Raw genomic sequence first — 57,671 nt, 5'->3', positions numbered from 1 at the left:
CGCGCCCGCAGCCGACGCCTTCACCGAGGTAATGCCACTGACTTCACTGCGGTATCTGCGAACTGCAACTACTGGTACTGCCTCTACCGTCCTGCTCACGGTGGCCCCTGGTACTGCGGGCCGCCCGGTGCGGTCGCCGGTCCCGTCGCCCTACCGCTACAACCCGGCTTCGAGACTCCGACTTCCGCACCGTCCTGCCTGTACTGCTTGCCGGCAGTTCGTCCTCTGCCAGGCCTTGCTGTCTCTCCGGCTACGAGAGAAACCATACCCACGCCATCGCTCAATGTCTACTCTGGCGAAGATAGATTTCTGCGTGTCTGCCCATGAGGTAATAGCAGTCGCCCGGCCGCCACACCGGTGCTTGCTCACGCACCTTGCGCGCCGGCCGGGAGGCGTCCGGGCCCGCGTGGGCCCACGGGGCGCACCGATGCGACGGTCGCGAGCGCCGTGGAGCCGCGGAATGTCGGACCGCTGCCGACCGGCCTTCTGAGACGATGCCTTCATGACTAGCGACCCGAAGACCGATGCGGAGACCGCTCCCGAGACCACCGACGACACACCGGCCACGTCGCCTCCCGGGCAGCCGCCGGCGGCCGTGCTGATCCGGCACGAGGCGTCGGCGATGACGGTCGGCGACCTGCGTGCCGCACTCGCGGAGTTGGAGGACGGCACGCCGATCAAGGTGGCCGTGCCCGACGGCCGGGTGCCCGGCGAAGGTGTCGGCGTTGACGACGGATACACGATCGTCGGCGTCGGTTTCGGCCGCTCCGAATGGGGCGACGGACGGGTGGAGACCGAATCCGCCCTGACCATCGAGTGTGACTTCGTCTCCGCCGACTACGACGCCAACGGCCGGGACAGCCGCTGACCGCAGCGGCGCAGCACGCGCGGCTCTGCGCCGAAACCCCGGCGGTGAGGTGCGGATGGCCCAGCCCTCATCGACTTCGGTAGCCCTTTCGGCCGCGCCGATTCCTGCCCTGGCCGCGTGCTTCCTGATGCGCGGCCCTGCTCTCGGCACGACGATGCGGGCACACCCCCTTCACGCCTTCGGGTGGTAGTGCTCGGCCGGGCGAGTGGCGGATTTTCGTTCGGGCTGCGGTGCGATGCGCTGCGTTCGAATATCGATCCCGCCGCCAACCGGGTGGCAGGTGAGTCGGCCTCGGCTGCGTGCCGCGGGACCGGCTCGCTCACGACTGTCCGAGGAGTCCCTGGCCGTGCGTTCTCGTGTCGTCGCCGTGGCAGCAACTGCCCTGGCCGCGGTTGCTGCGCTTGCCCAGCCCGCCCAAGCCGCCCCACTGATGGACGGTGTCTACCGGTTCCCGGCGCTCAGCGACGGAAAGTGCTTGACCTGGCCCAAAACCGGCGGGAGTGTCGGGGCGGTATCCCTCGGCGCCTGCACGGACACCGCCTCGACCTCGGCGAACTGGCGGGTGCGGCAGCGCCCCAACGGGACGATGGAGGTCTCCGCCGACGGCTCCACCCGGCAGGCATGCCTGCGCGTGACGGACTCCTACCACGTGGCCATCAGCGACAACTGCGGTGACATCTACGCGGACTGGACCGTGTCCGTCGGCGCCGACGGTCCGGGGAGCCCTGTGTACGCCGACATCGAGCACACACCCGGCGACCACTCCGCCTCCTGGGGCAGCCTGGTGGACAATTCCGGCGTCACAGGTCGTCTGGTCGTGCAGCGGGTTTCCGGCACCGCCCACTACTGGACAGTGCAACAGGTCGGCTAACGAGCCGAGTTCCCTCCGCGTCCGCTTCTGGGCGGACGCGGTAGGCAACCGAGGCGTGGCGGTTCATGTGCAGCGGCGCCTGCTCAACACCCTCGGCGAACGCTTCATGGCGCGGTACGACCCCGAGCGGATGGAGCTTTTATGCGCGACCGGGTGGCACTGGCCGCCTACACCGAGATCAAGGAGGGGCGCGGTACTCCCAAAGGCGGTGTCTGGCTGGATGTGTCGCACCTCCCGCGCGAGACGATCTTGGAGCGGCTGCCGCGCGTCCACCAGACATTCCTGGAAGTCCAGATGCGCGACATCACGCAGGACCCGATCGAGATCGCACCCACCGCGCATTACTCGATGGGCGGTGTATGGGTGCGCGCCGAGGACCACGCCACCGACGTCGCCCAGCAGCGCTCGGCGGACGCGGTCGCCGAGGCACGCGCCGAGATCGACGGACTCCTCGCCTGCGACGGGCGGGAGAACGTCCGGGTCCTGCAACGCGCCATCCGCGACACCATGACCGAGCACGCGGGAGTGGTCCGCGACGAGAGAGGCCTGCTCCGGGGCCTGGCGGAACTGGACGCCACCGAGAGCCGGATGGCCGGCCTCGGCATCCACCCCGATATCGCCGGTTACCAGGACCTTGCCCATGCGTTCGACCTGCGCGGCACCGCCTTGGCGGCCCGCGCGACGCTCGAAGCCGCGCTCGAACGCCGGGAATCACGGGGCTGCCACAATCGCTCCGACTACCCGGCCACTGACCCGGCGCTGCGGATCAACCTGGTGTGGTCCGGCCCCGGCAAGCTCGAACGCGAGGAACTTCCGCCGGTGCCTGCCGACATCGCTTCCCTCATGCGTGAGGTCTCGGCCGCGGGGAAGCTCGTCGAATGACCGCGAACCAGGTGACGAGAGGATCGTGGGTGTGGCGTGAACTCCCCAAGGCTGGGGGCGCTGCGCGTCCGAGGCGTCGGAGCCGAGTGTTACGGTCGCGGCCATGCTGACTGGGGGCACGGGTGACGCCGTGCATGGAGTGGGTCTGGTCGAACGGGTCCTCGATGTGGTCCGGCGCGCCCCGGGGGCTTCCGCGTTGCCGTACCGGGACGTCCCGTGGGTGGACGGCGGTGTGGCCCGTCCGATGGCCGCGGACGAACTCGCCGCGGCGGTCTTCCCGTCCGGCCGCCCACTGCCGCCGAGCCTGCGGGCGTGGCTGGCCTACGACACGAGCCTCCTGGAGCGGCACGACTGGTTCAACGACGACGGCGACTTCGCGCCGCGCCGCCTCGACGAACTGGTGGCGGACGAATTGGGAGAGATGTGGGGCGAAATGTATACCCCCGTTGCCGACCGCTTTCCCGAGTGCTTCCTCCTCCCCGGGGGGTCGGACTCACGCAGGCTGCTCGCCGTCACCGAGCCTGATGCGGACGGCGAGTACCCGGTGCTCGCGGTCGACGTCGACGACCTGCCCTTCGTCGGCCTCATGTACCCCGGCTTCGATGTCTACCTCGGCAACACCGCGGGCCTGATCGCGCACGAATTCGATGCGTACGACGGCCTGATCGAGGATTCCCGCTACCGCGGCCGCATGCGCCGTCACGCGGCCGCCTCGTTCGGCGGCCGGAGTTGCTTCGAGTACCCATTCTGAGACCCGGTCGGAGGATCGGGCGCGACGGCGTGTGCCGCGGCGGGCTGATCCGTTCCGCACCCGCGGGGCGGGCCGTCCGCGGGGCCGCTGGGCCATGATGGGCTGCGGGGCGCTACCGACGGAAGGCGGGCGGCACATGGGCACCGAAATCGAGCGCAAGTTCCTCGTCGACGGCGACTGGCCGTTGCCGTCGGAAGGTCGGCCGGTCGTGCAGGGCTACATCGCGCCGGGCGACCCCGAGGTGCGGGTACGCAGCGTGGACGGCACGTACACCATCTGCGTGAAGACCGGGTCGGGGCTGGTCCGGGGTGAGACCGAAGTGGCGATCTCGCCGGACCAGTTCGCCGCCCTGTGGCCCACGACCGAGGGAGCGCGGGTCGAGAAGACACGGTTCACCGTGGACGTCGACGGGGTCGAGGCCGTCGTCGACGTCTACGTCGGCGCGCTGGCGGGCCTGCGGACGGTCGAGGTGGAGTTCGCGTCGGTCGAAGCCGCCGACGGCTTCGCGCCACCCGCGTGGTTCGGGCGCGAAGTGACCGGTATCAAGGGCTACGGCAACCGCCACCTCGCACGACACGGAATCCCGACGGAGTAGGCGCTGCCCGCAGCCGGAGCCGCCCGCGCCAAAGGGTCCAGTGCAGCGCCTACTTGGCCGATCGAGCGACTGCCCGGAAGGCCCGGTTACGACGGCTGTACGTAGTCACCGCGGGCGAGTCCCGCCCGACCTCACTCATCCCCTGCTTCCCGGGCACGGCTGCGCGCCGACACCACACGGTGAAGCCACCAGGGAATGGTGACGGGCCAGACGAACAACATCAGGAGCCCCGCGGCCGACGCACCGCCCACCGCCAACACCGGGTGCCGCGGGCGGAGATCGCGGTATGCCGCCCTCCCGATCGCGCACGCCGCGCACCACGCGAGAACACCGAGCACTATCCCGAAGGCCAGGATCGTCCACGGCGCAATCGCCAGCAGAATCGATTTCATACAGCGACCATCCGATCAAGAAAGCGCCAGGCAAGGGTCAGACGGTCGTGTCTCCTGGCCACAGCGGTTTAAGCGGGGGTATCTCGCCATAGAGCGTCGGCGTGAGGTGCCGTTGTCTGCGTGGAGTGAGGTCCCGGAGCCGCGAACGTACAAGGTCGTCGCGGTCGGCGCGTATGAGCGCGCGGGTGCAGGCCAGGGCCGCAGGTGTGTTTTGGTCGGCCAGTCCGTCGGCGAGGGTTGCCGCCGCGGACTCGGGCGCCCAGTCAATACCCGCATTGTGGAGACGACGGAGGCCGTTTGCGGCCCTTTCGCGCACGTGGCCGTGCGGGTCCCGCAGTGCTGCCTCCAGTGGGCGCACGGCCCGAGGATCTGCGGTGTCTCCCAGGGCCGAACAAGCGAATGCTCTGACGCGCCAATGGTCGGACTGCCCCATTCCGCTGTAGTGGTCAACGGGGTTGAGGCGACGCAGCCGGGCGACTCCGAGCAGCAAGTAGTACATGGGGTCCGCGCCCAGCGCAAAGCCTCGCCGTAAGCCGAACAGGCGCACCGGGCGGGACGCCGAAACGTGGGCCATATGTTCCCTGAAAGACGACATGACGGCGAGGATCGGTTCGGGGTCTTGATCGGGGTCCAGTTCGGCAGCGGCCCTCGCGGCCACCTGACGGACTTGGGACAGGCCGTCGAAGTCTTGGGATTGCGGTTCGGTTCGGACAAGGAAGGCAGTGACGGCGGCGGCCGCGCGCGGACCGCCAATGCTGTGCAAGGTCAACAAGGCTGTGCGCGCTGCGGACAAGTCCGGCAGGTCGAGTTGGGCGATGGCCGAGTCGATGTCGGGGGAGATGGCGCGTGTCCTTCCGGTGTGCCGGGGCGGGAGGGCGTCCCGCCCCCGGCATCGTAGAGCTGTGCGGTGTGGTCGGATCACGTCGCGGACGTCGCTTGAGACATGCCCCGAAAGCGCATCCACTCCCGGCCCAACCGGCTTTGTAGCAGAGGTTTTTGGTGATTCGCCCGCCACCGTGCATCCCGCTCGGGGGCCACCGGCACAGCGCTCCGATGTCGGTGCGTTCGTCGCCGTTGAAGTCGCCTGTGGTTGTAGCGGACGTGTCGGGATGGCCGGGAGCAGGGCGGTGGTGGAGGCCTGATGGCCGACCGCGCCACGAAGCTTGGCGAGTGGTGAAATTCGCGGCTGGGGCGCCACCGGGAATGGTGCCGTGACGGCCTTCGGTCGTGGCGTGCGAAGAATTTGGGGGCAGGGTGCGTGTGCAGGGGTCGGCCCGCGTCGGGGAGGCCGTCACGCGGCCTTCCAACGGTTGATGAAACGGGGCCTGACCTGGTGTTTTCCCGGCTTTCGCCTAATCTGAACAGCTCCGGTGGATGCCTTGGGAGGGGCTCACGTGAGCGATGCCGCACACACATACGACACCAGTCCGATCAAGCGGCTCAGCGGGACCGAAGCCGTTCGGAAGCGGCCCGGGATGTACATCGGGTCCACGGGGGAACGCGGCCTGCACCACATGGTGTACGAGGTCGTGGCCTTTGCCGTGGATGGGGTGATGGGCAGTGGAGGAGGGCGAGTCGACGTTGCCCTCATGCCTGATGGTGGCGTCCGCGTTACCGCCGTCGCCCCCGGCGGGCGCGCCGGCGTGTTGTCCGCCGTGGACGTTTCAAGGTTCGAGGAGCGGCTGACCGTGTTGCCGATCTGGTCACCACCTGGATATCGCCGCAGCCGGGTTGTCGCCTACCCGGTCGGCGCCGGCGTGGTGAACGCTCTGTCGGCCCGGATGACCGCCGAAGTCCGTTGCGCCGGTGGCCGTTGGGTAGGGGAGTACACATGCGGTGTCCTCGCGACGTCGCTCACCGACGGGGGAACCGGCGTGGGAACCGATGCGGGGAACGTGGCCGCCGTCATGTTCCGGCCTGATTCCGGAATCTTCGAGACGACGGAGTTCTCGTTCGACGAACTCGCCGGACGCTTCCGGGAAGTCGCGCTGCTGGACCGGCAACTGGAGATCTCGCTGACAGACCTGCGTGAAGTCGATTGTCCGAGGTCCGTGCAGTTCCGACACTCCGACGGGGTACGGGACTTCGTCGCACTTCTCGACGGCCGGGCCGATTCGACCGGTGATCCGCTCATCGTCGGGTTCGAACGGGACGACCCGAGGATGGCCGGGACCGTGGACATTGCCTTCTGCTGGCGTGGTTCGGGTGAGGAACGGATCCATACGTTCGCCAACAGTTGTGCCACCCTCGGCGGCACGCATGAGCGGGGATTCCGCGACGGCCTGGCGGAAGCGATCGTCGCGTACACGCGGCGGCAGCCAAGTGGGCAGCAGCTCGTGGTGGACCCCGCCCGGATCGGCGAGGGCCTGACCGCAGTCGTGTCGGTGAAGCTGGACCACCCCGAATACGACGGCTGCACCCGGGACATCTTGGGCAACGCCGTCGTGTATACCTGCGTCGCCGATGCCGTCCGGGAGCACCTTGGCCGGTGGTTCGACGACCACCCGGACCAGGCGGCCGCGATCGTGCGCGGCATGACCTGACGGCAGGGAGTGCCCTGGCGTCGGCGGCCGTGGCGGGTGCGCGCGGTGGCGGTGGTGGTTTCGGCGGAGTCGGGGGGCTGTTGCCCTAGGCTGCAAGTCCGCGTTCGGAACCGGGAGACGGATGCACGGCAACGCCCATGAGGACCCTGCGCCGGGTGAAGTCCCCGTGGAGGGCGGCCAGGCCGGGGAGTCGGCGACGCCGGAAGGGCTTTTGGTCACGCGTGCGGTGGAGGGTGACGACGCCGCGTTCGAGGTGTTGGTGCGCGGCCATGCGCCTCAGTTGCTTGCCTTGGCCTCCCGGCTGCTGGGTAGTGCGGCCGAGGCGGAGGATGCGGTTCAGGACACGCTGGTCACGGCGTGGCGGCGGCTGCCCGAGTTCCGTCGCGAGGCGGCGTTCGGGACGTGGTTGTTCCGGATCACCACCAACCGCTGCCTGAACATCCTGCGTGCGCGGCCTGCGACCCGTCCTCTCGACGCGGCCCCGGAACCGCCCATGGCCGACCCCGCGCTCGACCCGCCGCGCGCCGCCGAGTCCGCGGCGTCCGCAAGGGCGCTGAACGTGGCACTTGCCGCCCTCACCGCGGATCAGCGTGCATGCTGGGTACTGCGGGAGCTGCACGGAATGTCGTACGAGGAGATCGCCGATGTCGTCGGCATAGCGGAACCGGCGGTACGCGGCCGTCTGTTCCGCGCCCGCCGCGGCCTGATGGAGGCGATGCAGCCATGGCGCTAGAACCGCACCCGGCACCGGGTGACGACGACGAAGTCCTGCCGTGTGGGGCGTCGCTCGCCGAGCTGTGGGACACCGGCCGGCCTCCCGCAGGCCACGGTACGTGCCCGGACTGCGTCGATGCCGTGTCGGGCATGGAGGCATTGCACGTCGTGGTCGCCGAGGCCATGGCACCCGGTCGCCCCGACGAGGCACGGCAGGCGGACTTCGCCGCCCGGGTCATGGACGTCGTCCGCACCGAACTGCGCCCCGGCCCCCTGGTACCGCTCGGCATTGCGGAGACCGGTTCCGGCGGGGAGGGGCACCCCGGGGAGGAGCCCGGGACACCCGGGGAGTCCGACGACTGGATCACCGAGGCCGCCGCGGCGCGCGTGCTGCGGGCTGCCGCGGAACGCGAACCGGGTGTGTGGGCGGGGAGTTGCCGGATCCGCCCGTCGGGCGGGTCCGACCGCGCGCATCCGGCACAGCGCCTGCCGCGTGAACCGCTGCGGGTCCGCATCGAGATCGCCGTGACGTCCGTACCGTCCCTGACCGATACCGCCGAGCGGGTGCGACTGCGCGTCCTGGAGACCGCCGACCGCCATCTGGGCATGGACGTGGCGGCGGTCGATGTGGCGGTCGTGGAACTGCGTGACGAACCGCCGTCTGCCCCGCCCCGGAGGATACTGCGATGACCCTGCGCTACACCCCTGCGCCGACCACCCCCGGGCCGGCTCGCAGGCTGGCCTTGGCCGCCGCCGAGGCGGCGCGCCGCGTACCGGGAGTCGCCTACCTCAGCCCCGGTGTCCGCGGCGGCGACGTGCGGCGTGCGCGGCGCGTTCCGGATCAGGCGGCGGGGGTCACCGTCACCACCCGCGAGGGCGGCTGGCACGTCCGCATCCACCTCGCCGTGTACGAGGGCCACCACGTGGCGTCCGTCGCCGGTGCGGTGCGTGCGGCTGTCGTCGGCGGCCTGCGGTCCGCGATGCCGGCCTGCCCGGACGGGAGCGGGCAAGAGCCGCTCGTGGAGCCGCTTGCAGGCCCTCGTGCGGAGCTGGTGGCGGTCGGCGTCGTGGTGACCGCGGTGCTCGCGGCGCCACGCTGACGTCGGGGCACGGTTGTTCCCGCTGCGCCGATCGGGTGGAGCGGAAAACAAGTTCGCGAGGGTGCGTGAGGAATCCGCGGCCGGCGTGTCCAAGGGGTACTGGACATCACCGGACCGGGCCGTCGCCGGCCCGCGACAAGGAGGACGACTGTGAGCACCGCGACGAAGACCGACACCGCCGCTTCGACCCCGTCCGCGCGCCGCCCCGAGGACCGGAGCCCGGCCGTCGCCGCGCAGACGGGGCAGGAGGTCGCCGTGCCGGCGTTCGCCGTCCCGGCAGACCGCGGCCGTACGTCCATCGCCGACCCGGTGGTAGGGAAGATCGCCGGGATGGCCGCCCGAGAGGTGCCCGGCGTGTACGCGTTCGGCGGCAGCCTCACCCGGGCGCTCGGCGCCGTCCGCGACCGGGTCCCGGGCGGACGTCCCAGCGTCACCCGCGGCGTCAAGGTCGAGGTCGGCGAGAAGCAGACCGCGATCGACCTGGAGATCGTCGTCGAGTACGGCGTGGCGATCGGCGAACTTGCCTACGAAGTACGCGAGAACGTCGTCTCCGCCATCGAGCGGATGACCTCGCTGGAGGTCGTCGAGGTCAACATCGCCGTCACCGACATCCACATTCCCGGCGACGAAGACTCCGCGGGCACGCGCGTCGAGTGATGGCGCCGCATGCTGCCGACGCTGCTGCCGTCTCGCGCCTCCCGACCGGGCGGTTCGCGGACGCCGTCGGCGTGCGCGAGCGCGCGGTGCGCTGACTGTCTTCGTTCCGGGCTGGTCGTGCCGGCGAACCGGGCACCGACCGCACCGCGCGCGCGTCGTTCACCTCACCAGGGGCGGGTATTCGTTGCCGGCCGTGGCGCGGATTGCCCCGGCGTGCGCTGTTCCGTCGTACGGATGGCGATGTGCCGGGCGTCCGGGTGACGTGTCGGCGCCGACGGTGACCGGGGCGCTCCCGTCGTCGTTTCCTCCGGGAAGGCGTCGAACGGCGCCGCCCCGACGGGAAATGGGAGATGCCATGAAGGTCATCAAGAAGGCGGCGGTCGTCGCCGGTGGAGTTGCCGCCCTGGTTCTGGCCGGCTCCGGTGCCGCGTTCGCGAGTGCCGACGCGAACGGCGCGGCGGTCGGCTCGCCGGGTGTGCTGTCCGGCAACGTCGTCCAGATCCCGGTCCACGTTCCGGTCAACATCTGTGGCAACACCGTCAACGTCATCGGCCTGCTGAACCCGGCCTTCGGCAACGTCTGCGCCAACGTCGACGGCGGGCACCACGGCATGCCCGAGATGATGCCGGAGATGGGCTCGGGCCACCACGGCGGCTGACGGCCGCAGAGGGTGACGACGGCACGCGGCCGGCGCCGGGGTTCCTCGTCCCGGCGCCGGCCGCGTGCCGTGTCGTGGGATCGTCGACGCGATCCGGTCGCTGCCGCCGATTCGCCGACCCGGGGTCAGTGGCTGCGGGCCCGGGGTCAGCGGCTGCGGGAGAGTTGGATGAGCGAGCCGTCCGCGGCGCCGCTCACCACGATCGAGCCGTCGGGACGTGCGACGACGTCGGACGTGTAGGTGAACCCGGGGATCAGTGTGATTCCGGTGAGCTTGGTGGGCAGCCCGGTCGCGAGCGTGGTCCGGCTCTTGGTTCCGGGGACGATGCGGATCAGGCTGCCGGGCAGGTCGGCGTTCTCCCGGGCGGCGCCCGCGGCGTCCACGACGAGGAGCCGGCCTTGGTGGTCGAGGGTGACGCCTTCGGGTTTGGCCAGGCCGTCGGCGACCGTGCGGAGGAGTCCGCCTTGGGCCGGGACCGCGACGACGCGTCCGGCGCCGGCTTCCGCGATGTAGACCTGCTGCGTGCCCGGGTCGTAGGCGAGACCGGCCGGGGAGGCGAGTCCGGTGGCGATCACGGTCTTCGTCCCGGTGGCCAGGTCGATCCGGTAGACGGTGCCCAGGACTTCGTCGGTCAGGAGCAGCGTGCCGACGGGGCCCTGCCGGACGTGCCAGGGGATGGCGAACCCGCTCGCGACGACGCTTTGGGCTCCGGTGGCCAGGTCGCGCTTCATCAGGCGGCCGGGGCGCGACGAGTCGAGCCAGTCGGTGTAGTAGACCGTGTCGCCGATCCGCACGGCGCCGGGGGTGACGCCTTGGTTCCCGTCGACGAGGAACTGCGACAGCGTGGTCACTTGGCCGCGGGAGTTCACCGACGCGAGTGAGGTGCCGCCCGCGACGAGGAGCGAACCGTCGGCATTCAGGCTCAACGAGGTCGGGGTGGCCAGAGCCCCGGCGGGGAAGACCTGCGTCAGGCCGCACGTGCGGGGGTCCACCCGCTGGACGCCGCCCTGGACGAAGTTCGAGACGTAGATCGCGCCGTCGCGCGGATCGATCACCAGGTTGTCGAAGGCGGCCCCGGATCCGGTGGCGAGCAGCGTCTTCTCGCCGGAAGTCCGGTCCACGCGCCAGACGTTGCCCCGGCCCGGGAGGTTCTCGACGACGACGAGCGGTTCGGCCGGGTCGAGGCCTTTCGGCGTCACCTTCACGGCCGACACCATGCCGGAGAACACGGCGGGAAGCCGGGTGACGGACGCAGGGTCGCCCGGGTCCACGACCGCGATCCGCCCGGCGTAGTACTCGGGAACGTAGGCCAGGCCGTCGGACGCCATGCCGAAGCCCTCGGGTACCTGGAGCCGGTCGGTTATCCGGACCGGGGCCGCGGTGCCCTGCGGGTCGACCTGCCAGAGTCCGCCCGGATGCGCGGGGTCGAACGCCAGGTCGCTGACGAACAGCCGCCCGTCGGGCGCGAAGGCGATGCCGTTCGGCCCGGTGATCCCGTCCGTCACGTCGGCGGCGACGGTGGTCCGCCCGGATCCGTCGGGTGCCATGCGGACGACGGACTTCTTCAGGGCGTTGGTGATGTAGAGGTTCCCGTCGGGGCCCACGGCCACATCGTCCGGGGACTGCAGGGACTCGCCCACCGGGTCGGTGTCGTCGGCGATGCGCACCGCGGCGCCGGTGGCGAGGTCGATGCGGGTGATGCGGTTCACCAGGGCCTGGGCCACGTACAGGTGCCCCTGGCCGTCGAGCGCCATCCCGTTGACCGAGGGCAGCGGATTGGGCCGCACCAAGTAGCGGGCGCTGTAGCTGCTGTCCGTCGCCGTCGCCTGGGCGGTCTCGGGTGCCGCGGCGCCGGGCGTCGCCGCGAGCAGCGGAGTCGCGGCGGCGAGAAGCAGCACGACGGACCGCGGGCTCGCCGACCGGCCGTGCGGGCCCGACCTGCTCCTTCGGATCATCCTGGACACCTCCATGTCCTCCATGTCCTCCATGTCCTCGTGGCGCACACCGGCGGCATCTGCGTGTCGGGCGTGCGGATCAACCGAGGGATTCGGCCTGGGCGGCGGCCACCGGCCTGCATCACGCGCCGCGGCGCCCGGTTGCCGGGCACCTCGTGGCAGGCACCAAGACGATGGCAGGCGCTACTTGCGGGCTACCGGCGATCCGCGCACGCCGGACCGGCCTTTCGCGCACGCTTTTCGGCGGGAGCCCACACCAGGGACCGAACCACGTGATGCCGAGGAGGCGGCGGCCGAGCGGGAAGGCCGGCTGCGTGCGGGGGGACAGCCGGGCCCGCGGCGCCCGGTGCGCGGACGCCGAGGAAGGCCGCGCGGGTTGCTCGGCTGCTACTCGGCTGTTCCCGCGAGGGTCTCCCGGCGGTACTCGCCCGGGGTGGTGCCGTACCGGCGTCGGAAGCCGCGGGTGAGGACGCCGGGGTCGGTGAAACCGACGGACCACGCGACCGAGGTGACGGAATGGTGGCGTTGCCGGGGGTCGGCGAGCCTGCGCCGGGCTTCGTCGAGGCGGGTGTCGCGGATGAATCCGGCGGGGGAGCTGCCGCCGTCGCGGAAGACGAGGTCGACGTAGCGGGTCGAGACGCCGAATGCGGCGGCGAGCGTTCTCGGGGACAGGTCCGGGTCGGCCAGGTGGATGCGGACGAACTCGCGCATGCGTACCAGTTGGGCGCGCCGGGACAGCTGCGCGCCGGAGCCCCACGTGCCGGTTTCCGGGGCGGTGCGGAGCGTGGACACCAGCAGCTCGTACACGGTGTGCCCGAGGTCGGCAAGGGTTTCGGGCGGGCGGCCGCGCGGTCCGCGGACGAGTTCGGTGACGACCGCGTTGAGCACCCGCAGCGTCGGGTCCTCGGCCGGGATGATGCGGCCGAGCGCGGGTGGGGAACCCACGTCCCGCCGGACCGCGGCGCGTGGCACGTGTATGGACAGGTAGTGGGCGAAGGCGTCGGCGGTGAGCGAGTAGGGCTGGGTCGAGTCGACCAGCACGGCGTCGCCTTGGCGCAGCCGGTTGTGGTGGGTGCCGATGGCGGCCTGGCTGGGCCGCACGGCGAGCAGGAGGAGGTAGAAGTCGACCGGGTTTCGCCGGATGAGGCGTGGAGTGCGGGCGACGCGTACCGGGTCGGAGGCGACATCGCTGATGCTGACGGCGCCGAAGTGGTGGATGTCGACCCAACCGGTGTAGCTGCTGGGGGCGGCCGGGCGGAGTGGGGTGGCGTCCAACTGGAAGATCGTGTCGCGCAGGACGTCGCGCCACGCGTCGACGTCGGGCGCGGAGCCGGGCCGGTGGACGGGGGCCGGACGTGCCGCGGACCGGCGGCGGCCGTCCGGCCCGATGCGGTGACGTGGGGCGGCCCGGGAGCCGGAGTCCGCAAGCGGCCCTCGTTGTGGAGTGTCGTTGCCACGGGGACGTGTCACGCGGCCAACCTTCCGTCTGACAGGGCGCATTGAGGGATCGTCCGCCTGGCGGCGGTGCCCCATCGTAGGGCCGCGCGCCGAATACGTCCGGCGGGGATGTCTTCCGGGCGGCCGGCGGTGGGGGTGCGTCCTACCGGGGTGCTTCGAGCTTCCGGGCGATGTTCTCCAGTGCGGCGAGATCCTCCGCGGTGAGCCGGTCGACGAAGTGGCGCCGCACGGACGCGACATGGGCAGGGGCCGCGCTCGTCAACGTGTCCATGCCCTCTTCGGTGAGAACCAGGAGGCAGCCTCTCCCGTCGTCCGGGTCGGGGGCGCGCCGCAGCAGGCCGCGGGTTTCCATGCGGGTGGCGTGTCGCGAGAGGCGGCTCCGCGACCAGCCCATTTTGGCGGCCTGTTCGTGCAGGGTGCTGGTGTGCTGGGGCCTCTCGGACAGCGTGCTGAGCACCTCGTAGTCGGGCTCGGAGAGGCCGACGTCGGCCAAGTCGCGCGCGGTTCCTGTCCGGACGGCGATCACCAGGCGGCGGAAGGCCCGCCATGCCCGGTCCTCATTCGCGTTCAGCCATTCCACCGGCTCGGCCGCCGACGTTCTCGTTGACATGTAAACAACATACCGCCTACTTTCGTTTCCATGTCAACGAAACCCGTGCGCATCCTCGTGCTGATATGCAGCAACCGCCCGGGCGCCTTGGGGCCGGCAGTGGGCGAGTGGGTGGTCGAGACGATCACCCCTCGCGCGACGGAACTCGCCGTCGAACTCGTGCCGACGGCCCTCGGCGACCTCGATCTGCCGTTCCTCGACGAAGAGCAGCATCCGGCGTCGGGGATCTACCGGCACGAGCACACACGGCGGTGGAGCGCGATCGTGGACGCGGCGGACGGCTTCATCGTCGTGACGCCGGAATACAACTACGGGATGCCCGCGACCCTGAAGAACGCGTTGGACTACCTCAGCCGCGAGTGGGCGTGGAAGCCGATCGGCTTCGTCAGCTACGGCAACACCTCCGCGGGCACCCGGTCCGTCCAGCACGCCAAGCAAGTGGTGACCACGCTGCGTCTGGTGCCGCTGGGCGCCGCGGTCGCCATCCGCATCGGCGAGGCGACGGACAACGGGAGGATCCGTCCGAACCCTGCTCTCGCGCGGGCGGCCGTCGGCGTCCTGGACGAACTCGTGCGCGTTGCCCAGGCTTTGCGGCCGATGCGCGAGCGAGCGGGATCCGGCGTGGTGCCAGGCCCGGTGCCGGGATCGTATGTGCGGCGGCTGACTCCGGACGACGCCCCGGAGGTCACCGTCCTTCAGCGATGCTGCTGGGTGGACGAGGCGTTCGCCAACGACACCTTGGACGTGCCCGCCCTGCACGAGTCCCCGGAGCAGGTCCGCGACTGGCTGGCGGCCTGGCACACCCTGGGGCTGTGGCTGGACGGTCGTCTCCTCGGCATCGTCCGGGCCCGGCGCCTCGAAACCGACTGGCACATCGGACGGCTCGGTGTGGTACCCGACCTTCGGGGTCGACGCGTAGGCCGATGGCTGCTCCATGCGGCCGAAGCCGCCGCCGAGCCGGGCTGCCGTCGCATCGTGCTGTTCACGGGCGCAGGCAGCGCCTACAACATCGGCCTCTACCGGAGCGAGGGGTACCAGCGCACACCAAGCGCGGACACCGACGGGACCGTGAGTCTCGACAAAGAGCTGAATCCCGCAGAGTCCACACCGGGCGGCGGCCCGTGACCGCGGCTTCGGTGTCAACCGCTGGGGGCATCCCCCGCAGGAGTTCCCAGGTTGCGGAGGGACCGGGTGGCTGCGCCGGTGGCGGGCGGTGCATCATCGCCGATGCGCATGGCGGGCTTCTCGGCACCGCCCACTGCGGCCGTTCGGCGTAGGCCCGGCAACACGCCGCGAGGCGTCCCGCTCGGAGGCTGCCGAGGCTGTCAACCTTCCTACCAAGATGCCCGCCGGCGGTGCAGGTTTGTCCCCTGTGACTCGTCCGGCGGAGCGCCGGAACCGCCGACGACGGGGGAGACCGATGGCCGCACCGTCCTTCCATGACGGCAACGCCTTGGCGGGCCCGCTGTCCGCCGTCTTCACCGCCGACATCACCATGGCCGTGCGTCGCTGCCCCGGTTGCGGCACCGAGGCGGCCGTCGCCGCACTGCACGTCTACGACGCGGGGCTCGCCGCCGTCGCGCGCTGCCCGCACTGTCACGACGTGGCTCTCCGCGTCGCCCGGCACGGCCAAACGCTGTGGCTGGACTTCGGGAGCGGCGGCGCCCTGCGCTTCCGGCTGGGCGGCGAGTCCTGAAGTCCGCCTGACCGCACCGGTACCTGCGGCGGACGCTTCAGCCGAAACGCTCGGTGCGGATGCGGGCCTGGTCGTGCCCCAGGCCGACCAGCAGGTTCGCGGCATGCTCGACGAAGGCCGTGGGCCCGCACACGTAACACCATGGCCGGTCGGCGGGCCGCCAACCCGTCACGTCCAGGTCGGATGCCGTCAGTCGGCCGGCCGGCCGGGGGAACCCCTCCGGCGGCCGGCGCGTGTATACGTACGCAGTGCTCGCCCCCGTCCGGTCCGCGTCCATCCGGTCCAGGTCGGACGCGAACCACCGTTGGCCCGGGTCGCGCAGCGAATAGACCAGGCGGAACGGTGCCGGGCCGGAGGCCTCTTCGCGGGCCCTGAGCATCGCCATCAGCGGTGCCACGCCCGACCCTCCCGCGACCAGCATCACCGGGTCGCGCCACTGGGGACGCCACACGAACCAGCCGCCCAGCGGCCCGCGCACCTGCACGTCCGCGCCGACCGGGAGCGCTTCCGCCAGGTACGGCGACACCTCACCGTCGGGCACCGGCTGCACCGAGATCTGCACGGCGCTTTCTCCGTCGGCCGGCGCCGACAGCGAGTAGCTGCGCACCGCCTGGTAGCCGTCGTCCGCGGTGAGCCGTACATCCACGTGCTGGCCTGCGAGGTGCCCTGGCCACGAGGGCACGGCGAACACCAACGTGCGCGCACTTGCGGTCTGGGGGAATCGGTCGACCAATCGGGCACGCAACCACGCTCCGGTCACGGTCAGTCTCCCCAATACCTCTGCTCGCGCCACGGGTCGCCGTAGTCGTGGTAGCCCAGGGCTTCCCAGAAGCCTTGCTGGTCGTGCGCCATGAGCCGCACGCCCGACACCCACTTCGCCGACTTCCAGAAGTACAGGTGCGGGATGAGCATCCGTGCCGGGCCGCCGTGTTCCGCGGTCAGAGGACGGCCGTCGTACTCGTGGACGACCCACGCCTTCCCGCCCGTGATGTCCGCCAGCGGAACGTTCGTCGTGTACCCGCCGACCGACTCGACCATCGCGTAGCCGACGTCCGTGCCCACGCCCTCCAACAGCACATCCAACGACACCCCGCGCCACACTGTGTCGAACTTCGACCAGCGGGTGACGCAGTGGATGTCCTTGCGCACGTCCTCCTGGGGCAGGCGCTGGTACTCGTCCCAGGTCCACTGCCGCCGGTCACCGTGGACGTCGGTGACCGTGAAGCGCCAACGCTGCAGATCGATGACCGGCGTCGGCCCTGCCGACAGCACGGGGAACCCGTCCGCGACAAACTGCCCCGGGGGCAGCCGAGGGTCGTCGCTGCGATTAAACCGCTTGAAGCCCGGCGACAGCCCACTCACCAAGTACTCCGCTCCGTCGGCAACCTGGTCGCCACGATGGCAGGTCCAGGGAGACATGCCCGACTTCTGCGGCCCGTGTTCCCGCTCCGCGGCCGATCACCACTCGAACGCCGCAACTTGCCGCCCCCGCAGAGACTCCTGGCCGGGGACGGCGCTACGACCGCCCGCCGGTGTCGAGGCTGTGTTCCAGAGATCCCCCTGGCCCGGGCCGACGGTCAGTCGAGGTCCTCGAGGTCCTCGAGGTCCAAACGGATCGCCTTGTTCGTGACCGGCATGAGACAACGAGATTCGCTGCACGCGCCGTAGCTGACCACCACGTCCATGGGCCCGGAGCCGTTCAGGTGCACCGGCAGCCGGAAGGTCACCGCACCGTCCGGGTACACCGGGATCTCCGTCGGGAGGCCGGCCGGGCGGATCAGCCGGGTCGGCTGATCCGCGGTCGGCGGCCCGTCGGCTGTGTTGGCGCCGCGGACGCCGATCCGGGTCGGGATACCCAGGCCGTCGACTCCTTCGTCGGGCAGGTCGATGCTGTACACGTGGAATCCGGGCTGGTCCGGGCGGAACGTGGCGCGCAGTTCGGCCGCGTTCGCGGACGTGCGGTGCAACTCGACCGTGACGGTGACCCCGCCGGCCGCGGCACGTGCGGTGGGGTCGGACACGTCCGTCGGACCGCAGCCGGTTAGGACCAGCACGGCCGTCCCGACCGCGCCGGCGGCGGACGCGACGCGGCTCCGGGGGATGCTCATCGGGGCTTCGGGGCCCAGCGGGTCAGGAACGCGGCGACCTGCGTCGCGTTCAGGTCTCGCGCGTTGGCGAAGGAACCGTCGGAGGTCGCGGTGACCACGCTGCCGTCCGGCTTCAGGATGGCCAGGGCCGGGATACCGCTGGTCTCCAGCCCGATGTACCGGCTCGCCAGCTTGATGTTGCGGTCGAAGCGGCCGACGTCGACGGCCAGCAGAACGTAGTTCTTCTGCAATACCGGGGCGACCTGCGGCGATTCGAAGAGCGTGTGCAAGGAGCGGCAGTCCGGGCACCAATCGGCACCGAAGTCGATGAGCACGTAACGGCCATCGGCGGCAGCGATCGCGAGTGCCGCCCGGATATCGGCGTCGGCGTCGCGGGTGGGGTCGTACCGGTCCGGGAGGGACGCCGCGTTGCCCGCTGCCGGAGAGTCGGCGGCGGCGGTACTCGCGGTTCTGGTCGCCGGGGCCGTAGGTTCGGCGGCGGCTGCGACAGTCGGAGTACGTTGCGCGACAGGTGCTGCTCCCGTGCCCGAACCATCGTTCGAGCCGCACCCCGTCGCGAGCACCAAGGCCGCCCCCGCGCACCCGAGCGTATAGCGCGTACCGCGCATCGAATCCCCTCCCGAAAAAACGATTGGCCGGAGGAGATTAGCGGCAGGTCAGTGCCGTTGCTCAACTGCCTGCCCGTGAACTGATCTCCGACGGGCGTGGCAGGCGTATGCGCCCGAGCCCTACGGTGTGTCGGCCGAGGGCGCTCGGCGGCTCAAGGTCGCCTCCATGGCCTGGGTCACGTACTCCAGCAGGTCGGCGAGGTCGGTGCGCTGGTCGCCGCTGAGTCCGCTGAGGACCTCCTGCATGAGGGCGTAGCGGTCGCGCTGGATCCGCCGGCTGATGCGGCGGCCCGCTGCGGTCGCCTGGACGACGACGTAGCGGCGGTCGTTCTCGTCCGGGCGACGCTCGGCGAGGCCGAGCCTGAGCAGGCGGTCGGTGGTGCGGCTGGTGGCGCCCCGGTCGATGTCGAGCGCCTCGGCGAACTCGTGCATGCGCCACTCCGGCCGTGACGCGAGGGTCTCCAGCGCGTCGACCTGGGTGGGGGTCAGTTCTTTGCCGCCCGCGCGGTACAGCGCGCGCGTCAGTTCCACGTGTGCCGGGCTGCGGGAGAACTGCTGGATGGCCCGGATCACCCGGTCCCCGGGGTCCTCGCCGCCGGGGCCGGCGGCGGCGGGCGCGGCGGCGGCGAGGGGAGTGTCCGACATGCTGCGGGCACGGCGATCGACCATGGAAGAACGGTACCGGTTGGTCGGTGATCCCCTGGTCGGCGAGGCCTATCCATGCCTATGGAATGCCTACGGCAACTCTTGCCTTAGGCATCTATTGCGGCTACGTTGCGGCGCAGGCGCCCCCTGAAACCGCAACGACCAGGAGACCCAGGCATGAGCACCAACGACATCGCCGTGCGCGGTGGGACGGTCGTCGACGGCACCGGCGGACCCCCGCGCCGCGCCGACATCGGCATCCGCGACGGACGCGTCACCGAGGTCGCCGACACCGTGACGGGCCGGCACGAGATCGACGCCGCCGGGCGTCTGGTCGTGCCGGGCTTCCTCGACATCCACACCCACTACGACCCGCAGGTGCTGTGGGACGGCCTGCTGACCCCGTCGTCCTGGCACGGCGTCACCGGGGTCGTGGCCGGCAACTGCGGCTACAGCCTCGCCCCCGCCCGCCCGCAGGACCGCCGGTCGCTGCTGGGCACGTTGGAGATGGTCGAGGACATGCGCGGCCCGACCCTCGCGGCCGGCGTGACCTGGGATTTCGAGACCTACCCCGAGTACCTGGCAGCCGTGCGGCGGCGCGGCACGGCGATCCACTTCGGCGGGTTCGTCGGCCACACCGCGGTCCGCACCTACGTCATGGGCGAGGAGGCGTACGAACGTCCCGCCACCGACGACGAACTCGTCCGGATGCGCCGCGTGGTCGCGGACTCGCTGCGCGGGGGCGCCCTCGGATTCTCCAGCGACCGCGCCGGCTTCCACCTCGGCGACGGCGGCCGCCTGGTCCCGTCCATGGTCGCGACGCAGGAGGAGGTCGAAGCGCTCGCGTCCGTCACCGCCGAGGTCGGCCTCGGTGTCGTGCACATCGCGACCGGGGAGAACTACCGCTGGGTATACGACTTCCAGCGCCGCCTCGGCCGCCCACTGACCTGGACGTCCATCCTCACCTACCCGGAAGGCACCGCCTCCCGGGCCCCCTACCGGGACAAGCTCGCCGACCACCTGCAAGGCCGCCGCGACGGCGCGGACGTCTGGGTGCAGGTCACCTGCCGCCCCATCACCCAGGAATTCACCGTCGCCGAACCGACGTCCTTCTACGCGCTGCCCGCGTTCGCCGACCTCGTCGCCGTCCCGGTCGACCGCCGCCACGACGTCTTCCGGGACCACGCCTGGCGGGCCCGCGCCTGGGCGGAGTTCGAGAGCGGCACCTGGCTCAACCCGCGGTGGCAGACCATCACCGTCTCGTCCTCGCCGTCCCGCCCCGACCTGGTCGGCGCACCCGTCGCGGCGATCGCCGCCGAGCGCGGCACCACGCCCTTCGACGTCATCTGCGACCTCGCCCTCGACGACGACCTCGCGAGCCGCTTCACCGTCACCTTCGCCAACGACGACAAGGACGGCGTGACCGAGCTCGTCCGCAGCGAGGGCTGCATCATGGGCCTGTCCGACGCAGGCGCGCACGTCGGCCAGATCTGCGACGCCGTCATGCCCACCGACTTCCTCGCCAACTGGGTGCGCGACCGGGACGTCATGCCGGTCGAACGCGGCGTCCACAAGCTCACCGGCGAGATCGCCGACGTCCTCGGCCTCGACCGCGGACGACTGCGCCCCGGCGCCCACGCCGACCTCGTCGTGCTCGACTACGCCGCCCTGTCCCCGGGCCCGACCCGCCGCGTGCGCGACCTGCCCGCCGACGGCGAACGCCTCGTCGCCGACGCGCCCTCGGGCATCGACCACATCCTCGTGGCCGGTGTCCCCATCCGGGAGCACGGCGCCCAGGTCACCGACCGCCTGGACCGCCTGCCCGGCACCCTGCTCACCCCGCCCGGAACCCCGGAGGCCTCCCATGGCTGACCTGCTCGAACGCATCCTCGCCTACGCCGGCCCGAAGGGCGAGCTGGTGCTGCGCGGCGACACGCCCACCGGCACCAACCGGTTCCGCATCATCTCCGTCGACGACCACCTGATGGAGACCCCGCAGCTCTTCCGCGACCGCGTCCCCGCCCGCATGCGGGACGCCGCACCGCACCTCGAACGCGACGAACTCGGCAACGACTGGTGGGTGTTCGGCGAGGAACGCGTCCCCCTGCTGGGCTCCGACGCCATCCGCGGCTGGGAAGCGGGCAAGGGCTACCTCGGCCCCGTCAACTTCGACGAACTGCACCCCGCCACGTACGACGCGGGCGAACGCGTCCGCGTCATGGACGCCGCCGGCATCGCCGCCCAACTCAACTTCCCCTCCGCACCGTTCGGCTTCGCAGGCCGTCGCTTCCTCGGTATGCAGGACCGCGACCTCGGCCTCGCCTCCGTGCGCGCCTACAACGACTGGCTGCTCGACGCCTGGATCACCCCCCACCCCGGCCGGTTCATCGCCTGCCAGATCCCGTGGCTCGGCGACCCCGAAGTCGCCGCCGCGGAGATCCGACGCAACGCCGAACGCGGCTTCGTCGCCGTCTCGTTCAGCGAGAACCCCGAGCGCCTCGGACTGCCGTCCCTGTACAGCGACGCATGGGACCCGTTCTTCCGCACATGCGAGGAGACCGGCACGGTCGTGAACCTGCACGTCGGTTCGTCGTCCGAGACGATCGTCCCGTCCCGCGACTCCACGGCCGCGGTGCTCGGGGTCCTCTTCCCGATCAACTCGATGGCGGCCGCCGCCGATTGGCTCTTCGCCCGCATCCCGCTGCGATTCCCGGACATCCGCATCGCGTTGTCCGAAGGCGGCATCGGATGGGTGCCGATGTTCATCGACCGGATTGCGTTCATGGGCCGCGACCTCGACTACAGCGCCGACTTCGGGCCGCACTCGCCCGTCGACATCCTGCGCCGCAACTTCTACTTCACGGTGCTCTCCGACCCGGCGACGATGCAGCTGCGGCACCTCATCGGCGTCGACCACATCATGGTCGAAACCGACTACCCGCACCCCGACTCCACCTGGCCGCACAGCCAGGAAGTCCTCGCGGAGCAGTTCGCCGGCGTCCCGGACGACGAGATCGAGCTGATGACCTCCGGCAACGCGGCGGCCCTGTACCGGCACCCCGCCGTCGCGCACTGAGCCCGGAACTCCTCGCCCCGGTCCCGCCCCGGACCCCGTTGCCCGAACATTCCCCCGATCTCTCCGCGGAGGCCACGTTGTTCGCACAGTCCGCAGCACATCCCCGCCGAAGACTCGCCGCCCTCGCCGCCGGGCTGTCCGCGCTCGCCGTGATCACGACCGCCTGCGGCTCGGGCGGTTCGCGTTCCTCGTCCGACGGCGGCAGCCTCACGATGCTCGCGATCCAGGATTCGGCCTCACTGGACCCCTTCCGCCGGGCCTACGTCGCCGTCACCGACGAGCCGCGCCTGGCCGCCCTGTACGACCCGATGCTCACCATCGACCCCAAGACCGGCAACGTCGTGCCGCACCTCGCGGAAAGCCTGCGGACCGCGGACGGCGGCGCGACGTGGCAGCTCAAGCTGCGCCCAGGCGTGCTGTTCTCCGACGGCACCGCGTTCGACGCGGAGGCCGTCAAACGCAACTGGGAGACGCACACCAAGCCGGAGACCAAATCCGTGCACGCGGCCTATGCCGCAGGGCTCAAACTCACCGTCGCCGACGCGACGACGCTCGACATCGTCCCGTCCGCACCTAACCCCAACCTCGACCGGACGATCGCGACGCACCTCACGTACATCGAGGCGCCCTCCGCCTTGGACAAGGGCATCGACGCGGCCGGGGCCCAACCCGTCGGCGCAGGCCCGTTCATGCTCAAGTCCTGGACACGCGGCGCCGAGCAGGTGTTCGTCCGGAACCCGCACTACTGGCAGAAGGACAAGGGGCTGCCCAAGCTGGCGCAGCTCACCGTCAAGACGTCCCCGGACGGCAAGCAGAACCTCAACGCCGTGCGGTCCGGCCGCGCCGACCTGTTCATGACCGCCGTCCCGGAGATCCTGACGGACGCGGAGAAGGACCTCCAGACCTTCCACCAGAAGGATCTGGGCGGGCAGATGTTCCTGTTCAACACGACCCGGGCGCCGTTCGACGACCCGCGCGCCCGGCGGGCGATCGCCCTCGCGCTCGACCCGGCGGACATCCCGGCGACGCTGCACAACGGCTATGTGCCGGCGACCGGCTACTTCAACCCGGCCTCTCCGTTCTTCGACCCGGCGGCGTCCCAGCCGGCCCAGGACAAGGCCGCGGCGCAACGGCTCTTCGACGAACTCGCGGCCGAGGGCAAGCCGGTGAACTTCACCCACCTCATCCCGCAGAACGTCGACTCGCAGAAGGTCGCCGAGTACGTCCAGTCGCGGTTGCAGGAGTTCCGCAACGTCTCGATGAAGATCGAGTCCCTGGAGATCGGCGCGTACATCGTGAAGTACGCGATCAACAAGGACTTCCAGTCGCTGCTCTTCCAGCAGTGGCTCGTCGACCCGGAGCCCGAAGTGTTCAACATGCTCCAGTCGCAGAGCCCCATGAACTACGGAGGCTGGCGCAACCCCGAAGCCGACGCCGCCCTCCAGGCCGGACGCGCCGGCGCCGACCCCGCCGTCCGGAAGAAGGCCTACGCGGACCTGCAGCGGGTCCTGGCGGCGGAACTCCCGGTGTGGGTGTACTCCCAGTCGATGGCCGGACCGGTGGCTGCCAAGAAGGTGACGGGACTCGAGCAGTACACGACCGGCTGCTTGTTCATGGATCGCCTTGACGTGAGCTGAGGTCCCGACGGAGCAATCCGGGGGAACGCACGGGCAGCCATCCGAGCATGCGGGTGGCTGCCCGAAGCGCTACAGCTCCTTGGCGGACTGACGGATCGTCTCGGCGGCGGGCTTCGCGCCCGGGTCGGGGGCCCGCGCCGATCCGGTGGCCGGTCCGGACCGCGGACCGCCACGCTCCTCGGACGATCCGGCGACGAGGGCCCGCACGTCTTCCGCGGTCCGCAACCCCTGGCCGGCGGCAGCTGTCCGACCCGGGTGCGCGGACGGGACCGCGGCGGCTGTCGCCGGCTTCGACACCGCCGATGCCTCTCTCGCCCCGGCGGACCCGGCGGATCCGGCGGACCCGGCGGCCGCATCGAGTGCCGTGCCCAGCGCCACGGACGCTTCGTCCGGCAGTGCGGCCGGCAGCGCTTCCAGGGTGCGCCGCGCGGCGGCCCGTTCCGTTGACAGCAACGCGGTCAGGCTTTGGTCCCGGTCGCCCGCCGCGACGCCGGTGACGACCTGGTGCGCCGTGGTCATGTAGGCCGTCGCGGCGCGGCGGCGTTCGTCCGGCCGCAGGCGCGCCTCGATGTCCTGGCGCGCCGTTCGGCCCTTGGCCTGCTCGGCCTCGTACGCGGACACCATCGTGGCCCAGGTGGCGTCCACGACGTCCCGTGCCGCGGGGCCGCCGCGCTTTTCCGCGTGTTGCGCCTCCCGCAGCCACGCGCGTTCCCGGCCGGGGGCGAGATCGGTCGACGACGCCGCCAAGCGCGCATACACGTTCTCGTGGGCCTCGGCCGCGGCCCAGTGCACCTTGGCCGCGGCGCTCGCGTGGAGTTCCCCATGGGCGGTGTCCACGAGACCGCGCGCGTACTCCAGCATGTCCAGGCCCGGGGCGTTGCGATCGCGGGCGCCGTACCGGTCGATCATGGCGTCGAGGTAGTCCCGGACGATCGCCGCCTCGTCGGACGCGTAGAAGCCGCTCTGCGCCTGCGCCGCGGCGCGGCCGGCCGCCTCCCGCGCGGTGCTCGCCTCGGTCTGACGACGCAGCGAACTCGTCGCCGCCGGCTTCCGGTGGCGCTTGTCGAAGGCCGCGGACAGGGCCTTGCCGGCGCGCTGCGCCAGCTTTCGCTGGAACGCCCGGTCCTCTTTCGTGGCCGCGAAGCGCTCGCCGAGCGCCTCAGCCCTCCCGGAGCCGAGGAATGACGCGGCCAGCGCCTCCGGCTTCTGGAAGCGCTCCCACCGTCCCCACGATGCCCAGCGGTTGTGGGTGTCGAGGGAGGACTGCCCGGGGGAGTCGGCGGAACTCCAGGTCATGTGGCCGGTCTTTGGATCCCGTATCCAGCCTTCGCGGGTGCCGGCGTGCTGCTGTTCGCGTACCGGAGCTTCCGCACGGAACGGCGGGGCGTGCTCGTCGGGCGCCCGCGATTCCTCCCGCTTTCCCCACCGCGTCCACCATCCGCCCACGCATGCTCCACGTGCCTCGCCCGCCCGGCCGTCGGCCCGCCGCGAACCGGGCAAGCCGACAGGAACATCCGGCGGGCGGCAGAACGCTACCCGCACCGTTGGTGTGTCGCCGCGATGCCGCGGATAAGGCGGGCGATGTCCGTCCGCGTGGCCGAAATCGTCCCTTCGGCCGCGCGGACTGGACACCCGCCGCGGTCGGTCGCGGCGGTGCCGCTCGGGGCTTTCCGTCGGCTGGTCCGATTCCGTGGACATCGGCGGCCTTCCCCAAGTACCTTTGAGAACAAAGGCTTTGTTGTCAAAGGGAACGGGGTTCACTCATGCCTCATCTGACCGTCCACCTCGCGGAGAGCAAGCTGACCGGCAAGGAGTCCGGGCTCGTCGCCGCGCTGACCGACGCGGTCGTCGATGTCTACGGCGAATGGGCCCGCGACCTCGTGAGCGTCCGCCTTGCCGGAGTCCCCGCAGGCCGTTTCGCGCAGGGCGGCAAGGCCGCCGACACCAACGCCTCGGTGACCATGGGCGTACGGGCCGGCGTCTTCGACCGCCCCGACGCGGCCGAGATCACCGGGCGCCTCGGTACCGCGCTCACCGATGCGCTCGCGCGTATCGTCGGCGAGGACCTCCGCGCCGGCACGATGGTCGAACTCGTGGCGTCACCGCCGGAACGCACCTTCGTCGGCGGCGTCCTCGCCGTGTGACTTCCCTCGGGGCCACGGACGCGGGCGGGCCGGCATGGGCCGTCCGTCCGCCTGTGCCGGTTTGCCGTCGGCAGGGGCTCTGCCGCGCCGGTATCCGCCTTTTGCGGACGGGAAGTCGTGATCAGGCGGTGTGTGCGGCTTCGCCGCGGAGCCGATTGTGCCCTGCGAAACCCGCGTTCGGCGTCGTGCAGCGTTGCTCACCCGGTCCGGTTGCAGTGTGGTCTCGGGCATTCACAGTCGGAACTTCGGACTGCCAGGGTCGGTCCCTGTCCGGCGCGGTCCGCGGCGGGCGTCGTCGGCGGAGAGGGACGTTTGTGGACCTGAGGAAGCGTGTCGGGAGGCTGGTGGCCGCCGGTGCTCTGCTGGCGGGGTCGCTCGTGGGCGTGAGCGCGACAAGCGCGAGTGCCGGCGAGTCCGGTGCGGAGGCGTTCTGCAACACCATCGACCAGGTGCGGAACAGTTCGAGCGGGTTCGGCTACTTCCTGGGTACGGTCCCGGTGCACATACACCCGTATGGGGCTTGTGCCGCGACCAACTTCCGTTCGGGAACCAAGTTCTACTACTGGTGCTACCGCTACAACGACTACGGGAACTTCTGGATCTTCGGGCGCGTCGCGGGCAGCGAGTACACCGGCTGGGTGTACTCGCCGAACGTCACGTGGGAGACGGGTTCGCTGAACTCGTGCGACCCGAGTTGACCGATCCCGCCCGCAAGTGACCGCGGGGGCGTCGGCGTTTCGCCGGCGCCCCCTGGGCGTGCGGCACTTCCTCAGGACGAATCACCCGCGGACCGGCGGCCGGTAGGCCGGGCCGGCGGCGGCTGCGAGGGTGGCGTGGAGGCGGGCGGCACGGGACGTGGCGGCGTCGTCGTTCCAGGAGATGAGCAGGAACTCCGCCTCGCGGTCGTCGTCGGCGCCGGGACGGCGCAGCGGGGCGGGGACGGGCCGCTTGGCGTCGGAGTGCAGGACCACGGTGAGGCGCAGCGTATTGCCGGTGCGGCTGACGGACACGAGCGCGACGTCCTGCCAGGTGACGGTGAACGCCGTTCCGCCGAGGCGCATTTGCAGCACGCGGGCGTCGATGCGGAGCGAGCTGCGGACGAGGAGGGGGAGTGCGCCGACCAGACGGGGCAGGAACCCGAGCAGGATGGCGCTGACGGACAGGAACACTCCGACGAGGAGTTGCCCGATCAGCGCGGTCCAAGTGCACAGGACCGCGGTGATCAAGGCGGCCCACAACGCCGACTTCCGGATGCGTCGGCGGAAGACGGCTGGGCCGCCGTCCTGTACGGCGAACTCGTGGACGGCGGACGGTGTGACGGGTATGCGCGGCGCGACCGCAGGCGGGGGCGGCGGCACGCGACGAGCGGGCGCGATGTACGTGCCTTGCGCGGGAGCCCCTGCGGCGTGAGGGTTGGGCGCAGTCGGCGCCGACCCGGGCGCCGGGGACGGTGTCCGTACGTCGACCGGTATGCCGCGCGCGTCGATTTCCGCTGCCGGCTGTCCGGCCGCGGGCGCCGGCGTTTCGGTCAGCATGGCACCGACCTCGTGCGCCGACGGGCGTTCCTCCGAGGCCTTCGACAGGCACTTGGCGAGCGTCGTGACAAGCCCCGGCGGAACCCCGTCGAGCCGTGGCGGCGCATGCACGACGCGGAACAGCAGCGCATGCGAGGCGCCGTGCCCGAACGGCGGTTCCCCCGTCGCGGCGAAGACCAGCACGGACGCCAGCGAGAAGATGTCCGATGCGGGGCCGACCGCCGTCCCGAGGGCTTGTTCGGGCGACATGAACCCGGGTGTGCCGACCACCATGCCCGTCGAGGTCAGCGCCGAACCGCCGCCGTCCTCCATGGCTTTGGAGATGCCGAAGTCGATGACGCGGGGCCCGTCGTCCAGCAGCAGGATGTTGGACGGCTTGAGGTCGCGGTGCACCAGGCCGATGCGGTGGAAGGAGTCCAGCGCCTCGGCCAGGCCGGCGCCGAGCCGGCGTACCGCGGCCTCGTCCATCGGTCCTTGCGCGGCGATGTGTTCGTCGAGGGCGGGTCCGGGGACGTATTGGCTCGCCACCCAAGGGGATTCGGCGTCCGGGTCGGCGGCGACGACGGGTGCGGTCCAGAAACCGCCGGCTTTCATCGCCAGGTCGACCTCGCGCCGGAACCGCTTGCGGAACCCCGGGTCCTGGGCGATCTCCGGCCGCACTTGCTTGACCGCCACCCGGCGGCCGGACGCGGACTCGCCGAGGAAGACCTGCCCCATGCCGCCCGCCCCGAGCCGCGCCGTCAGCCGGAACGGACCGATGGCCGCCGGATCCCCCGGCTGCAACGCCTCCGCCACACCCAACCCCCGTCCGCGATGTCTTGATCTCGCCACCCTAGGGGGCGAAGCCCGCTCGTCGGGTTCGGACGGGTGCCGTCGTGCTGCCGCAGCGGTACCGCCGGGGCGTGGCTGGGGGGTTCAGGGGTGGGTCTGGGCTTCGAGGTGGTCCGGCCTCGACAGCTGGAGCCTCGGTGGTGACTGACGCGGAAGGCCGAGGCCACCGAGCCGACGGCGGGGATCACGGTTCGAAGGTGCAGGCGCCGGTCACGGGGGTGCCGGCAAGGCGGGCCTGGATCCAGGCGACGTCGTCGGCGACGGCCGACGCGCCCAAGGTGTGGGCCCCGTCCGGATAGGGCTTGAACTCGATTGCGGCCGCACCTCGTGCGCACAGGTCCTGGGCGACGGCGTTGTTCATCGCGCTGAGGATGTCCCGGCCGCCCTGGGTGAGCAGCACCGGGACGCGGAGCTTGACCTGCGAGGTGGCGTTGGCCGTGAGGTAGGCCTTGATCGGACCCAGGTCGGCGTTCGGAAGGAGGACGTCGTCCGGGGCGGGCATCGGTCCGGTGTCGCCGAAGCATTCCTGCGGGTCGAACCGGACTTGGGCGAGCGCCGCGGGCGTGAGGAAGGCTTCGGGCTTGACGTTCGGGTCGGTCAGGGAAGCGGCGCGGACGAGCGTGAGGAAGATGCCGATGTACGGTGCGGAGGTTTCGGACTGCTGGGCGACCAGATCCGGCATCGCGTCGAAGCCGACGGCCGGAGCCTCGGCGATGATGCCCTTGACGTCCAACTCCGGCGCGTACTCGGGCGCATAGTGCCCGGACCACAGCGCGGCATGTCCGCCTTGCGAATTGCCGCTGAGAATCGTGGACTTGCCGATGTCGGGCGTCAGGTTCCGGGCGGCGCGGACCAGGTCGTGCGTGCTGTACGCGGCCGACTTGGCGTGCAGGTAGGCGTGCGGGGTGCCGGTCGCGCCGAGGCCTAGGTAGTCGGGTTGGACGACGGCGAAGCCCTGGGCGAGGAGGGTGTCCACCAGGCCGGGGCCGGCGTCGGGGTCATTGTTGAGGAACGCCCAAGTACCGCGTGAAGGACCGCACTTCGGGGCCGATCCCAGCGTGCCGTGATCCGTGGCGGCCACCGGCCACCCGCCGGCGGGGGCGGGGCCCGGCGGCAGGAAGACGAGCCCGGTCGTGGCGACGGGTTTGCCGTCGTAGCCGGTGGTCGCGTACATCACCAGGATCTGCTTGGCGGCGCCGGCGAAGCCCGCTTGGGGGACGTCGAAGGGGCGCTGACGGATGACATCGCCGGGCTTGACCGGTGGAAGCGGCACCGGCGGGTCGAAGAAGGCGTCCCCGTCGGGCACCGGCGCCGAGGACGGCGCCGAGGACGGCGGCGGGGCGGAGGCGGACGCCGAGGGGTTGTTCGGGACGTCGGCGTGCGGTGATGGCGCGCCGACCGCGGAGGGCCGCGCGCCGCCTTCCGCCGAACGGTGCGATCCCTCCCTGCTGCATCCGGCTGCGGCAAGGGCCGCGAGGCACGCGAGGACCGCGGCCCCTCGCCCGAACGGGCCGAATGCCGCGGTCGGCCTGTCGTATACGGAACGCATATGCCCCACTTCCGAGACGATCCGTGGCGAAGAATCCGGTCATTGCCCGCAGGGTTGTGCGCGAACACGGAAACGGTGCGCGCGCACGGCGGGATCGCCCGGCCGTTCGCCGTTCCGTGCCGTGCCGTGCGCGCCGTGGAGCCGTTCCGACTGCGAGGGAAGCGTAGACGCAGAAAGTGAACTCGGCTAGCTTTTGGGCATGGATGCGGAGAGGGCGGCGCGGCTCGACAACATCCGTACGCCGCGCGGCCGTTACGCGAAGGGGGTCCGCCGCCGCAACGAAATACTGGCGGTGGCACTGGACGTCTTCGCGACCCTCGGCGACAAGGGCGCGCTCGTCAAGGAGATCGCGGGCCGCATGGGCATGTCCCAGGCCGGCGTCCTGCGCTACTTCGGTTCCCGCGAAGGCCTGCTCATCTGGACGCTCGCCGAACGGGACCGCCTCGCCAAGGAACAGATCGCTCGGGAGTCCTACGGCGACCCTCTCGCGCCGATGGCCGCGACACTGCGCCGCAGCGCCGAAGTGGCCGGCCTGGTACGCCTCTACGTCAGCATGGCCGCGGCATCCGGATTCCCCGCGCACCCCGCGCGCGACTTCTTCGAGGTCCGCAACGGCGACATCATCGACGCCTTGCGCGACGGCCTCGCCGAGTTGCAGCGCGACGGCCGCATCCGCCCCGACGTCGACCCTGACGCCGTCGCCCGCCTCGCCCTCGCCGCATCGGACGGCATTCAGCACCAGTGGCTGCTCGACCCCACGGTGGACATGGGCAGCGTCATCGACACCATCGTCGCGCTGGTCGTCGATGTGCCCCGGCCGTCCGGGCCACGCTGACTTCGACTGTCGCGTGCAACCGGCCGACTCGTGGGCGCATCGAGGCCGGTCGGCCCCGCGCCTACGGCCGTTCGAACAGTTGCAGGACGCCGCCGACGGAGAAGCAGAGCGCGCCGACGAGGGTGCCCCAGTTGGCGATGTCGGCGTTGACCAGGCTGCCGGTCGCGGGGCGGGTGTACGCGGCGAGGGCTGAGACCATGAAGAGGACGGAGCCGAACTGGTTGACGGCGACGATCCGCCAGCCGAGGCTGCGTTGCCGGAGGCAGGGGCGCGACCGGTGGCAGATCTCCACGAAGGCGAGGTGACCGGAGATCAGGAACAGCAGACAGCCGATCACGTCCGGCGTCCAGATCAGCCGGTTGACCTGCTGGACGTTCAGCCCCTGCAGGAAGGAGTCCAGCAGGTTGACGGCGAACACCAGCGTGCCGGTGAACAGGACGAACGTGCTGAGCCAGTCGACTCGCGTCGGCTCGTAGCTCCACCAGCGCCATGGCCGGGTGACCAGCCGGCCCTCGCCGCCGGGGAGGTGGCGCGGGGCGTTGACGACCTGGAGCAGGGAGACGTAGCCGCCGGTGTTGAAGAAGAGGCCCCCGGCGAAGTAGATCGAAGCGCAGGTGGTGGCATCGCCTGAGCCGAACTGGGCAACGGCGGCCCCGGCCGCGAACAGCGCCCCGCCGACGACGAAGGCCGTGGCCGCGATGGCGTTGAGCCGCCGCAGACGGGCGAGGGCCTTGTCGTCGGCGACGGTGCGGCGCGCGGCGACCGCGCCGGGCGCGTGCACGGCGAGCACACCACGCCGCCGCGCCGGCCGCGACTCCCACACGGCTGTGCCGCCACCGGGCGGATGCCAGGTGAGACGGGTCGTGAACGGTCCGGCGCCTTCGGCACGCTGGTCGGGGTGAGCCACAGGCCGAGACTAGGCGCGCGCCGAAGCACCGACCGTGCGCAACGCCGACGGTGGACTGGAGACGATTACACGCAAGTGAGGGCCGGACGCCCGTTGCCGGGAATCGGCAACGGTGTCGGGGGCGCACTCCCGGACGCTGGTGTGGACGGGCGAGTGCGTCCGTCCTCACAGCTCCTTCGTCGGCCAGTCGAGGAGTTTGGCGCCGATGACCGCGGTGTGGAGGACGTAGCGGTGGAGGGGGTCCGCGGGGTCGGAGCCGGTCAGGGTCTTGATGCGGTCGAGGCGGTAGGTGACGGTGCGGACGCCCAAGCGCAAACGGCGGGCGGTTTCGGCGGCGACGCAGCCGGAGTCGAAGTACGCCCACAGGGTGTCCAGGAGCGGCTGGGCGCCGCCGCGGGCGTCGCGCAGCGGGCCGAGGGCGGTGCGGACCAGGTCGGCCATGGCGTGCCGGTCGCGGGTGAGGACGGGGAAGACCAGCAGGTCCGCCGCGTACAGGACCGGCGTGGTGAGGGGCATGCGTTCGGCGAGGTCGAGGGCGTTGAGGGCTTCTTCGTACGAGTGGACGACGCCGCCGGGGCCCGGGTGGGCCCGGCCGATGGCCACCCGTCCGCCGTCGGTGGCGGCGCGTGCCTGCTCGGCGAAGTAGGCGAGCATGTCGTCCTGGGAGCCGGGCGCGACGCAGATCAGCCGCCCTTCCTTGGTGGCGAGCAGGATGCGCCGGGCGCCGAAGCGGGCGACCAGGGCCTGTTCGACGCGGCGGGTGACCGGGTGGGTGTCGTCGTACGGTTCCGGGCCGGTGGCGACGGCGGCGGCGTGTTCGTAGGCGAGGCGCAGCCCGAAGCGTTCGGCGCGTTCGGCGAGCCGGTTCAGGTTGCTGCGCCCGTAGAGCAGGTCGTCGACGAACTCGCGGCGTGCGGCCTCTTCCTGACGGACCGCCAGGCGCTGGGCGTAGTCGTATCCCTCACTTGTGGCGTCCACGGCCTGGCGGACCGCCTCCAGCACGCCCGCGGTGACGGCGCTCATCTCGCGGGCGGTCGCGGCGCTCGCGGCGCCGGGCAAGGTCGGCCAAGCGGCGCATGCGGCGGACAGGTGGGCGGCGACCACCCGGCGGAGGCTGTACCCGTGTTCGGCGGCGCGTTCGCCGAGGGCGCGGCGGGCGTCGATTTCGTCGCGGGTGAGGCGCCGTCCGGTCTGCGAGACCTCGGCGAGGGCTTCCGCGAAGCCGTCCACGTATTCCTCGGGTATCTCCACGGCTACGCGTGCTCTCCTTCTCCCGCCTCGGGGCCTGCGGGCCGAGTCTGGCATAAAGAAAGCGTAAAGATTGCCGGGGGTCGGCAATGTGCGCGGACCTGTTGTGCACGCAGGATGTGGGGCACGGGGGGATCGCGGTCCCGCCGCCGGCCTCCGGCAGGTACCCGAGGCGGCGGCGGGGCGTGCACCGGTCGCTGTCGGGCGTATGCGGACGAGGGGGTGGCGTCGATGGACGAATTTGCCGCCGCGGTGCTGGCGTTCCCGGCCGTGGTCTTCACGTTCGCCCTGGTCGTCGTCGTGGCGTTCTGGCTGTGCGTCCTCGTCGGCGCGGTCGAGCACGACTCCTTCGACGACGGTTCCGCCGGGGACGTGCTGGGGCTCGGCGGGGTGCCGCCGACGGTGTCGGTGTCGCTGTGGGTCGCCATGGCGTGGGTGCTGAGCCTGGTCGGCGGAGTCCTGTTCGGGAGCGCCGCTCCTTCCGCCGGGATGCGCGCGGTCGTGGACGTGGGGGTGCTCGCCGCGGCCGTCTGCGCCGCTTGGCTCGCCTCCCGTGTGGTGCTGCATCCGCTGCGGCACTTGTTCCCCGACGAACCCGGGCCGTCCCGCCACGACTTCATCGGTCTGACGTGCGTCATCCGGACCGGGCGGGTCGACGGGCGCTTCGGCCAAGCCGAGGTGACCGCGCGGGACGGCGCCACGGCCATCGTCCAGGTCCGTCAGACCGGCACCGACGTATTCGCGGCCGGGGGAACCGGGCTGCTGTACGCCTACGACGAGCCGGGGGAGTTCTTCTGGGTCGCGCCCTTCGACGCGGCGCTGGACCTGGGGGCCCCGCTCGCCTGAGCTTCGTCGGCCGCTCTCGTGCGGGCCGACCGCTTCGCGAAGGATGTCTCATGAATGCCATTGGTGTGGGCCTCGCCGTGTTCGTCGCCGTGGTCCTGCTCATCGGTCTCGCCATGCTGCTGGTGGTCAGCCGCCTGTACCGCAAGGTCGAGCAAGGAAAGGCGCTGATCGTCTCCAAGACCCGCCGGGTGGACGTCACCTTCACCGGCCAGGTCGTCCTGCCGATCCTGCACAAGGCCGAGGTCATGGACATCTCGGTCAAGACGATCGAGGTGCACCGCTCGGGCCGGGACGGGCTGATCTGCCGCGACAACATCCGCGCCGACATCCGCATCTCGTTCTTCCTGCGGGTGAACAAGACCGTCGAGGACGTCGTCAAGGTCGCCCAGGCCATCGGCAGCGCCCGGGCCAGCGACGCCAAGATCCTCCAGGAGTTCTTCAGCGCCAAGTTCTCCGAGGCGCTCAAGACCGTCGGCAAGCAGCTCGACTTCACCGACCTCTACACGCACCGCGAGGAGTTCCGCGACCGGATCATCCAGGTCATCGGCACCGACCTCAACGGCTACAGCCTTGAGGACGCGGCGATCGACTACCTCGAGCAGACCCCGGTGACGAGCCTGGACTCCGCCAACATCCTCGACGCGCAGGGCATCCGCAAGATCACCGAGCTGACCGCGGTGGAGCACGTCCGCACCAACGAGTTCCGGCGGACCGAGGAGAAGGAGATCACCCGGCAGAACGTCGACGCGCGCGAGGCGATCCTGGAACTGGAACGCCGCCAGGCCGACGCGGAGATCAAGCAGGCCCGCGAGATCGCCACGGTGCGCGCCCGCGAGGAAGCGGAGACCGCCCGGGTGCAGGAAGAGGAGCGGCTGCGCGCGCAGACCGCGTACTACAAGACCGAGGAGCACCTCGGCGTGCAGCGCGAGAACGTGGCGCGCGAGGTCGTGGTCGCGGAGAAGAACCGCGAGCGGGTCATCGCGGTGGAGAACGAGCGCATCGAGAAGGACCGGCAGTTGGAGGTCATCGCCCGCGAACGCGAGACCGAGCTGACCCGGATCGCGGCGAACCGCGAAGTGGAGACCGAGCGGCGCGACATCGCCGAGGTGATCCGGGAACGCGTCGCGGTGGACCGGACCGTCGCCGAGCAGGAGGAGAGCATCAAGCGCCTGCGGGCCGTCGAGGAGGCCGAGCGGGAGCGCGCGGCCATCGTGATCCGGGCCGAGGCGGAAGCGCAGGAGAACCTGGTCAAGGGCATCAAGGCGGCCGAGGCCGCGGAGCAGGCCGCGGCGCACAAGGCGCGCGAGCAGCTGACGCTGGCCAAGGCCCGCCAGGACGCCGCGGAGCTGGAGGCGCGGGCGAAGGTGCGCCTGGCCGAGGGGACGCAGGCCGAGGCCGCCGCGGAAGGCCTGGCCGAGGTGCTGGTGCGGGAGCGGAGCGCCGCGGCGCTCGAGAAGGTCGGGCAGGCCGAGGCGCTGGTCGCCGAGCGCAAGGCGGCCGTCGAAGCCGAGGCGATCGGGCTCAAGCTCAAGTCCGAGGCCGCGGGCCTGACCGAGAAGGCCGCCGCGATGGCCGCGTTGGACGAAGCGTCGCGCGGACACGAGGAGTACCGCCTGCGGCTCGCCGCGGAGAAGGAAGTCCGGCTCGCCGGGCTCGACGTGCAGCGGCAGGTCGCCGAAGCCCAGGCCACCGTTCTGGCGACCGGGCTGGAGAACGCCGACATCAGCATCGTCGGCGGCGAGAGCGTCTTCTTCGACCGCCTCGTCGGGGCGATCTCGCTCGGCAAGGGCGTCGACGGTTTCGTGCGGAACTCGGACACCGTCAAGGCCCTGGCCGGACCGTGGATGGACGGCAGCGCGGACTTCACCGCGGACCTGAAGGAGATCCTCGGCTCCCTCGGCACCGCGGACGTGCAGAACATGACCGTCTCGGCGGCGCTCATGCAGCTCATGCGGGACGGCCGCCTCGGCCCCGACACCGCGGCCGGGGCAGCCGGACTGCCCGGTGCCAACGGCGTCAAGAACTGAAAGGCGCGGCGGAGCGGTGACGGACGCATCGACAGACCCGACCACCCACCCCGCGGCCCCGGCCGGACCGGTCCGGGACACCGGCGACGGCGGCGACTTCGAGGTGCTGTGCGCTCGGCTCGCCGAGCAGGCCGCGGAGCTGGCGCGGCGCGCCGACGAACTCAACGGCCGCCGGCTGGAGGCGTTCGGTGCGACGGGGCTCCGGCTCCTCGGCGGCGCCAATCTGGACACCGCCGGCGACGGCGTGCTGCGCGACCTGGCCTGGGTCGGCGGGACGCTGGTCGCCGGCGGCAACCCCGCCCCGGGGACGCCCGAAGAACACGCGGTGGGCGGGACGTTCAGCCTGCACCGCGGCAGTGCCGCGGACGACGCGCCCGGCTTCGTGCGGGCCGACGACGACCCGGGCCTGTTCACGGCCGCGGAGACCCGCCGGGACGTCGCGGAGCTGTTCCGCTACTACCGCGAGACCCGGCTGACCCAGCTGAACCAGGCCGGCGGCCTGCTGCTGGCGGTCTTCCGCGCCGGGCCCCGGGCGGCCGATGTCCGGGTACTGCGCTGGCGCTTGGCCACCGACGGGACCGCGACGTATGTCGACGCGCGCGGGGAGCGCGACCACACGCTTCCCGCACCGCACGACTTCACGTGGACCGCCGCGACCCGCGACGACCACCGGCCCGGCCGCCACCCGCACATCGCCGTCGGCGACGGGCTGTTCGTCTCCACGGTCGGCGGGACGCTGAGCGTCCGCACGGTCGACGACACCGAGACGGTGCGGGGCGAGATCCACCGCGAACCGGTCGACGAGCCGCTCCAGGCCCTCGCCGACGCCGACATCGCGCACGCCCGTGTCGGCACCCTGGTCCTGCTTCGCGTCCGCCCCTACAAAGAGGACGCGTGGCGGTACCTGGTCCACGCGACGACCACCGGCAGGGTGGTCCGCCTCGACGGCATCGGGCAGGCCGCGCGGCGCCTGCCCGGCGACGACGGCATCGTCTTCCCCGGCGGCTACCACCTCGGAACCGGCGTCCACAAGGAATTCGACACCGGCACCGGCGGCCTGGCGTTCGAGCACCAGGTCCGGTCGCCCAACGGCGAGGACACGCTGTACGTGTTCCGTGACCCCGAGCAGGGCCGCAGCCTGCTCCTGTCCTACAACTCGATCCGCAAGGAGATCGCCACCCCGCTGACGGGCCGCGGATCCGCGCTGCGGGACGACGGCACGCTGGTGCTCCTGCGCGGCGACGGCGAGCCCAAGCGCGTCCACCCGGTGCAGGTATGGGCGACGCCGTACCGGTCCGAGGCGTTCGCCGCCGCCCAGCCGCCGGTCGCCGGGCCGCTCGGCCGCGTCGGCAACGCCGACCTGGTGCACGGCATCGCCGACAGCCACGCCGTCGTGCGGCTGGTGGAGGAATCCGGCACCACCACAGCCGCCTTCGAAGCCGTGCTGGCGGCGTGCGCCCGCGTCGCCGACCGCTACCACTGGCTCGACGACACCGACCTCGGCGGCTTGGCCGAGCCGCTGGGCCGACTGCGCGAGACCGCCGAACAAGTGCTGGCGGAGTTCCGGTCGGTCCGGGAACTGACCCGGGCCGCCGAGGAGACGCTCGACCGGGAGGCCGCCCGGATCGCCGCCCTGGTGCGGCGCGTTCGCACCGACAACCCGCGCGGCGCCGAGGCATGGATCGGCCGGCTCACCGAACTGCGCCGGACCCTGGGCGGCCTGGCGCCCCTGGACGAGCTGCGCTACGGCGACCCCGACCGCGTCGCGGCACTGCGGGCGGACCTGGAGCACGAACTGGCCACCGCGGGCCGACGCGCGGTGGCCTTCCTCGGCGAGCCCGACGCGCTGGCGGACCAACGCGAGGCCGTCGCCGAACTCGCTGTACAGGCACAGGAGATCGCCACCGCGGCGGAAGGCACGCCGATCGCCGACGCCCTGGCCGAACTCGCCGGCGGGCTCGACGTCGTCGCGGAAACCGTCGTCGACCTGGACTTCGCGGACGCCGCGGTGCGCACCGCGATCCTGGCCGATGTCGCCGACCTCCAAGGCGGCCTCGCCCGCGCCCGCGCGCTGCTGGACGCGCGCCGCCGCGCCCTGGCGGAGGAAGAGGGCCGGGCCGAATCCGCCGCCCAGTTCGCCCTGCTCGTGCAGACCGTCGCCACCGCCGTGGCCGCGGCCGACACGCCGGAGGCATGCGACGAGAACCTGGCCCGGATCCTGCTGCGCATCGAGGACCTGGAAGGTCGGTTCCCCGAACTCGACGAATTCGGCGACCGGCTCGCCGCCAAGCGCGACGAAGTCGCCGACGTCTTCGCCGCCCGCCGACAGCACCTCCTCGACGAACGCGCCCGGCACACCGCCCGCTTGACCGAGGCGGCCGGCCGGATGCTGGACGGCGTCCGACGCCGCGCCGACGGCAGCCGGACCCTCGACGAGGTCGACGCCTACTTCGCCGCCGACCCGACGGTCGCGCGCCTCCACCGCACCATCGCCGAACTGCACGACCTGGGCGAACGGATCGCCGCGGAGGAACTCGAAGGCCGCCTCAAGGCCGCCCGGCAGCAGGCCGCCCGCGCGTTGCGCGACCGGACCGACCTCGCCGACGCCGACGGCGGCACCGTCCGCCTGGGCCGGCACCGCTTCGCCGTGGCCCGGCAGAGCGTCAACCTCACCCTCGTCCCGCACGACGGACACCTCGCCTTCGCCCTGACCGGCACCGACTACCGGCGCCCGGTCGCCGACCCGCGTATCGACGCCGTCCGGGAACTCTGGGACCAGACCCTTCCCTCCGAGTCTCCGGACGTCTACCGCGCCGAGTACCTCGCCGCCCGCTTGCTCGCCGACCACGGCCCGGCCGCGTCGGCCGCACCCGGCCTCGACGTCCTGGTCCGGGACGCCGCGCAAGCGGCACACGACGACGGCTACGAACGCGGCGTCCACGACCACGACGCCACCGCGATCCTCGCCGCGCTGCTGCGCCTGCACACCGCGGCCGGCCTGCTCCGCTACCCGCCCGGCGACCGCGCCGTCGCCCAACTGCTGTGGGCGCACGGCACCGACGACGACCTCCGGGACGAATGGACCTGGCGCGCCCGCTCCCTGGGCCAAGCCCGGGACGCCTTCGGGCCGTCCGTCGGCATCGCCGCGCTGCAACGGGAAATCGCCTCGGCCGTCGAGGCTTTCGCGGCCCACGCCGGCGTGGCTTCCGTCGCGGTCCCGGCCCGCGCCGCCGAGTACCTGATCGAGGAACTGGCCGCCGAAACCGCAGGATTCGTCACCGCAACCGCGGCCACGGCCCTGATCGACAAGTTCCGACACACCGCGGGGAACGCCTACGACGAAGCCCTCGTCAACGTCCGGCGCCTCCCGGCCCGATGGCAGCTCGTCGAGGCATGGCTGGGCTCCTACGCCACGGCCTCCGGGCAGCCGGCCGCGGCCGGAGACCTCGCCGAGGCGGTGGCCGTCGAACTGACCCCGCGGCTGCCACGGTACGAACGACCCGGTCCGGCACACGAGACCGTCGGCGGCCTGCTCGGCACCCATCCGCGCGTCCGGCGTGGCGCGATCACCTTGCGCTTCGACGAACTCCTGGCACGCGTAGGCGACTTCCACGATCGCCGGCGGCCCGCGTTCCGTGCGTACCAGGGCCTGCGCGGCGAACTCGTCGCGGCGGAACGCGCCCGGCTGCGGGTCGACGAGCACCGGCCGTCCGTGGTCACGACGTTCGTCCGCAACCGCCTCGTCGACGAGGTCTACCTGCCCCTGGTCGGCGACAACCTGGCCAAACAGCTCGGCTCCGTCGGCAGCGGCAAGCGCACCGACTCGCACGGCCTGCTTCTGCTGATCTCCCCGCCCGGCTACGGCAAGACCACCCTGGTCGAGTACGTTGCCGAACGCCTCGGCATGCTGCTGGTCAAGATCGACGGACCGGCGCTCGGCCACACGGTCGCCTCGCTCGACCCGGCCGAAGCCCCCAACGCCACCGCGCGCCGGGAGATCGAGAAGATCAACTTCGCGCTGGAGGCAGGCAGCAACGTCCTGCTCTACCTCGACGACATCCAGCACACCTCACCCGAACTGCTCCAGAAATTCATCCCGCTGTGCGACGCGACCCGGCGCATCGCGGGCGTCCGCGACGGCCGGGCACACACGCACGACCTGCGCGGCAAGCGCTTCGCCGTGGTGATGTCCGGCAACCCGTACACCGAGGAAGGCCGGCGGTTCCGGGTCCCCGACATGCTCGCGAACCGGGCCGACGTGTGGAACCTCGGCGACGTCGTCACCGGGCGCCGCGACGCGTTCGAGCTGAGCTTCGTCGAGAACGCGCTGACCGCAAACCCCGTCCTCGCCCCGCTCGCCGAACGCGGCCGCGCCGACCTCGACCTGCTGCTGCGCTGGGCAGCCCGGCCGGACGAGCCGATCCGGCCCGACCTCCTCGACCACGCCACGGCACCGGCCGAACTCGACCGCATGCTTGCCGTCCTGCGGCTCCTCCACGGGGCCCGCGACACGGTCCTCACGGTCAACGCCGCCTACATGGCCTCCGCCGCCCAGTCCGACAGCGCGCGGACGGAGCCGCCGTTCCTGCTGCAGGGCTCGTACCGCAACATGAACCGCATCGCCGAACGCCTCGTCCCGGCCATGGACACCACCGAACTGGCGGCTCTGATCACCGACCACTACACCGCCGAGGCCCAGACCCTGGCCGGGGACGCCGAAGCCAACCTCCTCAAACTCGCCGAACTTCGTGGCGTGCTCACGGCGGAACAGCAGATCCGCTGGGAGCGGGTCAAGGCGGCGTATGCGGCGTCAAGGCCCGCGTGACATTTCAAAGATTACGCAACTATGCAATAGTGTCGCCCTGGCCCCTTGCCGCCGTGATCCGTCGGTCCAAGGCCGGGCCCCAGAATCTACAGAGATGTAGATTGTCGGATGCGGCACCGCACACCGGTTCCACGCGCTGTCGGCCGTCGAAGACAGGTACGTCCAGGCAAGGGGTTTTGGCGCATGCAAGGGTCGCTGTTCCAGCACGTCGGCGGGCAGAGCGCGGAGCGTTTCCGGCTGGAGAACGCGCAGGTCCTCGCGGTCCGGCTGGGTGCCGACGCGCCTCCCGAAGTGCTGGCGCGCAAAGGCGCGATGGTCGCCTTCCACGGCGGCGTCGACTTCGACGCCACGTTCGTCACCGGGTACGAGCGGCAGACCTACGGCGCCACCGGCGAGCAGCTCAACCTCATGCGCTGCTACGGCAACGGCACCGTGTACCTCGCCCACCGGGCCCAGTACCTGTGCGTCGTGGACGTCGACCACGACGGGCTGATCGTGGACGGCGAGTACGTCCTCGCCTTCGACCCGCACCTCGCCTGGAACGTCGTCGCGATCGACAGTCAGCAGGCGATCGCCGCCGCCGGCATGTACAACCTCGACATGCGCGGCCAGGGGAAGATCGCGCTGATGACCTCCGGCAAGCCGCTCGTGCTGAAGGTCGACGCCCGCAACGAGGCGTTCGTCGACGCCGACGCGGTCGTCGCGTGGACGGCCGGCCTCAGCACCCGTATGGAGGCGCAGACCGTCAGCTCGCGGGTCTGGCGGCGCCGGGGCGGCACGGGCGAGGGCTGGAACATGTGCTTCATCGGCGAGGGTTACGTCGTCGTCCAGCCCCGCGAGCCGGCCGACCCCGATGAATACGCGGCCCGCGGGCTGCCGTACGGCATGGGGTCGAGCGGGTACCGCGGCAACCAGTGGGGAAGCTGACCTGCTCACCTCGCGGCGGCCGTGGTCGGGGACCGCACGGTCACCGCGCGGGCGGTGGGCAAGGCCGCGCTGTCGGCGGCGAAGTCCGGGGCTCCCGCGGCGTCCGCGCTTCCGGCGTTCGCCGCCCGGGGCCCGTCCCGCGCCGGGTCGCCGCACTGCTCGCCCGCCTCCGAGGTCGGCATGGCCGGCCCCGGCGTCCCCGACGGGCTTCGCGGCCATCGTGGCCGCGGTCGGCACGACCGTCTCGGTGTGCGCCCGGAACCCGCGGACGACGCCGAGGTCCGCCGGCCGACCTTCGCGCCGCCCTGGACGCCTTGGAGTCGACGCTACCCCCCCCGCGACCGCTGACCACTCCGCCGCGGGGCAAGGGGCTCGTCGGGTCCCCGCGTGTCCGGGGCGGGTTCGGGTCGTTAGCCAACTGTCCGGGTTCGGTGATCAAGGAGGGCGGGCGGGCCTGTGGTTTCCGAGACCGTGCGGACTGCGCGGCATTGGGGGTTCACGTACCGGGTGCGGGTGCGGGTGCGGGTGCGGGTGGGTGACGAGCCGGTGTTGGCGCCGATCCTCCTGCTGGGCGGGGCGTTTCAGGACATGCACTCGTGGCGGCGCCACGAGGAGCTGCTGGTTCGTCATGCGGATGTCGTCACCGTGGATTTGCCGGGCTGGGGTGCGGCGGATCACCTGCCGGCCGACGTCGGGGTGGACTTTCTTGCCGAGACCGCCGCGCATGCGCTGGACCAAGTCGGGGTGCGGCGTGTCAACTTGGTCGGCTGTTCGTACGGGTCGCTGATCGCACACCGGTTCGCGCAGCGGTACCCGGAGCGCGTGGTGCGCCTCGTTCTCAACGGTGTGGCGACCGGCCTGACGCCGGAGGAGCAGCGCACACTGGAGGGGCTGGTGCAGCGCCTTCCGGACTGCGATGGGCGGGAGTTCGCGGAAGCCGTCACGGAGCTCCTGTCTCCCGCGCTGCCCGGGCGTCCGGTCCGCCGGGGTGAGGTCATCCGGCAGGTGCTGACCGCCCGCCTGTCGGGGCTCACGGCGGATGCCCGGCGGAAGTTCGCCAGCAACACGATGCGGCTCTGCACCGACGTGCTGCTGGAGCCGCACCCCGCTCCGGCGGTTCCCACGGTGGTGGTCAGCGGGGCCCAGGACACCTTCACTACGCCGGAGCACGGGCACCGGCTGGCGCTCGTGTACCCGCATGCGGCGTGTCTCACCATCGGCGAAGCCGATCATCTGCTTCTGCTGCAACGCGATGTGGAATTCTGCGAGTTGCTCGTCACGCACTTCCGCGGCGGACGAACGGACGTGCTGCCGTTCTGCGTTCCGTGCCCCCGAGGACACGAGGAAGACCGTTGAGCGGCGTACCCCAAGCACCCCAAGCACCCCGGGCACACCGGTGGACCGCGGGTGCGGGCGCGTGTCTTCTCGTCGTGGTCGGACCCGCCCTACCCGAGGCGGCTGCCGAGACCGGGGTGCAAGGAGCGGTGTCCGCCACGGTGTCCCCGGTGGCCGGCGCCGTGTCGGACAGCGTGTTCCACGTGCCCAGCGCCCACCGTCAGATCGCGATGCCGGACGGCACGGTTCTCAGCGCCCGCGTCTACGCGCCGCACCGCGCCCCCGGGGAGACCGGCCGACCGCCGCTGTTGGTCATGCCGGCCGCGAGCTACCTCGGCGAGGACTGGTACACCTTCGAGGCACCGCGCTACGCGGCCGCCGGCTACCTGGTGGTCGCCTACGCCGAACGCGGCATCGGAGGATCGACGGGATACCTCGACTTCGCGGGCTCCCGCGACATCGACGACCTGAGCCGGGTCGTCGACTGGGCGGTCGACTCCGCGCAGGCCGACCCGGCGCGGGTCGGCGTGTATGGCTGCTCCTACGGGGCTTCCGTCGGCCTCCAGGCGGCAGCGGCCGACCCGCGGATCAAAGCGGTGGCCGCGTTCAACGGGTGGGCCGACTTCTTCCGGGCCTTCTACACGCACGACACCGAGCACGAGCTGAGCGCGTGGTTCCACGTGCTGGCAGCGCGGGCCGTCGAGCGGCCCGCACCCGACCTGGCCGCCGGATACCGGGAGTTCCTGCGCGGAAACAGCGCGGCCGTCCGAGAGGCGCTGCGGACGGACGACCGCTCCGTGAACCGCCGGGTGGCCGGGCTCAACGCGAACGGCACCGCGGTGTTCATGGTGAACAACTGGTACGACACGGGCGTCGCCGCACCCGACCAGATCGCCGAGTTCTTCGACGCGCTGACGGTGCCCAAGTATCTGGAAATGCGGCCGGGCGAACACGCCGAAGCCATGCCGTCCTGCTTGGCGGCGACGCTCGATGCCGTCTGCGACCGGGCCCGCGAATGGCTCGACCTCCACGTCCTCGGCCGGCCGACCGGCATGGCCGACGCCGCTCCGCTCGCCGTCCGGCCGCGCACGGCCGGGCCCGACGAGTCCTACCCGTCCTGGCAGGCGATGGCCGCTTCCACGGCAACTCCCGCTCCGGTCCTGCCCGGTGGCAGCCGCACTGTCGCGACCGGACGCGACTCGGGGGCCGATGCGGGCATCCCCGTGGTCTCGCCCGCGCTCGACAAACGCGGGCTGCCGCCGACCGTCGTCATGCCCCTGCTCGCGCCGACCGCCGCGGCGGTGTGGCAGTCCGCGCCCACGACCGCACCGTGGGCGGTGCGCGGAACGCCCCGGGTCACGCTGAGCGTGACGCCGAGCGCCGCCACCGGCACGTTCTTCGCCTACCTCTACGACGTCGACGCGCTCGGTGTAGGGCGCTTGGTCACCCACACGCCCTACACCTTCCGGGACCGGACGCCCGGCGTGCCCTTCACCGTCGACACCGACTTCACGGCGACCGCCTACACCGTCCCCGCCGGCCACCGGGTCGCCTTGGTGATCGACAGTGCAGACCCCCTGTACCGGGCGCACAACCCGTCCGGGGCGCAGCTCGCCTTTGCCGATCCGCGCCTCGGCTGGTGACCGGCGGCTTCGCTCAGAGGGCGTGCTTCGTGCGCACAACCACGGTGTCGTACGTGCGGGACACGGCGAGGTGGTGGCGGCGTCCGGTCCGGTCCAGGCCGGAGCGCAAGTCGTCGGCCACCGTGACCGTGGACGGGTGCGTGCCGGTCAGGCGGGCGATGTGCTCCTTGGCGGCGATGTGTTCGAGGTGGTCGGCGAGCCTGGATCCCGGCGGCAGACCCCACGCTGGTGCCAGCGCGCCGGGCAGCCAGTCGACCCGATCGGCGTCGGCGGCGGTCAGGTGTGTCTCGGTGCCTGCCGTCGTGGACAGGGACAGTTCGGGTACCGCGCACCGCCGCGTGAGGAAGTCCCGGCGGTCGGTCGGGGCGACGCGGGAGAACGGCCCCGTCGGCAGCAGCACGCTGCCGAACCGCAGGGCCGCGAGCACCCGTTCACCGACGCACAGCTGCACGTCGACGAGGAGCGGCGGTGCGCCGTCGCCCGCGTCGGGTGCAAAGGCGACGAGGCGGGCCTCGACGTCGACGGGCCCGTGGTCCGGGAGTTCTCCGTGGAGTTCGAGAGCGTGCAGGTGCAGCGGGTAGCCGACCGTGTCGGGCCCGATCTCGGGCACCCACCGCCACAGGCTCGCGTGCGGGACGGCCTGGACGGCGGCGTCCAGCAGCCCCTGGTGGAGGCGGCCCCGCGGGACGGTTCCGCGCCCGGCGTCGAGCACGGCCGACGATCCGGCGGAGCCGATGCGCAGCGAGGCCAGGTAGCGGAATGCGGGGCCGTGGAACAGTTCCCCGGATGCGTAGGGATCGGGCTGGGGTTGGGCGTCCGGCAACGGGGCGAAGCGCTCGGGGCCAGGCCCGGTCCGCTCCCCGACGATCACGGTCGCGGTCGCCACGTCGTCGAAGCGGGAGAGGCCGGATGCGGCCGCGGTCCGCCAGACGGAGAGCGTCACGGCCGGGCCGTCCGCTCCCGGGGCGCTCCGGACGCGCAGGCGGACGGGGCCGCCGGCCGGGATCCAGCGGCGGAGCCGGACGTCGCGCACGGCGACGACCTCCCGGCCGGTCTCGCGCGCGGCTCCCTCGGCGAGGAGGTCGACCACGGACATCAGGGGAAGCGCGGGCAGCGTGTACGTCGGGCAGTGGTCCGCCAGCCAGGTGTCGGCGGCCGGGTCCACCGTGACCTCGTCGGCCGTTTCGGCCGCCTCGCGTGCCCTGGCAGCCTCGGACGCCCTAGCCGCCTCGGACGCCCCAGTCGCCTCGCGTGCCCCGGCCGCCTCGGGCGCCCGAAGTGGCGCGGTGCCCGGCACGACCCGCATGCCGATGCCGTGTACCTCGTAGATGCACGTGTCGTCGCCCCAGAGTCGGGCGTCGCCGATGACGTACGGGCCGCGCTCGTCGGTGCCGCCGTCCCGGATCTCCATCTCCACCCGGATGGTCCGGTTCTCCGGGGTGATCTGGCCGCGGTACTTCCAGGTCAGCTTGCGGCCGAGCATGACGGGCTCGAATCGGGGGTGGGGGATGCCCGCGGCGAGGCCCCGTTCGATCACGTAGAACTGGAGAAGCTGGCACATGGCTTCGACACCCAGCGAGCCCGGTTGGACGGGGTCCTGGAAGAAGTGCGCCTTGAAGAACCACTCGGCGGGGTCGACGTCCTTCTCGGACCGGAGCCGCCCGAGTCCCGACTCGCCCGCGTCCGGCCAGTAGCCGGTGACCCGGTCGAGCATCAGGAGCATCGGGTCCGGGAGCCGGGCGGGTCCGGCGAAGTAGCGTGCCGGACGGGCGGTGAGGTCGACGGCGAAGTCGCACGGCGCGTCCGGGGCCCCGCGCCGGGCGGCGGCGACCGGGAGCCCCGGCTGATCGGCGAACGCGCTGGGCGGGAAGTACCCGAACCCGGTGGACATCGTGAAGACTTCGGTGTCGTCCGCGAAGCAGCGCACGGCGAACGTCACGATGATCATTCCGCCGCTGCGGGAGATGCCGGTGAGTTCCGCTTCGGTGCGCACCGTGCGGGTGTCCGGGGTGACTTCTCCGGTGAGCGTGCCGGTGCCGTCGAGGTTGCGGAAGAGCAGTTCGGTGTCGGCGGTCAACGGGCACCCGGCGTAGCAGGCCAGCCACCCGCACGGCTGCAGGGCGATTTCCATGAGCACCGCGAACGGCATCACCGCGGCGCTGTTCTGCTCGAAGAACCACACCTCGTCCGGAACGTCGTACTCGGCGACGACACGCAGGCCCTCGCGCAGGGAGTTCTGCTCGCCGTGCGTCGCGAGGATGCGGGTCATGAAGTGGTAGGGCGGGCCGGGCAGCCGGGCGATGCGCTGCGTGCCGTCGTCGAAGCGGCCGAGACCCGGGCCGAAGGCGTCGCTCGGCTTGCCCCAGGCGCACGCGAGGAGGGACGCGTAGTCGAAGGCGAACCCGTCGGACACGGCCACGGGCTTGGCCTCGCGGTGGGCGGCCAGTCCGCCGAGGGCGGCGAGCGGCACCGGCGTGCCACTGATCTGCTCCCGGTGCGCGCCGAGGCCGCGCCAGTGCTCCAGCGGCCAGTCGGGGACCAGGCGCAAGGCGATGTCCTCGCCGTGGAAGGCCTTGACGCCGTCGACGGTGCCGAGCACGTCGGCGTACAGCGTCGGGTACGGCCCCGCGGAGACGCCGCGGACGAAGACCTCGTAGGTGATGTTCCGGCTGTCCGGGGTGGCCTGGCCGCGGCAGCGGGCGGCGGAGGTGCGCCCGGGGACCACGTCGAAGCGCCAGCCGTCCTTGTCCGCGGTCAGCCCGAGGGCGGCCATGTAGAAGGCCATGGCCTGGATGCCGCCTTGCAGCATCAGGGTCCCGGGCATGCACGGGTCGTTCTTGAAGTGCCCGGCGAAGAACCAGTCGTCGGCGGAGACGGGGCTGGTGGCGCAGAGGTAGCCGCGTCGCCAGGGGCCGCCGGACGGGTCGAACTCCGCGATCTCGCGGAGGAAGAGCATGCGGCCGTCGTCGATACGCGGTGAGCGGACGTGCGCGCGGGTGGCGTCCCAGGCGGGTCCGAAGCAGTCGGCGGGACGGCCCTCGGCGAACGCGCGCACCTGGTCGGCCGTGAAACGCGATGCACCGGGCTTCAGCGCCGGCGGATCCAGCGGAAGGTCGAACACCGGGCGGGAGGCCCGCGGATCCCAGCGCACGCCGTCGGTGTCGGCGAGTTCGGCCTTGGTGAAGAAGCCGGCCTGGCCGTTCCGGACGCTCAGCCGCAGCTCGCCGTCGACGTGGCAGTCGTAGTGGAAGAAGAACAGCCGCACGTCGCCGTGCTGGGCGTGGCCGTCGATATGGATGTCGTAGCGGAGGGTTTCCCCCGCCCGCGGCCGCTCCCCGTGGTAGGTCAGGTCGCAGCCCAGGAGCCGGTAGGCGCGTTCGCCGCGGTTGAGCAGGTCGACGCCGAGCCAGCTGATCAGCAGGAGGTCGGCCTGCCCGGCCTCGATCATCAGGCCGGCGGGGATGCGGCCGGTGGCGTCGAGGTACCAGCTGTCGGGCCGGACGTCCGTCTCGGTCCGGATGGTGCCGGTGGCGTGCTCGGGACCGAGTTCCGCGAGCGCGGCCGGTACGGCGTCGATGCCCGTGACGCGGTCGGCGAGGAGCATCGGCGGTTCCGGCATGCGGGTCTGCACGGCGTGGCCGTCCTGCGGGGCGAACGCCGGTCCGAACAGGTCCGAGATGCGCCCCGACGCGAGGTGTTCCAGCTGCGCGCGGTCGAAGGACGGTCCGGGTCGGGGTTCCGGGAGTTGGTCCGGGACAAGGTCCCGGGGCGCGGAGGGCAGCGCCGTCTTCGGTGCGGCCGCCGTCGGCGTCTGATGCGGCACGAGGGTCGCGGGCGGCCCGCCCCGGCGGGCCAGCGCCGCGGCCATCCGCTGCCGGGATTCGAGGAACGCCGTGTGCACGGCGACCTGTTGGGCGAGTGCGGTGCGGTGCAAGGCGGTCACCTGGTGACTGAGCCGCGCCACGAGGCCGCGCACGTCGGCGCCGACGGGCGGCATGTCGGGACGCGGAGTGTGGGTGGCCGCAGCGGTGGTGGCTACGGGCGCGGGCGAGGCCGCTTCCACGGTCACGGGTGCGAGGACGGGTGCCTGCGGCAGCGTCACCGGGGGATGGTCGAGTGCGGGCAAGGTGACCTTCCAGTGCGCGGGTACGTCGACGGTGGGGATCGCGAGGCCCGGTTCGGGTGCAGCAAGTGCGTCGAGCGCCATGCTCGTTCGGACCGGCACGCCGGCCACGGCCAACTCCGCGGCGGCGAGGCGTAGTTGCCGCATCCCCGAGCCGTGCGCAGTGTCGAGGGCGACCGCGACGTGCTCGCGGTCGCCGAGGATTCGTTTGATCCAGCCGGTGCACAAGCCGCGCGGTCCGTGTTCGACGAAGACGCGGACGCCGTCCCGCCAGGCCCGGTCGACGGTGGCCGCGAAGTCGATGGTGCCGAGCCCCTGTGCGGTGACCGCGTCGGCGGCGTGCTCGGCCGTGGCGTGGTACCAGGTCGCCGTCGCCGCGCTGTAGAACCGGACGTCGGGGACGGCGGCGGTCGGCCGGTGGTGCAGCGCCCACCACGCGTCGCGGACTTCGGCGAGTTCCGGTGCGTGCGCGGCCAAGTCGTAGTCGAGCGGCACCGCGCGGCCTGCGCCGAGGCGGTCGACGACGGCGGCGCACGCGTGTGCTTCGCCGCCGACGACGCACACGTCCGGGGCGTTGACGGCCATCAAATGGACCGCGGGTTCGTGGGCGATGGCCGCGCGGACGTGGTCGGCGGGCAGGGCGACCAGGTGGCTTGCCCAGCGCTCACCGGGGATGCCGAGCCGCTGCCAGGCGCGGCGCACCGCCCGGAGTTCGCCGGTGAGTTCGCTGGTGAACAGGCCACTGCGGCAGGTGTCTTCGTGCAGGGAAGCGGCGTCCGGCCATGCGCCGAGGGCGACGAGGGCCGCGGACTCGCCCGAGGAGTAGCCGATCGCGGCGTCCGGACGCAGCCCGAGGACGTTCCGGGAGATCGCGGTGTGGACGGCGGCGAGCCGCGCGGCGCCCCAGATCTGCTGCAGCACCCCTGGGGGGTCGTCGCCGGATGGCGGCGCAACTGCCGCGGCGTGCGCGGGAAAGTCCGCCGCCAGTTCGGTCCCCATGCCCGGGTAGGAGGCCGAGCCGTTGGTGTAGACGAAGGCGGTCTCCCCGACCACGGGCTTGTCGCGGTACAGCACACCGGGCGGCGGGGGCCCGCCCTCGACGAGCCACCGCCGTGCCGCGGGCACGAGCGCGGCGGGATCTCCGTCGCCGACCAAGGCCAGCCGGGCGGGCCCGTCGTCCGATTCCCTGCGCGCGTCGAGTGCGGTGAGGACGTCCTGCCGGTCCCGGCCGGAGAACACCGCCGTCCGCGGGGTTCCGGCGACCGCGAGCGGCCGTGCGTCGGCGGCGCGCAGCCGCACCCGCACGGGCGGTGCGCCGAGCGGGGACACCGTGACGTCGGCGCTCTCCAGCGCGGGGTCGGGCTCCGCGGGGCCTTCCGTTCGGGGTCGCGCCCGGTGCTCCAAGGCCGTTGCGGCGACGGCGACGCACAGCAGGCCGTGGCAGGCGTGGGCCCGGCCGAGGAGCTCGCCGGGGTCGAAGGCGGTGCCGTCGCCGATCCGGAGGTCCGCCTCCTCGGACGCGTCGGCGTCGTCGAGGACGGCGATGACGCGGTCGCCGTCCCGCCGCGCGTCGTCGAGGCGCTTGAGGACGGTCACGACGGCCGCGTCGCCGGAGGCGGCTTCCCGCCCCAACTCCCGCAGCGCGGCCTGGTGGACGGGTTCGCACGACAGGTCGACCGCGCCCACCACCGCGGCGTCCGCCTCGCCCGCCCGCAGCGCGCGTGCGGCAAGCTCCAGCGCCACCAGTCCGGACGCCTCCTCGGCCGAGACGGTGAAGCCGGGACCGGCCAGGTCCAGTTGGGTGTTGATGCGGTTCGCCACCAGGTTCGGCAGACTCCCGACGACCCGCTCCGCGACCATGGGGGGCGAGAAGGCGCCGCGTACCCGTTCGACGAGGTCCGGGTCCGTGCCGAGTCCGGCCTCCGCGAGCCAGGACGGCGCACGCCACCGCGCGGCGGCCCCGGCGATCTCCGGTTCGACGCCGCTTCCGATCACGACCACGGTGGTCTCCCGCGGCAGCGCGACGTCACGGGCGGCCTCCCGCGCGGCTTCCAGGACGAGGAGCTGCCGGGGCATGGTCTGCGCGACGGCGACCGGCGGGAAGCACAGGCCGGCCAGGGCGACACCGACGGTGTCCGCGCCGCGGCGCCGGTCTCCGCCGAGGACGGCCCGGCGGAAGTCGTCGGTGTCTCGGCCGTCGCCGACCCGGGTGGCGACGGAGACGACGGCGATGGGGACGCGCGCGGGGACATCCGCGGGAACGGGTGCGGGGACGTCCGCGGGAACGGGCGCGGGAACGGGTGCGGGGTCGCTCCGGTGTCCCGGAGCCGGCCGCCGGAGCGGCGCGCCGCCGCGCTCGCCGTCCCAGGCGTCGACGATCAGGTGCGCGTTCGTGCCGCCGAAGCCGAAGGCGCTGACGGCCGCTCGGCGCGGCCCGTGCCACGGCTCCGTTTCCCGGACGAGCCGGAGCGGCGTCCCGTCCAGTGCGGCCGCCGGTTCGTCGGCGCCGACTGTCGGCGGACGCACTCCGGCGTGCATCGCCCCCAGGACCTTGAGCAGTCCGCCCGCACCGGCCGGGGCCAGCAAGTGACCGACGTTGGACTTGGCCGAGCCGATCGGCACGTCCGCGCAGTCCGCGAAGACCCGTGCCATGCTGCGCGCTTCGACGGCGTCGCCGACGGGCGTCCCGGTCGCGTGGCACTCGACGAGCGACACCGTCGCGGGCGCGACCCCGGCCGCGGCGTACGCCAGGCGCATCGCCCGCTCCTGGCCCTCCTCGGCGGGGCTGAGGAGTCCGCCCGCGCGGCCGTCGTTGGACATGCCGATCCCGCGGATCACCCCGAGGACGGGCGCACCCGCCCCGACGGCGTCGCGCAGCCGCATGAGGGCCACGAATCCCGCGCCTTCGCCGGGCACCAGGCCGTCGGCGTCCCGGTGGAACGGCCTGCTGCGGCCGGTGCTGCTCACCGCGGACAACCCGCAGAAGCCGACGTGCAGGAACAGGTTGTCCACGCGGTTGACGGCGCCCGCCACCATGAGGTCCGCCGTGCCGTCGTGCAGCCGGTCGCAGGCCAGCTTGACCGCGTACAGCGACGACGCGCACGCGGCGTCGAGCGCGAACGCCCCGGCGCCCAGTCCGAGGGCCTCGGCCGCAAAGTGTGCGGGCAGCCCCGAGGAGAACCGGTTGCGCGCGTCCGGCCGGGCACGCCGGTCGGCCCGCAGCAGCGCCTGATGCTCCCCGGACAACCACACGTGCTCGGCGAAGGCCGACCCGGCGCCGGTGGGATACGACAGGTTCCCCAGTACCAGGCCGGCTCGCGGCATCGGCTCGTCGTATCCCGCCTCGCGCAGTGCCTGCCGTGCGCCGTGCAGCACCCAGAGGAAGGCGGGATCGAGGCCGACGAAGCGTTCCGGGTGGACGAAGAAGCCGTCCGGGTCGAAGACTTCGTCGAATCCGGTGACGTAGCCGCCGATGTCGTTCCAGGTGCGGTCGAGGTGGTCGTCGACCGTCCCCATGACCAAGTCGTGCGGTACCCGCCAACGCTCCGGCGGCACCGGGGCGAGACTGCACCGGCCCGCGGCGACGTTGTCCCAGAACGCGTCCGGGCCGAGGGCGCCGGGAAGGACGCACCCCCGCCCCACGACGGCGATCGGCTCGAATCCCACACCACTCTCTTTCCACGCGGGCACAAACGGGGGCAGGACGGTCGTGCGCACCGCGCGAGCGGGTGACGACGACCGGCCGCTCAGGAGGGACGGATGACGAGTTCGACGCCCAGTAGTTCGACCCGGGCTGCGCCGTCCGCGTCGAGGAGCGCCACATCGCACCGCGCCCCCGTGTCGTGCACCTTGCGTGCGCGCACCACACACCGCGCCGTGTCCCGGAGCGGACCCGGGCGGTGGACCCGGCATTCCGCGACGCCCATCGGCAGCGTGGCCTTGCCCAGCGCCTCCTCGGCCCACAGCAAGGCGAGTTGCAGCGCGCCGTCGACCGCGGCGGGGTCGAGCCGCCAGGGGCCGTCCCCCCAGCCCAGGCGGGCGACACCGGCCACGGTGGCCTCGGCGCCGGTGTCGCCGAGGCCGTGGACGGCGTCGAGGGCGCGGAAGCGCGGGCCGTGGAACAGCACCCGGCCGTCGTACACGTCGTGTTCCACCGGAGCGAGGCCACCGGGGACGTCCCACGCGGCCGGGGTCCCGGGGGCGAAGTCCACGACCGCGCCGTACTGCAAGACGCCGTCGCCGCCGATCAGCTCGGCCTCCAGCGCGGCCGGGTCACCGGCCTCGGCGGGGCGGCCGCGCACGCCGAACCGGTGGCCGCTGCCGTCCAGATCGGGCAGCGTGACCTTGCCGAAGACCCGCACGTCGCGGAGCGCCAGGCCGTCGGCCGTCGGCCGCCAGGCGGCCGACGCACCGGCGAACACCTCCAGCGCCACGGCCACGGGGAGGACGGGGACGCCGGCGACGACATGGTCGGCCAGGTAGGGATGCGTGCGCGCGTGGACACGCAACTCGCCGTCGCCCGGCTGTGAGACCCGTGCCATGGAGCCCAAACCGGTGCCGGCGGCGAGGATCACCCGGGTGTCGGCGCCGTCCGCGTCGAGTTCCGCGGTGAATGCCGCCGCGCCCTGCGGCACGGGGATGAGCGGCACGCCGGCCTGCGCGAAGTGCTCCGCCAGGGCGGGCGTCACCATGCCCCCTTGCCACGGGCCCCAGGCGATCGAGCGCACGACGCAGTCGGGCCGTGCGGCGCGTTGGGCGGACGCGAGGTGGTCGAGCACCGCGTTGGCCATCGCGTAGTCGCTCTGGCCCGGGTTGCCGAAGGCCGCGGCCACCGAGGAGAACAGCACGATCGTGTCGAGCGGATCGTTCGCGGTCGCGGCCAGCAGGCTCAGGAGCCCGTCGACCTTGGTGGCGACGACGTGGTCGAACTGCGCGTCCGTCTTGTCCGCGATCAGCTTGTCGGCCAGGACCCCGGCGCCGTGCACGATCCCGGTGACCGGGCCCCAGTCGCGCCGCACGTCCGCGAGCACGTCCGACAGGGCGTGGCCGTCCCGCACGTCGACCGGCCGGTAGCGGGCCGGGGAGCCGGCCTTCTCCAGCGCGGCGAGGGTCGCCCGGACCTCCCGCGCGGCGAGAACGGCGCGGGCCTGAGCGGTGAGCGCGGCAGGGCCGGCGGACCGGTTCAGGTCGGCAAGCGCCCGTGTGAGCGCGGCCTCGTCCCCGGTGTGCGGCAGATCGGCGGGCTCCTCCACGAGTTCCGTGCGGCCGAGGAGCACGATGCGGGGCCGGTACGCCCTGGCCAGGTCCACCAGGCCGGCCGCGGTCACGCCGCGAGCGCCTCCGGTGGCCACGATCACCGAGTCCGGTCCGAGCGTCGCGCGGCGTCGGCGGCCTTTGCGGCCGGTCGGCGAGGGCTCGGCGGTGAGGGTGAGGCGCGTGCCGTCGGCTCGCAGTCCGACCTCGGGGGCCGGGCCTCCGTACAGCAGCTCCTGGGCGATGGCGTGTGCGATCGCGGCGGCGTCCCGTCCGCCGCGCTCGCAGTCGATGGCCTTCACCCGGGCGTCCGGCCACTCCTTGGCGGCCGTCCTGGCCAGTGCGGCGATCCCGCCGAGCAGAGCACGATCGGCGGCGCGGCCGTCGAGCCCGAAGTCCCCTCCGGTGTCCTGCACCACGACGAACACACCGCCGTCCGCGGTGAACCGCGGGGCGACCGATCGTGCCGTGCGGAACGCGTCCCGCTGGATCGCCTGCGCGGCGATGGGGGAGTCGAGGTCGGCGAGCGCCCCGAGGTACACGACCGCCGCGGCGTGCGCGGGGACTTCGTCGACCACCGACGCCGTCAGTCCGTGGGTGCCCAGGAGGTCGGCCAAGTGCTCGGCGACGCCGTGTCCGTCGCGGGTGACCGCGATCGGCCCCGCCGCCAGGCCGGCCATGGCGAAGCCGGGCGCGGGGGCGGTCCGGGTGCGGACCGCCAGCCTGGTGAGGACCACGTCGGCGGGCGGTGCGCTGCGCGTGGGCGGGATGGCGGGCACGTCGGGCACGTCGGGCACGTCGGGTGCGTGGGTTGCACGGGTTTCGTGAAGGGGCGGCTCGGCTTCGCGGACGGGCACCGTGGGTGCGTCGGCGAGCACTTCGGGTGCCCGGGCGGGCGCCTCCGGTGTGCGGGCGGGTGCCGAGCCCGGGGTGAGCGCGCCGACGATCTCGCGCAGCGTGCGGAGTTTGAGGAGGTCGGCGACATCGCCCTCGGCCAGGTGGTTCCCGGCGCGTTCGCGGACCGCGGAGAGGATCTCCACCCGCTTGATCGAGTCGACGCCCAGATCCGACTCCAACGCCATGTCGACGTTCAGCATCGCCACCGGGTAGCCGGTCCGCTCCGCGACCACGCCTAGCAGCAACTCCTCGACCTCCACCGGGCCGGGGCCGGGGTCGGGCACGGCGACGGGCAGCGGCGGGACGAGGGGGGCGGGGACCGTTGCCGGGCGGGAGGCGGGTACGGGCATCGGAGCGGGAGCCGATGCCGCCACCGGTTGAGGCGCCGGTGCCGGTGTCGGTGCCGGACCCTGCGCGGGCATCGGTGCGGGTGCCGACACGGGCACCGGAACGTGCACCGGCGTCGGCGTCGGCTGCGGCACCGGGGCAGGTGCGACCGTCAACGGCGCCGGAATCACGGGCGCTTCCAGCAGGGACGACGGAACAGCGCCGCCCTCCAGAGGTGTTCCGAGCATCGCCGCGAACGTCGTCTCGGTCATCCGGAGAAAGGCCAGGTGGCTGTCGACGAGCATGCGGTGGCAGGCGGTGTGCGCCTCGGCCGTGGCCCGCTGGGCGCTTTCCAGCAGGGCGAGCAGGTCTCCGGCGACCGGTTGCGGGGGCGCCTGCTCCGGCGTCGCCGCCATGGGGATCCCGGGCACGGGAGTCCCCGGCACGTGAAACTCCGACACCGGAATCCCCGGCACGGGAGCCCCCGGTGCGGGAAGCGCCGGTGCAGGAGTCTCCGGCACCGGAATCGGCGGCAGGGGAGCCTCCGAGGTCACGGCCGCCGACATGGGCGCCGTCACCGCCGGACGCGGGGCGTTCGGCTGCGGCAGCGCCGCCACTCCGCCCTCCGGCGGGTACGGCTTGCCGTAGTTGCCGCCGTTGATCTGCACGGTCATCCTGGGCCTCTTCTCGTTCTCCGCGACGGCGGGCTCGGGTGCTGCGTACGGCGTCCACTGCGCCTCGTGGCGGAGCCGCACTCCGCGCACGGCGAGCCGGCCGAGCGCGTCCTGGAGTGCGGTGACCCCGTTGCCGCCTTTGCGGTCGAGGCTCACCGCGAGGTGCTCGCGGTCGCCGAGGGTCTGCGCCACCAGACCGGTGAGCGTGCTGCCGGCCCCGACCTCGACGAAGGTGCGCACCCCGGCGCCGTACATCGCCTCGATCTCGTCGCCGAACAGCACGGGCGAGGCCACATGCGCGGCGATCCGGTGCCGGATCTCGTCGGCCGACTCCGGGTACACGGCGGCGTCGGCGTTCCCGAAGACCGCCACCTGCGGGGGGCCGACCGGGACGTCCCGGAGGAAGTCCCGGAGGGGAGCGGTCGCGGGCGCCACGATGGGGGTGTGGAAGGCGGTGGCCGCGTTCAGCCGCCGGGTCGTGACGCCGTCTGCGGCGAGCTTCCGCACGACATCGTCCACCGCTTCGTCGGTGCCGGACAGCACCACCTGCCGCGGGGCGTTGTGATTGGCCACCCACACATCCGCGCCACCGCAGGACGCGATGGCGTCCTCCGCCTGCGCCCGGCTCGTCGCCGCCGCGACCATGACGCCCGGAACGGCCGCGGCGTCATGCATCAGCTCGCCGCGCCTGCGGGCGAGGGCCACGAGCGCGTCGGCGTCCAGCACTCCGGCGGCGTGCAGGCCCACGAGTTCCCCGAAGCTGTGCCCGGCCACGCAGTCCGGCCGAAGGCCCAGACCGTGCAGCAGTTCGAGGAGGGCAACGCTGTGCACCGCGAGTGCGGGCTGCGCCCATGCGGTGGAGGTCAGTTGCGCCTCCTGCGCGGCCCGTTCTCCGTCGTCGACGGCCGGGGGCGGGAACACGACCCGGTGCAGCGGGACGCCGTCGAAGGCGGCGGTGCCCAGCCGGTCCCAGACCGCCAGCGCGGCGGGTTCGGCCATGGCGATGTCCGCGCCCATACCCACGTACTGGGCGCCTTGGCCCGGGAACAGGAACGCGATCCGGCCGACCGCGCACGGGCCGCAGGCGTAGTGGATCCCGTTCGGCGTGGAGAACGCCCCGTCGGGTGCGTGCGCGATCAGGTCGCGGGCCTGCCGCAGCTTGGCGATCAGGTCCGCGGGGTCGGACGCCACGACCGCGAGCCGCTTGGGTGCGTCCTCCCGGAACGCGGTCTGGCTCTCCCTCGCGAGGTCCGCAAGCGGGCGGCCGGCGTCGATCGGCTGCTCGGTCAGCGCGTCGGGAGTGCTTCCGCTGAACAGCACCAGTTCGGTGGCGGCCGTGCGCATCCGCGAGGCCGCAGGGGCGTGGCCGCCCTGCGGCGGCACGTATTCCTCCAGCGCGACATGGAAGTTGCTGCCGCCGAAGCCGAAGCTGGACACCGACGCCCGGCGCCGGTGCTCGGCCGAACGCACCCACGGGCGGGGGCAGGTGCTGAGGTAAAACGGGCTGTCGCCGATCGCCAGGGCCGGATTCGGGCGGTCCGCCTTGATCGTCGGGGGCAGCACCTTGTGGTGGAGGGCGAGGACGGCTTTGAGCAGCCCCGCCGCACCGGCCGCGCCCTTGGTGTGCCCGATCTGCGACTTCACCGATCCGAGCGCCGCCCACTGCCGGTCGGCGCGGCCGGACTCGTCGAACACCCGGCGCAGCGCCGCGAATTCCGCCGCGTCCCCGGCCTTGGTGCCGGTGCCGTGCGCCTCGACCAGCTCGACGGTGGCGGGGCCGTAGCCCGCCTCGTCGTACGCGCGGCGCAGGGCGCGGGACTGCCCGTCGGACAGCGGTGCATAAATGGCCGTGTCCTTGCCGTCCGACGCGGTGCCGATCCCGCGGATGACCGCATAGACCCGGTCGCCGTCGCGTTCCGCG

The 57,671-nt window shown here is 72.3% G+C and carries 42 protein-coding genes and 1 pseudogene (1 of these 43 running past the window's edge); 25 read left to right on the top strand and 18 right to left on the bottom strand.

What is annotated here, in order from left to right; translation table 11 throughout:
* The first annotated feature begins 502 nt into the window (after positions 1-502).
* The 5 genes and pseudogenes from ACPA54_RS02380 to ACPA54_RS02360 all read left to right on the top strand — a co-directional run bounded on the left by ACPA54_RS02380 (position 503) and on the right by ACPA54_RS02360 (position 3,967).
* The gene (locus tag ACPA54_RS02380; protein WP_423526246.1) at positions 503-868 is read left to right on the top strand and encodes a DUF6225 family protein; all 366 of its coding nucleotides are present in this window, start codon (positions 503-505) and stop codon (positions 866-868) included.
* Positions 869-1,214: 346 nt separating this feature from the next.
* Complete coding sequence (locus ACPA54_RS02375) at positions 1,215-1,739, top strand: hypothetical protein (protein WP_423526244.1); 525 nt, start codon at positions 1,215-1,217, stop codon at positions 1,737-1,739.
* Between the two features lie 79 nt (positions 1,740-1,818).
* Positions 1,819-2,621 (top strand): annotated as a pseudogene (locus ACPA54_RS02370) (FAD-binding protein); the annotation flags it as partial.
* Positions 2,622-2,724: 103 nt separating this feature from the next.
* Entirely contained in the window at positions 2,725-3,372 is a 648-nt protein-coding gene (locus tag ACPA54_RS02365; protein WP_423526242.1) for a hypothetical protein, read from the top strand.
* A 136-nt stretch (positions 3,373-3,508) separates the two neighbouring features.
* Positions 3,509-3,967, top strand: a complete 459-nt coding sequence (locus ACPA54_RS02360) for a CYTH domain-containing protein (protein WP_423526240.1) — start codon at positions 3,509-3,511, stop codon at positions 3,965-3,967.
* 131 nt (positions 3,968-4,098) lie between these two features.
* Here ACPA54_RS02360 and ACPA54_RS02355 read toward each other — a convergent pair whose 3' ends face one another.
* The gene (locus tag ACPA54_RS02355; RefSeq protein ID WP_423526238.1) at positions 4,099-4,359 is read right to left on the bottom strand and encodes a hypothetical protein; all 261 of its coding nucleotides are present in this window, start codon (positions 4,357-4,359) and stop codon (positions 4,099-4,101) included.
* 37 nt (positions 4,360-4,396) lie between these two features.
* Positions 4,397-5,122 carry a HEAT repeat domain-containing protein gene (locus tag ACPA54_RS02350; protein WP_423526236.1) on the bottom strand — a complete coding sequence of 242 codons (726 nt, stop codon included), beginning with the start codon at positions 5,120-5,122 and terminating at the stop codon, positions 4,397-4,399.
* Positions 5,123-5,873: 751 nt separating this feature from the next.
* Here ACPA54_RS02350 and ACPA54_RS02345 point away from each other — a divergent pair.
* The 6 genes from ACPA54_RS02345 (at position 5,874) to ACPA54_RS02320 (ending at position 10,031) form a co-directional block, all read left to right on the top strand.
* Positions 5,874-6,902, top strand: coding sequence for a DNA gyrase subunit B (locus ACPA54_RS02345; protein WP_423526234.1), 1,029 nt, complete (start codon positions 5,874-5,876; stop codon positions 6,900-6,902).
* 121 nt (positions 6,903-7,023) lie between these two features.
* Positions 7,024-7,635 carry an RNA polymerase sigma factor gene (locus ACPA54_RS02340; protein ID WP_423526233.1) on the top strand — a complete coding sequence of 204 codons (612 nt, stop codon included), beginning with the start codon at positions 7,024-7,026 and terminating at the stop codon, positions 7,633-7,635.
* A complete protein-coding gene (locus ACPA54_RS02335) occupies positions 7,626-8,306 on the top strand; it encodes an Asp23/Gls24 family envelope stress response protein (RefSeq protein ID WP_423526232.1) in 681 nt (226 codons plus the stop codon). Before ACPA54_RS02340 ends, ACPA54_RS02335 begins: the two co-directional genes overlap by 10 nt.
* The gene (locus ACPA54_RS02330; RefSeq protein WP_423526230.1) at positions 8,303-8,716 is read left to right on the top strand and encodes a hypothetical protein; all 414 of its coding nucleotides are present in this window, start codon (positions 8,303-8,305) and stop codon (positions 8,714-8,716) included. The genes ACPA54_RS02335 and ACPA54_RS02330 overlap by 4 nt, the downstream gene beginning before the upstream one ends.
* Positions 8,717-8,866: 150 nt before the next feature.
* Positions 8,867-9,373 carry an Asp23/Gls24 family envelope stress response protein gene (locus ACPA54_RS02325; protein WP_423526228.1) on the top strand — a complete coding sequence of 169 codons (507 nt, stop codon included), beginning with the start codon at positions 8,867-8,869 and terminating at the stop codon, positions 9,371-9,373.
* Between the two features lie 355 nt (positions 9,374-9,728).
* Complete coding sequence (locus ACPA54_RS02320) at positions 9,729-10,031, top strand: chaplin (RefSeq protein WP_423526226.1); 303 nt, start codon at positions 9,729-9,731, stop codon at positions 10,029-10,031.
* 146 nt (positions 10,032-10,177) lie between these two features.
* On the opposite strand, the gene ACPA54_RS02315 is transcribed toward ACPA54_RS02320, so the two are convergent.
* From ACPA54_RS02315 to ACPA54_RS02305, 3 genes are all read right to left on the bottom strand, one after another.
* Positions 10,178-11,986 carry a hypothetical protein gene (locus ACPA54_RS02315; protein ID WP_423526224.1) on the bottom strand — a complete coding sequence of 603 codons (1,809 nt, stop codon included), beginning with the start codon at positions 11,984-11,986 and terminating at the stop codon, positions 10,178-10,180.
* A gap of 387 nt (positions 11,987-12,373) precedes the next feature.
* Positions 12,374-13,456 (bottom strand): AraC-like ligand-binding domain-containing protein, encoded by a 1,083-nt coding sequence (locus ACPA54_RS02310; protein WP_423526222.1) that lies wholly within the window; start codon positions 13,454-13,456, stop codon positions 12,374-12,376.
* A 130-nt stretch (positions 13,457-13,586) separates the two neighbouring features.
* Positions 13,587-14,054 (bottom strand): MarR family winged helix-turn-helix transcriptional regulator, encoded by a 468-nt coding sequence (locus ACPA54_RS02305; protein WP_423526220.1) that lies wholly within the window; start codon positions 14,052-14,054, stop codon positions 13,587-13,589.
* 30 nt (positions 14,055-14,084) lie between these two features.
* Between ACPA54_RS02305 and ACPA54_RS02300 the strand changes: the two genes are divergently transcribed.
* Both ACPA54_RS02300 and ACPA54_RS02295 read left to right on the top strand, forming a co-directional pair.
* On the top strand, positions 14,085-15,179 hold the full coding sequence (locus ACPA54_RS02300; protein ID WP_423526219.1) for a GNAT family N-acetyltransferase: 1,095 nt from the start codon (positions 14,085-14,087) through the stop codon (positions 15,177-15,179).
* Positions 15,180-15,474: 295 nt separating this feature from the next.
* Positions 15,475-15,750: a DUF6510 family protein gene (locus ACPA54_RS02295; RefSeq protein ID WP_423526217.1), complete on the top strand. Its 276-nt coding sequence runs from the start codon at positions 15,475-15,477 to the stop codon at positions 15,748-15,750.
* 37 nt (positions 15,751-15,787) lie between these two features.
* Here the strand turns inward: ACPA54_RS02295 and ACPA54_RS02290 are convergent, their stop codons facing one another.
* The 5 genes from ACPA54_RS02290 to ACPA54_RS02270 all read right to left on the bottom strand — a co-directional run bounded on the left by ACPA54_RS02290 (position 15,788) and on the right by ACPA54_RS02270 (position 19,135).
* Positions 15,788-16,516 carry a ferredoxin reductase gene (locus ACPA54_RS02290; RefSeq protein WP_423526873.1) on the bottom strand — a complete coding sequence of 243 codons (729 nt, stop codon included), beginning with the start codon at positions 16,514-16,516 and terminating at the stop codon, positions 15,788-15,790.
* Entirely contained in the window at positions 16,513-17,112 is a 600-nt protein-coding gene (locus ACPA54_RS02285) for a sulfite oxidase-like oxidoreductase (protein ID WP_423526871.1), read from the bottom strand. The genes ACPA54_RS02290 and ACPA54_RS02285 overlap by 4 nt, the downstream gene beginning before the upstream one ends.
* A 215-nt stretch (positions 17,113-17,327) precedes the next feature.
* Positions 17,328-17,858 (bottom strand): hypothetical protein, encoded by a 531-nt coding sequence (locus ACPA54_RS02280; RefSeq protein WP_423526216.1) that lies wholly within the window; start codon positions 17,856-17,858, stop codon positions 17,328-17,330.
* Positions 17,855-18,466, bottom strand: a complete 612-nt coding sequence (locus tag ACPA54_RS02275; RefSeq protein WP_423526214.1) for a thioredoxin family protein — start codon at positions 18,464-18,466, stop codon at positions 17,855-17,857. The genes ACPA54_RS02280 and ACPA54_RS02275 overlap by 4 nt, the downstream gene beginning before the upstream one ends.
* Before the next feature lie 120 nt (positions 18,467-18,586).
* On the bottom strand, positions 18,587-19,135 hold the full coding sequence (locus tag ACPA54_RS02270; protein ID WP_423526212.1) for a MarR family winged helix-turn-helix transcriptional regulator: 549 nt from the start codon (positions 19,133-19,135) through the stop codon (positions 18,587-18,589).
* 153 nt (positions 19,136-19,288) lie between these two features.
* Between ACPA54_RS02270 and ACPA54_RS02265 the strand changes: the two genes are divergently transcribed.
* From ACPA54_RS02265 to ACPA54_RS02255, 3 genes are all read left to right on the top strand, one after another.
* On the top strand, positions 19,289-20,983 hold the full coding sequence (locus ACPA54_RS02265; protein WP_423526210.1) for an N-acyl-D-amino-acid deacylase family protein: 1,695 nt from the start codon (positions 19,289-19,291) through the stop codon (positions 20,981-20,983).
* A complete protein-coding gene (locus ACPA54_RS02260) occupies positions 20,976-22,187 on the top strand; it encodes an amidohydrolase family protein (RefSeq protein WP_423526209.1) in 1,212 nt (403 codons plus the stop codon). Before ACPA54_RS02265 ends, ACPA54_RS02260 begins: the two co-directional genes overlap by 8 nt.
* Positions 22,188-22,264: 77 nt before the next feature.
* On the top strand, positions 22,265-23,824 hold the full coding sequence (locus ACPA54_RS02255; protein ID WP_423526207.1) for an ABC transporter substrate-binding protein: 1,560 nt from the start codon (positions 22,265-22,267) through the stop codon (positions 23,822-23,824).
* Positions 23,825-23,893: 69 nt separating this feature from the next.
* Here ACPA54_RS02255 and ACPA54_RS02250 read toward each other — a convergent pair whose 3' ends face one another.
* Positions 23,894-25,120: a hypothetical protein gene (locus ACPA54_RS02250; RefSeq protein WP_423526205.1), complete on the bottom strand. Its 1,227-nt coding sequence runs from the start codon at positions 25,118-25,120 to the stop codon at positions 23,894-23,896.
* Between the two features lie 467 nt (positions 25,121-25,587).
* On the opposite strand from ACPA54_RS02250, the gene ACPA54_RS02245 reads away from it, so the two are divergent.
* Together ACPA54_RS02245 and ACPA54_RS02240 are read left to right on the top strand one after the other, a co-directional pair.
* Complete coding sequence (locus tag ACPA54_RS02245; protein WP_423526203.1) at positions 25,588-25,968, top strand: tautomerase family protein; 381 nt, start codon at positions 25,588-25,590, stop codon at positions 25,966-25,968.
* A gap of 383 nt (positions 25,969-26,351) precedes the next feature.
* Positions 26,352-26,666 carry a hypothetical protein gene (locus ACPA54_RS02240; protein ID WP_423526202.1) on the top strand — a complete coding sequence of 105 codons (315 nt, stop codon included), beginning with the start codon at positions 26,352-26,354 and terminating at the stop codon, positions 26,664-26,666.
* 81 nt (positions 26,667-26,747) lie between these two features.
* Here ACPA54_RS02240 and ACPA54_RS02235 read toward each other — a convergent pair whose 3' ends face one another.
* Positions 26,748-28,298, bottom strand: a complete 1,551-nt coding sequence (locus ACPA54_RS02235) for a serine/threonine-protein kinase (RefSeq protein WP_423526200.1) — start codon at positions 28,296-28,298, stop codon at positions 26,748-26,750.
* Positions 28,299-28,518: 220 nt separating this feature from the next.
* Complete coding sequence (locus ACPA54_RS02230) at positions 28,519-29,640, bottom strand: lipase family protein (protein ID WP_423526198.1); 1,122 nt, start codon at positions 29,638-29,640, stop codon at positions 28,519-28,521.
* A 442-nt stretch (positions 29,641-30,082) separates the two neighbouring features.
* Between ACPA54_RS02230 and ACPA54_RS02225 the strand changes: the two genes are divergently transcribed.
* Positions 30,083-30,718 carry a TetR/AcrR family transcriptional regulator gene (locus tag ACPA54_RS02225; RefSeq protein WP_423526196.1) on the top strand — a complete coding sequence of 212 codons (636 nt, stop codon included), beginning with the start codon at positions 30,083-30,085 and terminating at the stop codon, positions 30,716-30,718.
* A gap of 61 nt (positions 30,719-30,779) precedes the next feature.
* On the opposite strand, the gene ACPA54_RS02220 is transcribed toward ACPA54_RS02225, so the two are convergent.
* Both ACPA54_RS02220 and ACPA54_RS02215 read right to left on the bottom strand, forming a co-directional pair.
* Entirely contained in the window at positions 30,780-31,625 is an 846-nt protein-coding gene (locus ACPA54_RS02220; protein ID WP_423526194.1) for a hypothetical protein, read from the bottom strand.
* A 165-nt stretch (positions 31,626-31,790) separates the two neighbouring features.
* Positions 31,791-32,930, bottom strand: coding sequence for a PucR family transcriptional regulator (locus ACPA54_RS02215; protein ID WP_423526192.1), 1,140 nt, complete (start codon positions 32,928-32,930; stop codon positions 31,791-31,793).
* 174 nt (positions 32,931-33,104) lie between these two features.
* Between ACPA54_RS02215 and ACPA54_RS02210 the strand changes: the two genes are divergently transcribed.
* The 4 genes from ACPA54_RS02210 (at position 33,105) to ACPA54_RS02195 (ending at position 41,498) form a co-directional block, all read left to right on the top strand.
* A complete protein-coding gene (locus ACPA54_RS02210) occupies positions 33,105-33,719 on the top strand; it encodes a hypothetical protein (protein WP_423526190.1) in 615 nt (204 codons plus the stop codon).
* A gap of 50 nt (positions 33,720-33,769) precedes the next feature.
* Positions 33,770-35,746: a flotillin family protein gene (locus ACPA54_RS02205; protein ID WP_423526188.1), complete on the top strand. Its 1,977-nt coding sequence runs from the start codon at positions 33,770-33,772 to the stop codon at positions 35,744-35,746.
* 16 nt (positions 35,747-35,762) lie between these two features.
* Entirely contained in the window at positions 35,763-40,571 is a 4,809-nt protein-coding gene (locus tag ACPA54_RS02200) for a DNA repair ATPase (protein ID WP_423526186.1), read from the top strand.
* Positions 40,572-40,754: 183 nt separating this feature from the next.
* Positions 40,755-41,498 (top strand): AIM24 family protein, encoded by a 744-nt coding sequence (locus ACPA54_RS02195; RefSeq protein ID WP_423526185.1) that lies wholly within the window; start codon positions 40,755-40,757, stop codon positions 41,496-41,498.
* 5 nt (positions 41,499-41,503) lie between these two features.
* Here ACPA54_RS02195 and ACPA54_RS02190 read toward each other — a convergent pair whose 3' ends face one another.
* Positions 41,504-41,680, bottom strand: coding sequence for a hypothetical protein (locus ACPA54_RS02190; protein ID WP_423526183.1), 177 nt, complete (start codon positions 41,678-41,680; stop codon positions 41,504-41,506).
* A gap of 274 nt (positions 41,681-41,954) precedes the next feature.
* Between ACPA54_RS02190 and ACPA54_RS02185 the strand changes: the two genes are divergently transcribed.
* Together ACPA54_RS02185 and ACPA54_RS02180 are read left to right on the top strand one after the other, a co-directional pair.
* The gene (locus ACPA54_RS02185; RefSeq protein WP_423526181.1) at positions 41,955-42,854 is read left to right on the top strand and encodes an alpha/beta fold hydrolase; all 900 of its coding nucleotides are present in this window, start codon (positions 41,955-41,957) and stop codon (positions 42,852-42,854) included.
* Between the two features lie 128 nt (positions 42,855-42,982).
* The gene (locus ACPA54_RS02180) at positions 42,983-44,476 is read left to right on the top strand and encodes a CocE/NonD family hydrolase (RefSeq protein ID WP_423526179.1); all 1,494 of its coding nucleotides are present in this window, start codon (positions 42,983-42,985) and stop codon (positions 44,474-44,476) included.
* 13 nt (positions 44,477-44,489) lie between these two features.
* Here ACPA54_RS02180 and ACPA54_RS02175 read toward each other — a convergent pair whose 3' ends face one another.
* Positions 44,490-52,265 carry a beta-ketoacyl synthase N-terminal-like domain-containing protein gene (locus tag ACPA54_RS02175; RefSeq protein ID WP_423526177.1) on the bottom strand — a complete coding sequence of 2,592 codons (7,776 nt, stop codon included), beginning with the start codon at positions 52,263-52,265 and terminating at the stop codon, positions 44,490-44,492.
* An 80-nt stretch (positions 52,266-52,345) separates the two neighbouring features.
* On the bottom strand, positions 52,346-57,671 hold the 3' portion of the coding sequence (locus ACPA54_RS02170; protein WP_423526175.1) for an SDR family NAD(P)-dependent oxidoreductase. The gene runs 851 nt beyond the window's last position; the window shows 5,326 of its 6,177 coding nt (coding positions 852-6,177); its start codon lies beyond the right edge, outside the window; the stop codon is at positions 52,346-52,348.

The organism is Uniformispora flossi (genome assembly GCF_049534875.1).
Classification (GTDB): Bacteria; Actinomycetota; Actinomycetes; order Streptomycetales; family Streptomycetaceae; genus Yinghuangia; species Yinghuangia aomiensis.
This window is presented reverse-complemented; position numbering and strand designations above follow the sequence as displayed.

What these genes read in the sequence shown, in the direction of transcription:
- ACPA54_RS02380 (WP_423526246.1), top strand. Translation starts at nt 503, where the DNA reads ATGACTAGCGACCCGAAGACCGATGCGGAGACCGCTCCCGAGACCACC.
- ACPA54_RS02365 (WP_423526242.1), top strand. Translation starts at nt 2,725, where the DNA reads ATGCTGACTGGGGGCACGGGTGACGCCGTGCATGGAGTGGGTCTGGTC.
- ACPA54_RS02360 (WP_423526240.1), top strand. Translation starts at nt 3,509, where the DNA reads ATGGGCACCGAAATCGAGCGCAAGTTCCTCGTCGACGGCGACTGGCCG.
- ACPA54_RS02355 (WP_423526238.1), bottom strand. Translation starts at nt 4,359, where the DNA reads ATGAAATCGATTCTGCTGGCGATTGCGCCGTGGACGATCCTGGCCTTC.
- ACPA54_RS02345 (WP_423526234.1), top strand. Translation starts at nt 5,874, where the DNA reads ATGGTGTACGAGGTCGTGGCCTTTGCCGTGGATGGGGTGATGGGCAGT.
- ACPA54_RS02340 (WP_423526233.1), top strand. Translation starts at nt 7,024, where the DNA reads ATGCACGGCAACGCCCATGAGGACCCTGCGCCGGGTGAAGTCCCCGTG.
- ACPA54_RS02335 (WP_423526232.1), top strand. Translation starts at nt 7,626, where the DNA reads ATGGCGCTAGAACCGCACCCGGCACCGGGTGACGACGACGAAGTCCTG.
- ACPA54_RS02330 (WP_423526230.1), top strand. Translation starts at nt 8,303, where the DNA reads ATGACCCTGCGCTACACCCCTGCGCCGACCACCCCCGGGCCGGCTCGC.
- ACPA54_RS02320 (WP_423526226.1), top strand. Translation starts at nt 9,729, where the DNA reads ATGAAGGTCATCAAGAAGGCGGCGGTCGTCGCCGGTGGAGTTGCCGCC.
- ACPA54_RS02315 (WP_423526224.1), bottom strand. Translation starts at nt 11,986, where the DNA reads ATGATCCGAAGGAGCAGGTCGGGCCCGCACGGCCGGTCGGCGAGCCCG.
- ACPA54_RS02305 (WP_423526220.1), bottom strand. Translation starts at nt 14,054, where the DNA reads ATGTCAACGAGAACGTCGGCGGCCGAGCCGGTGGAATGGCTGAACGCG.
- ACPA54_RS02300 (WP_423526219.1), top strand. Translation starts at nt 14,085, where the DNA reads ATGTCAACGAAACCCGTGCGCATCCTCGTGCTGATATGCAGCAACCGC.
- ACPA54_RS02295 (WP_423526217.1), top strand. Translation starts at nt 15,475, where the DNA reads ATGGCCGCACCGTCCTTCCATGACGGCAACGCCTTGGCGGGCCCGCTG.
- ACPA54_RS02280 (WP_423526216.1), bottom strand. Translation starts at nt 17,858, where the DNA reads ATGAGCATCCCCCGGAGCCGCGTCGCGTCCGCCGCCGGCGCGGTCGGG.
- ACPA54_RS02275 (WP_423526214.1), bottom strand. Translation starts at nt 18,466, where the DNA reads ATGCGCGGTACGCGCTATACGCTCGGGTGCGCGGGGGCGGCCTTGGTG.
- ACPA54_RS02270 (WP_423526212.1), bottom strand. Translation starts at nt 19,135, where the DNA reads ATGGTCGATCGCCGTGCCCGCAGCATGTCGGACACTCCCCTCGCCGCC.
- ACPA54_RS02265 (WP_423526210.1), top strand. Translation starts at nt 19,289, where the DNA reads ATGAGCACCAACGACATCGCCGTGCGCGGTGGGACGGTCGTCGACGGC.
- ACPA54_RS02260 (WP_423526209.1), top strand. Translation starts at nt 20,976, where the DNA reads ATGGCTGACCTGCTCGAACGCATCCTCGCCTACGCCGGCCCGAAGGGC.
- ACPA54_RS02250 (WP_423526205.1), bottom strand. Translation starts at nt 25,120, where the DNA reads ATGACCTGGAGTTCCGCCGACTCCCCCGGGCAGTCCTCCCTCGACACC.
- ACPA54_RS02245 (WP_423526203.1), top strand. Translation starts at nt 25,588, where the DNA reads ATGCCTCATCTGACCGTCCACCTCGCGGAGAGCAAGCTGACCGGCAAG.
- ACPA54_RS02225 (WP_423526196.1), top strand. Translation starts at nt 30,083, where the DNA reads ATGGATGCGGAGAGGGCGGCGCGGCTCGACAACATCCGTACGCCGCGC.
- ACPA54_RS02215 (WP_423526192.1), bottom strand. Translation starts at nt 32,930, where the DNA reads ATGCCAGACTCGGCCCGCAGGCCCCGAGGCGGGAGAAGGAGAGCACGC.
- ACPA54_RS02210 (WP_423526190.1), top strand. Translation starts at nt 33,105, where the DNA reads ATGGACGAATTTGCCGCCGCGGTGCTGGCGTTCCCGGCCGTGGTCTTC.
- ACPA54_RS02205 (WP_423526188.1), top strand. Translation starts at nt 33,770, where the DNA reads ATGAATGCCATTGGTGTGGGCCTCGCCGTGTTCGTCGCCGTGGTCCTG.
- ACPA54_RS02195 (WP_423526185.1), top strand. Translation starts at nt 40,755, where the DNA reads ATGCAAGGGTCGCTGTTCCAGCACGTCGGCGGGCAGAGCGCGGAGCGT.
- ACPA54_RS02190 (WP_423526183.1), bottom strand. Translation starts at nt 41,680, where the DNA reads ATGCCGACCTCGGAGGCGGGCGAGCAGTGCGGCGACCCGGCGCGGGAC.